This window comes from Paenibacillus sp. Marseille-Q7038 (assembly GCF_965111595.1).
The window spans coordinates 1,227,844-1,285,514 of the sequence record NZ_CBCOOM010000001.1; the positions used below are offsets into that span (position 1 = coordinate 1,227,844).

At 38.5% G+C, this 57,671-nt stretch carries 58 protein-coding genes and 2 pseudogenes (2 of these 60 only partly in view); 54 read left to right on the forward strand and 6 right to left on the reverse strand.

Annotated elements, in window-relative coordinates:
- The 3 genes from ACWPWY_RS05895 to ACWPWY_RS05905 form a co-directional block, all read left to right on the forward strand.
- A protein-coding gene (locus ACWPWY_RS05895) for an AAA family ATPase (RefSeq protein ID WP_454190815.1) crosses the window boundary here: on the forward strand, positions 1-675 show its 3' portion. 87 nt of this gene lie to the left of the window's left edge; only the last 675 of its 762 coding nucleotides appear in the window; its start codon lies off the left edge, out of view; the stop codon is at positions 673-675.
- A gap of 555 nt (positions 676-1,230) precedes the next feature.
- On the forward strand, positions 1,231-1,641 hold the full coding sequence (locus ACWPWY_RS05900) for a MarR family winged helix-turn-helix transcriptional regulator (protein WP_454190816.1): 411 nt from the start codon (positions 1,231-1,233) through the stop codon (positions 1,639-1,641).
- 37 nt (positions 1,642-1,678) lie between these two features.
- A complete protein-coding gene (locus tag ACWPWY_RS05905) occupies positions 1,679-2,890 on the forward strand; it encodes an MFS transporter (RefSeq protein WP_454190817.1) in 1,212 nt (403 codons plus the stop codon).
- Positions 2,891-3,026: 136 nt separating this feature from the next.
- Here ACWPWY_RS05905 and ACWPWY_RS05910 read toward each other — a convergent pair whose 3' ends face one another.
- Entirely contained in the window at positions 3,027-3,566 is a 540-nt protein-coding gene (locus ACWPWY_RS05910) for a helix-turn-helix domain-containing protein (RefSeq protein ID WP_454190818.1), read from the reverse strand.
- Between the two features lie 133 nt (positions 3,567-3,699).
- Here ACWPWY_RS05910 and ACWPWY_RS05915 point away from each other — a divergent pair, with 133 nt between their 5' ends.
- The 9 genes from ACWPWY_RS05915 (at position 3,700) to ACWPWY_RS05955 (ending at position 12,819) form a co-directional block, all read left to right on the forward strand.
- Positions 3,700-3,936, forward strand: a complete 237-nt coding sequence (locus tag ACWPWY_RS05915; RefSeq protein WP_454190819.1) for a PLD nuclease N-terminal domain-containing protein — start codon at positions 3,700-3,702, stop codon at positions 3,934-3,936.
- Positions 3,936-4,841, forward strand: coding sequence for an ABC transporter ATP-binding protein (locus ACWPWY_RS05920; protein WP_454190820.1), 906 nt, complete (start codon positions 3,936-3,938; stop codon positions 4,839-4,841). Before ACWPWY_RS05915 ends, ACWPWY_RS05920 begins: the two co-directional genes overlap by 1 nt.
- Entirely contained in the window at positions 4,838-5,626 is a 789-nt protein-coding gene (locus ACWPWY_RS05925; RefSeq protein WP_454190821.1) for an ABC transporter permease, read from the forward strand. Before ACWPWY_RS05920 ends, ACWPWY_RS05925 begins: the two co-directional genes overlap by 4 nt.
- Before the next feature lie 114 nt (positions 5,627-5,740).
- The gene (locus ACWPWY_RS05930; RefSeq protein ID WP_454190822.1) at positions 5,741-6,325 is read left to right on the forward strand and encodes a hypothetical protein; all 585 of its coding nucleotides are present in this window, start codon (positions 5,741-5,743) and stop codon (positions 6,323-6,325) included.
- A 91-nt stretch (positions 6,326-6,416) separates the two neighbouring features.
- Positions 6,417-7,526: an oxidoreductase family protein gene (locus ACWPWY_RS05935; RefSeq protein ID WP_454190823.1), complete on the forward strand. Its 1,110-nt coding sequence runs from the start codon at positions 6,417-6,419 to the stop codon at positions 7,524-7,526.
- 161 nt (positions 7,527-7,687) lie between these two features.
- On the forward strand, positions 7,688-8,371 hold the full coding sequence (locus ACWPWY_RS05940) for a response regulator transcription factor (RefSeq protein WP_454190824.1): 684 nt from the start codon (positions 7,688-7,690) through the stop codon (positions 8,369-8,371).
- Between the two features lies 1 nt (position 8,372).
- Positions 8,373-9,374 carry a sensor histidine kinase gene (locus tag ACWPWY_RS05945; RefSeq protein WP_454190825.1) on the forward strand — a complete coding sequence of 334 codons (1,002 nt, stop codon included), beginning with the start codon at positions 8,373-8,375 and terminating at the stop codon, positions 9,372-9,374.
- Positions 9,375-9,535: 161 nt separating this feature from the next.
- On the forward strand, positions 9,536-10,219 hold the full coding sequence (locus tag ACWPWY_RS05950) for an ABC transporter ATP-binding protein (RefSeq protein WP_454190826.1): 684 nt from the start codon (positions 9,536-9,538) through the stop codon (positions 10,217-10,219).
- Positions 10,216-12,819 carry an ABC transporter permease gene (locus ACWPWY_RS05955; RefSeq protein ID WP_454190827.1) on the forward strand — a complete coding sequence of 868 codons (2,604 nt, stop codon included), beginning with the start codon at positions 10,216-10,218 and terminating at the stop codon, positions 12,817-12,819. The genes ACWPWY_RS05950 and ACWPWY_RS05955 overlap by 4 nt, the downstream gene beginning before the upstream one ends.
- A 110-nt stretch (positions 12,820-12,929) precedes the next feature.
- On the opposite strand, the gene glsA is transcribed toward ACWPWY_RS05955, so the two are convergent.
- Positions 12,930-13,868, reverse strand: a complete 939-nt coding sequence (gene glsA / locus ACWPWY_RS05960; protein WP_454190828.1) for a glutaminase A — start codon at positions 13,866-13,868, stop codon at positions 12,930-12,932.
- A 127-nt stretch (positions 13,869-13,995) separates the two neighbouring features.
- Here glsA and ACWPWY_RS05965 point away from each other — a divergent pair, with 127 nt between their 5' ends.
- Positions 13,996-14,895, forward strand: coding sequence for an alpha/beta hydrolase (locus ACWPWY_RS05965; RefSeq protein ID WP_454190829.1), 900 nt, complete (start codon positions 13,996-13,998; stop codon positions 14,893-14,895).
- Positions 14,896-14,971: 76 nt separating this feature from the next.
- Here ACWPWY_RS05965 and ACWPWY_RS05970 read toward each other — a convergent pair.
- A pseudogene (locus tag ACWPWY_RS05970) lies at positions 14,972-16,306 on the reverse strand (IS3 family transposase).
- Positions 16,307-16,453: 147 nt separating this feature from the next.
- Entirely contained in the window at positions 16,454-18,103 is a 1,650-nt protein-coding gene (locus tag ACWPWY_RS05975; protein ID WP_454190830.1) for a diguanylate cyclase domain-containing protein, read from the reverse strand.
- Between the two features lie 318 nt (positions 18,104-18,421).
- Between ACWPWY_RS05975 and ACWPWY_RS05980 the strand changes: the two genes are divergently transcribed.
- From ACWPWY_RS05980 to ACWPWY_RS05990, 3 genes are all read left to right on the forward strand, one after another.
- On the forward strand, positions 18,422-19,339 hold the full coding sequence (locus ACWPWY_RS05980) for a methyl-accepting chemotaxis protein (protein WP_454192813.1): 918 nt from the start codon (positions 18,422-18,424) through the stop codon (positions 19,337-19,339).
- Positions 19,340-20,078: 739 nt separating this feature from the next.
- A complete protein-coding gene (locus tag ACWPWY_RS05985) occupies positions 20,079-20,879 on the forward strand; it encodes an SDR family NAD(P)-dependent oxidoreductase (protein ID WP_454190831.1) in 801 nt (266 codons plus the stop codon).
- A 161-nt stretch (positions 20,880-21,040) separates the two neighbouring features.
- Positions 21,041-21,592, forward strand: a complete 552-nt coding sequence (locus ACWPWY_RS05990; protein WP_454190832.1) for a histidine phosphatase family protein — start codon at positions 21,041-21,043, stop codon at positions 21,590-21,592.
- Between the two features lie 5 nt (positions 21,593-21,597).
- Here the strand turns inward: ACWPWY_RS05990 and ACWPWY_RS05995 are convergent, their stop codons facing one another.
- Positions 21,598-22,491 carry a LysR family transcriptional regulator gene (locus tag ACWPWY_RS05995; RefSeq protein ID WP_454190833.1) on the reverse strand — a complete coding sequence of 298 codons (894 nt, stop codon included), beginning with the start codon at positions 22,489-22,491 and terminating at the stop codon, positions 21,598-21,600.
- Between the two features lie 112 nt (positions 22,492-22,603).
- Between ACWPWY_RS05995 and ACWPWY_RS06000 the strand changes: the two genes are divergently transcribed.
- Positions 22,604-23,689 (forward strand): branched-chain amino acid aminotransferase, encoded by a 1,086-nt coding sequence (locus ACWPWY_RS06000; protein WP_454190834.1) that lies wholly within the window; start codon positions 22,604-22,606, stop codon positions 23,687-23,689.
- Positions 23,690-23,768: 79 nt separating this feature from the next.
- Here ACWPWY_RS06000 and ACWPWY_RS06005 read toward each other — a convergent pair whose 3' ends face one another.
- Positions 23,769-24,755, reverse strand: a complete 987-nt coding sequence (locus ACWPWY_RS06005; RefSeq protein WP_454190835.1) for a diaminopimelate dehydrogenase — start codon at positions 24,753-24,755, stop codon at positions 23,769-23,771.
- Positions 24,756-25,103: 348 nt separating this feature from the next.
- Here ACWPWY_RS06005 and ACWPWY_RS06010 point away from each other — a divergent pair, with 348 nt between their 5' ends.
- From ACWPWY_RS06010 to ACWPWY_RS06190, 37 genes and pseudogenes are all read left to right on the forward strand, one after another.
- Entirely contained in the window at positions 25,104-26,006 is a 903-nt protein-coding gene (locus ACWPWY_RS06010; RefSeq protein ID WP_454190836.1) for an SDR family oxidoreductase, read from the forward strand.
- Between the two features lie 252 nt (positions 26,007-26,258).
- Entirely contained in the window at positions 26,259-27,197 is a 939-nt protein-coding gene (locus ACWPWY_RS06015; RefSeq protein ID WP_454190837.1) for an NAD-dependent epimerase/dehydratase family protein, read from the forward strand.
- Between the two features lie 23 nt (positions 27,198-27,220).
- Positions 27,221-28,234, forward strand: a complete 1,014-nt coding sequence (locus ACWPWY_RS06020) for a phosphotransferase enzyme family protein (RefSeq protein WP_454190838.1) — start codon at positions 27,221-27,223, stop codon at positions 28,232-28,234.
- A gap of 272 nt (positions 28,235-28,506) precedes the next feature.
- Positions 28,507-29,861, forward strand: a pseudogene (locus tag ACWPWY_RS06025) (IS3 family transposase).
- A gap of 245 nt (positions 29,862-30,106) precedes the next feature.
- Positions 30,107-32,491 carry a polyprenyl synthetase family protein gene (locus ACWPWY_RS06030; RefSeq protein WP_454190839.1) on the forward strand — a complete coding sequence of 795 codons (2,385 nt, stop codon included), beginning with the start codon at positions 30,107-30,109 and terminating at the stop codon, positions 32,489-32,491.
- Between the two features lie 472 nt (positions 32,492-32,963).
- A complete protein-coding gene (locus tag ACWPWY_RS06035) occupies positions 32,964-33,167 on the forward strand; it encodes an Lrp/AsnC ligand binding domain-containing protein (RefSeq protein WP_454190840.1) in 204 nt (67 codons plus the stop codon).
- Positions 33,168-33,304: 137 nt separating this feature from the next.
- Positions 33,305-33,622, forward strand: a complete 318-nt coding sequence (locus ACWPWY_RS06040) for a hypothetical protein (RefSeq protein WP_454190841.1) — start codon at positions 33,305-33,307, stop codon at positions 33,620-33,622.
- A 221-nt stretch (positions 33,623-33,843) separates the two neighbouring features.
- Positions 33,844-34,041, forward strand: a complete 198-nt coding sequence (locus tag ACWPWY_RS06045; protein ID WP_454190842.1) for a hypothetical protein — start codon at positions 33,844-33,846, stop codon at positions 34,039-34,041.
- Between the two features lie 576 nt (positions 34,042-34,617).
- Positions 34,618-35,985, forward strand: a complete 1,368-nt coding sequence (gene nhaC, locus ACWPWY_RS06050) for a Na+/H+ antiporter NhaC (protein WP_454190843.1) — start codon at positions 34,618-34,620, stop codon at positions 35,983-35,985.
- Positions 35,986-36,303: 318 nt separating this feature from the next.
- Complete coding sequence (locus ACWPWY_RS06055) at positions 36,304-36,840, forward strand: GNAT family N-acetyltransferase (RefSeq protein WP_454190844.1); 537 nt, start codon at positions 36,304-36,306, stop codon at positions 36,838-36,840.
- Positions 36,837-37,844 (forward strand): phosphotransferase, encoded by a 1,008-nt coding sequence (locus ACWPWY_RS06060; protein ID WP_454190845.1) that lies wholly within the window; start codon positions 36,837-36,839, stop codon positions 37,842-37,844. Before ACWPWY_RS06055 ends, ACWPWY_RS06060 begins: the two co-directional genes overlap by 4 nt.
- A 47-nt stretch (positions 37,845-37,891) precedes the next feature.
- Complete coding sequence (locus ACWPWY_RS06065; protein WP_454190846.1) at positions 37,892-38,875, forward strand: phosphotransferase enzyme family protein; 984 nt, start codon at positions 37,892-37,894, stop codon at positions 38,873-38,875.
- Between the two features lie 61 nt (positions 38,876-38,936).
- Complete coding sequence (locus ACWPWY_RS06070; RefSeq protein WP_454190847.1) at positions 38,937-39,365, forward strand: GNAT family N-acetyltransferase; 429 nt, start codon at positions 38,937-38,939, stop codon at positions 39,363-39,365.
- A gap of 69 nt (positions 39,366-39,434) precedes the next feature.
- Positions 39,435-39,905 (forward strand): NUDIX hydrolase, encoded by a 471-nt coding sequence (locus ACWPWY_RS06075; protein WP_454190848.1) that lies wholly within the window; start codon positions 39,435-39,437, stop codon positions 39,903-39,905.
- Between the two features lie 27 nt (positions 39,906-39,932).
- Complete coding sequence (locus ACWPWY_RS06080; protein WP_454190849.1) at positions 39,933-40,433, forward strand: GNAT family N-acetyltransferase; 501 nt, start codon at positions 39,933-39,935, stop codon at positions 40,431-40,433.
- A 20-nt stretch (positions 40,434-40,453) separates the two neighbouring features.
- A complete protein-coding gene (locus ACWPWY_RS06085; RefSeq protein ID WP_454190850.1) occupies positions 40,454-40,972 on the forward strand; it encodes a GNAT family N-acetyltransferase in 519 nt (172 codons plus the stop codon).
- 79 nt (positions 40,973-41,051) lie between these two features.
- A complete protein-coding gene (locus tag ACWPWY_RS06090; RefSeq protein ID WP_454190851.1) occupies positions 41,052-41,912 on the forward strand; it encodes a GNAT family N-acetyltransferase in 861 nt (286 codons plus the stop codon).
- 133 nt (positions 41,913-42,045) lie between these two features.
- Positions 42,046-42,564: a DUF6886 family protein gene (locus ACWPWY_RS06095; RefSeq protein ID WP_454190852.1), complete on the forward strand. Its 519-nt coding sequence runs from the start codon at positions 42,046-42,048 to the stop codon at positions 42,562-42,564.
- Positions 42,565-42,667: 103 nt separating this feature from the next.
- Positions 42,668-43,126: an NUDIX domain-containing protein gene (locus ACWPWY_RS06100; protein ID WP_454190853.1), complete on the forward strand. Its 459-nt coding sequence runs from the start codon at positions 42,668-42,670 to the stop codon at positions 43,124-43,126.
- 55 nt (positions 43,127-43,181) lie between these two features.
- Positions 43,182-43,727, forward strand: coding sequence for a hypothetical protein (locus ACWPWY_RS06105; RefSeq protein ID WP_454190854.1), 546 nt, complete (start codon positions 43,182-43,184; stop codon positions 43,725-43,727).
- Positions 43,728-43,773: 46 nt separating this feature from the next.
- A complete protein-coding gene (locus ACWPWY_RS06110; RefSeq protein WP_454190855.1) occupies positions 43,774-44,313 on the forward strand; it encodes a GNAT family N-acetyltransferase in 540 nt (179 codons plus the stop codon).
- A gap of 380 nt (positions 44,314-44,693) precedes the next feature.
- Complete coding sequence (locus ACWPWY_RS06115) at positions 44,694-45,593, forward strand: alpha/beta hydrolase fold domain-containing protein (RefSeq protein WP_454190856.1); 900 nt, start codon at positions 44,694-44,696, stop codon at positions 45,591-45,593.
- 168 nt (positions 45,594-45,761) lie between these two features.
- Positions 45,762-46,526: a creatininase family protein gene (locus ACWPWY_RS06120; RefSeq protein ID WP_454190857.1), complete on the forward strand. Its 765-nt coding sequence runs from the start codon at positions 45,762-45,764 to the stop codon at positions 46,524-46,526.
- A 173-nt stretch (positions 46,527-46,699) separates the two neighbouring features.
- Positions 46,700-47,479 (forward strand): alpha/beta fold hydrolase, encoded by a 780-nt coding sequence (locus ACWPWY_RS06125; RefSeq protein WP_454190858.1) that lies wholly within the window; start codon positions 46,700-46,702, stop codon positions 47,477-47,479.
- 48 nt (positions 47,480-47,527) lie between these two features.
- Positions 47,528-47,794 carry a hypothetical protein gene (locus ACWPWY_RS06130; RefSeq protein ID WP_454190859.1) on the forward strand — a complete coding sequence of 89 codons (267 nt, stop codon included), beginning with the start codon at positions 47,528-47,530 and terminating at the stop codon, positions 47,792-47,794.
- Between the two features lie 131 nt (positions 47,795-47,925).
- A complete protein-coding gene (locus ACWPWY_RS06135) occupies positions 47,926-48,156 on the forward strand; it encodes a DUF5662 family protein (protein ID WP_454192814.1) in 231 nt (76 codons plus the stop codon).
- Between the two features lie 16 nt (positions 48,157-48,172).
- Positions 48,173-48,319, forward strand: a complete 147-nt coding sequence (locus ACWPWY_RS06140; RefSeq protein WP_454192815.1) for a hypothetical protein — start codon at positions 48,173-48,175, stop codon at positions 48,317-48,319.
- A 52-nt stretch (positions 48,320-48,371) separates the two neighbouring features.
- Complete coding sequence (locus ACWPWY_RS06145) at positions 48,372-48,854, forward strand: lipoprotein (protein WP_454190860.1); 483 nt, start codon at positions 48,372-48,374, stop codon at positions 48,852-48,854.
- 33 nt (positions 48,855-48,887) lie between these two features.
- Positions 48,888-49,367, forward strand: a complete 480-nt coding sequence (locus tag ACWPWY_RS06150; protein ID WP_454190861.1) for a GNAT family N-acetyltransferase — start codon at positions 48,888-48,890, stop codon at positions 49,365-49,367.
- Positions 49,368-49,404: 37 nt separating this feature from the next.
- Positions 49,405-49,860, forward strand: coding sequence for an NUDIX domain-containing protein (locus tag ACWPWY_RS06155; protein ID WP_454190862.1), 456 nt, complete (start codon positions 49,405-49,407; stop codon positions 49,858-49,860).
- 59 nt (positions 49,861-49,919) lie between these two features.
- Entirely contained in the window at positions 49,920-51,401 is a 1,482-nt protein-coding gene (locus tag ACWPWY_RS06160) for an amidase family protein (protein WP_454190864.1), read from the forward strand.
- A 37-nt stretch (positions 51,402-51,438) separates the two neighbouring features.
- The gene (locus tag ACWPWY_RS06165; protein ID WP_454190865.1) at positions 51,439-51,996 is read left to right on the forward strand and encodes a hypothetical protein; all 558 of its coding nucleotides are present in this window, start codon (positions 51,439-51,441) and stop codon (positions 51,994-51,996) included.
- A gap of 104 nt (positions 51,997-52,100) precedes the next feature.
- Positions 52,101-53,882: a sensor histidine kinase gene (locus ACWPWY_RS06170; protein WP_454190866.1), complete on the forward strand. Its 1,782-nt coding sequence runs from the start codon at positions 52,101-52,103 to the stop codon at positions 53,880-53,882.
- Complete coding sequence (locus ACWPWY_RS06175; RefSeq protein ID WP_454190867.1) at positions 53,857-55,494, forward strand: response regulator transcription factor; 1,638 nt, start codon at positions 53,857-53,859, stop codon at positions 55,492-55,494. Before ACWPWY_RS06170 ends, ACWPWY_RS06175 begins: the two co-directional genes overlap by 26 nt.
- A 157-nt stretch (positions 55,495-55,651) precedes the next feature.
- Positions 55,652-56,590 carry an ABC transporter permease gene (locus tag ACWPWY_RS06180; protein ID WP_454190868.1) on the forward strand — a complete coding sequence of 313 codons (939 nt, stop codon included), beginning with the start codon at positions 55,652-55,654 and terminating at the stop codon, positions 56,588-56,590.
- Between the two features lie 21 nt (positions 56,591-56,611).
- Positions 56,612-57,523: a carbohydrate ABC transporter permease gene (locus ACWPWY_RS06185; protein ID WP_454192816.1), complete on the forward strand. Its 912-nt coding sequence runs from the start codon at positions 56,612-56,614 to the stop codon at positions 57,521-57,523.
- A 125-nt stretch (positions 57,524-57,648) separates the two neighbouring features.
- Positions 57,649-57,671, forward strand: partial view of an ABC transporter substrate-binding protein gene (locus ACWPWY_RS06190; RefSeq protein WP_454190869.1) — the 5' end (the start) only. The gene runs 1,528 nt beyond the window's last position; only the first 23 of its 1,551 coding nucleotides appear in the window; its start codon is at positions 57,649-57,651; the stop codon falls past the right edge of the window.

The window sequence follows — 57,671 nt, forward strand, 5'->3', positions numbered from 1 at the left end:
ATCGCAGCGATTCGTAAACTGAAAACATTGAAATTCCATCCTAAAGTGACTTATATCGTCGGGGAAAATGGGATGGGAAAATCGACTTTACTTGAAGCTATCGCCATCGCTTCTGGATTTAATCCCGAAGGCGGAACCCGTAATTTTCAGTTTGCTACAAGAGACACACATTCTAATCTACATGAACGGATCAGACTCGTTAGAGGAGGGGCTAAACCAAGAGACGGTTTTTTCTTTCGAGCCGAAAGCTACTATAATGTGGCGTCCTATATAGATACTTTAGATGAAGAGGGAGGAGGACCTCCTCTTAAAAATTCGTATGGCGGAAAATCACTACATGAGCAGTCCCATGGGGAATCATTTTTTTCTGCTTTTTTGAATCGATTTGGTGGATATGGTCTTTATATTCTGGACGAACCGGAAGCAGCCTTGTCACCCATCCGGCAAATGTCGATGCTTGCCCGTATTCATGAGCTTGTAAAAAGCAGAAGTCAGCTCATTATCTCTACGCATTCCCCTATTCTTATGGCATATCCAGACAGTATCATCTACCAATTAACAGAGCAGGGCATTGACAAAGTTAGGCTAGAAGAGACAGATCATTATGTCGTGATGAAACAGTTCATGAATCACAAAGAAAGTATGCTGTGTGAGTTATTTGACGAAGACGAATGAAGAATTCAACTCCATCCATTAAGGTAGGGTTCTATTACTCTAAGCTAATAAGGTAGAATCCTACTACTCAAAGCAAAGGCAATCTTTTTCATTATAAAAAGGATTGTCTTTTTTGTTGAGATAAGCCAGATAACATGTGTGAAATAATGAGAAATTAAGATGATGAAAAATTCGAAGAAGAAGGAATTCTATCGGTTTGCCAGATGGCAAGCCTATATTTTCTGGAAAACGAAAGTGAAGCCATACGATTATTATTATACTATTTCAACATATGAAAAATTCAAAATAATAAAATCTAATCACTGTATCTATATACGGCCTCTTTTTAATTAACATTCACTGAATCTATACCAAAATTTTGTATCAAAAAAATTTGCTAAAATCTCAATCGAAAAGCAAGCACTAATTATGAAATAGGATGGAAAAATATCACTGGAATAAAGTGTTTGACAACAACATATTGTCGATATAATATGGTTTAGTTAAGTAAACTAAACTAATGGACGAAGGGAAGTGAGAAGGCGATTGGAGAATTATCGAAAAGTGGTAAAGAGTATGAACCGTATGCTAGATGAATTTCATGTACTCATAACCAAGGAGTTTAAAGAACTGGATGATTTTCATCTCACCTCACAGCAAGAGGTCGTCCTGATCTATATATCTCGTCGTGATCGAGTGACTGCAGCACAGATTGCGCAAGAATTCGATATTACTAAAAGCGCGGTAAGCCAAGTACTTACGAAGTTAGAACAGCAAGATTTGATTGCAAAGATTGTGAATCCCGACAACAGACGAGAGTCATTTATTGTGTTAGGTGAACAAGGCAAAAGATTTATGGATACGCTAAAAGATATTGATGATCAAATGATTGAGAAGTATTACTCCAAGGTTAAAATTGATGATTTAATTCATATGACAAACACAATGGAAGAAATCAATCAAGTCATTAAGAGAAGTAAGCAATAAATAACAACATAGGTTACTACATGATGGAGGAAGAAATATGTCTTTAATGTTGAGGAATAGAGGCGCTATACTGCTTCTAATGGTAAACATCTTCTTAATATTTACGGGAATTGGACTCGTCGTTCCAATTATGCCGACTTATATGGATCTACTGCAAATCAGCGGAAGTATCGTTGGACTTCTGGTAGCAGCATTTTCATTTACACAACTCATATTTTCACCGCTTGCGGGAAGATTATCAGACAACTGGGGACGCAAAAAAATAATTATCATTGGTATGCTCATATTCGCGGTATCGGAGCTTATCTTTGGTCTTAGCAGTACTGCATTTTTCTTATTTGCTGCACGTATGCTCGGGGGGATTGGGGCAGCACTCATTATGCCAGCAGTTATGGCTTATACAGCAGATGTTACATCAGGAGAAGAACGTGGCAAGGGAATGGGATTAATCAACGCTGCGATTACCACTGGTTTCATTATTGGACCAGGAATCGGCGGATTCATTGCTGAATATGGAATCAGGGTCCCATTTTATGCAGCAGCTGTTGCAGGAACTATTGCAGCCATCGTCACTCTGATTGTATTGCCAGAATCAAAACCTCAAGTTAGTGATGAGGGGAAAGAGGTCGTGAAGCTTCTAAAACGCAATCTATTCACTCAGCTTGCTAGCTCTTACCGTGAACCTTATTTCCTAGCACTTGTTATCGTGCTTGTAGCATCCTTTGGCCTTGCCAATTACGAGACTGTATTTGGTTTATTCGTAGATCAGAAATTTGGCTTTACTGCAAAAGATATTGCCATTATTATCACTTTTGGTTCCATCGCTGGTGCTATCGTTCAGGTGACCGTATTCGGATGGATTTTGAACAAATTTGGTGAAAAGAATGTAGTTTCATTCTGTCTATTAATGGCAGCACTCTTTATTGTCCTTACCTTGTTTGTTCATCAGTATTGGATGATTTTGCTTGTTACATTTGTGGTGTTCCTGGCCATTGATATCCTAAGACCGACCATCAGTACACAGATGTCTAAGATGGCAATGGAACAGCAAGGTTATGTGGCAGGTCTTAACTCTGCATTTACAAGTATGGGTAATATTTTAGGACCAATCATTGCCGGAGTTCTGTTTGACGTTAATCTGAACTTCCCATACGTTTCTGCCGGAATCGTATTGTTCTTATGTTTCCTTCTTTCGCTGAGAGCAAGGAAAGATGAACGGATTCCCGGGCTTAAAGAGTCAGGCGTTTAAAACGAAAAACAATCAGTAAAATATTGTAAATATAGAATTTTAAGCTCTAAGCTTGAGATGATTTAAAAGAAAAAAAGGCACCGCATATATATGTGGTGCTTTTTTTGTACTTAGAAAGACTGCTGTATTTCCGGTGTTAAGCATCCGGAATAATAGTAACCGCAATCGTTCGTACGGGAGCATCGGTTTCATTACTCGAGCTACGGTAGTATTTTGTCACCAATTCATTTAACTCGTTTTGAAATTCCGCGAATTGTTTATCATCAATCTTTAACTCCATTAGTGAAAAAGTAGAGCCATCTTCCTGGCTATCTAGTTCTTTCAATTTCTTAAGATAACTTTGATATTGAGTCAGAAGTGATAATTGATAATTGGATACATAATCAAGTTTCATCTCATCAGAAGCTTTTTTCCATTCCTCTGGATTTAGAATAGCTTCTGTTTCATTCAAAGCATAATATTTTTCGGATACAGACTTGACCTTCTTTTCTCTAATCACACGAATAATTCCGGCATCGAACATAATTTGAATGTGACGATACAAGGTAGCTTGTGGTACGTCTTTGATGACCTTTACCATTTCTAAAGGGGTTAGACCTGTATCTTTATATCTCGCTAATACCTGCAAGATTTTTATCCGAACGGGATGCATCAGTATTTCCACTTTATTAACCATCGTGTTCTCCTTCATTTTGTCATGAATATTATTCTTATTATAAATAATGAGAATAGGTATTGCAATTGATGACTGAGAAAGTTATATTATCATTATCAATAACGATAATGAAATGAGAGAGGTTAGTTCAATTATGAAACTACACTATGGATTGGATGAACTGAAAGATATCGATTTTATGGCTTTTATCCCCATTATTTTACCCTTTGTTATCGTAGGTTCATTATTAGTCCTCATTGCTTTAATTGATTTATTTAGACACAAAAGCACGAGGCAAAACGTTCTTATTTGGACCCTGGTCATCATCTTTGTTAACACGCTTGGACCCATTCTCTATTTTGTAATCGGAAGAAAGGATCGTGAAAGATAATGAAGTTAGAAGTGAAGAATGTATCGAAAACATTCAAAGATAAAATGGCTGTCAATCATTTTTCAATGGAATTGCAAACAGGAGAATGCGTAGGAATGATCGGACCCAATGGTGCAGGAAAATCGACATTAATCAATGTGATTTCGGATATTATCGACCCAGATGATGGCATGGTGTTGCTGAATGGAAAAAAGATATCTTTGATGAAGAAGGAGATTGGTTATTTACCACAGTATCCTAACTTTTTTCATTGGATGACAGCAAAAGAGACACTTACTTTTATGGGGCAGCTTTCGGGACTTAAAAAACATGAGTTACTAACTGCCATTCCTGAAATTTTGTCCAAAGTAGGGTTATTAGGCGAGGAGAATTCAAAAGTAGGGACCTTTTCAGGTGGAATGAAACAAAGGCTTGGTATTGCGCAAGCTTTGCTCCATAAACCTTCACTTATTATTATGGATGAACCGGTATCCGCACTGGATCCGATCGGCCGGCGAGAAGTGTTAAATCTAATTAAAGAAATCAAAGAAGATACGACGATACTATTATCTACACATATCCTCAGTGATGCGGAAGAAATATGTGAACGGTTTGTCATCATCAAGGATGGCGCAAAAATAATAGACACCACAATTACTGAATTAGTAAAACAGCATCAGAAAAATAGGCTGGTCGTAGAAGTCACCGCGAAAGATCACGCATGGATTCATCAGGTGAAAAGTCTCTCCTGCGTCAAAGAGATCGAGGTTACTGGCAATCGATTATACATAGAAGTAGAAAATATCGAACAAGACAAAAAAGAGTTATTAAAGAGTGCACTTAAGAATGATGTGGACCTTGTAGCTTTCCAAGAGGATCAAGATACGTTGGAAGAGATTTTTTTAAAGTTGGTGGTGAAAAAATGAATTCATTTATTGTCCTTATCAAAAAAGAGTTTATTCAGATGATACGTGATTATAAAATGGTATGGCTGCCGATCGCGTTTATCCTTTTAGGGATCACACAACCTATCGTAACTTTCTATTTACCTTCAATTATAGGGTCATTAGGCAGTGGGCAGGGAATCACGATAGATCCAAGTATGACTCTTCAGCAGGGAGGAGAAGTATTAGCAAGTACCTTAGGATCTCAATTTGATCAGCTCGGGATTATCATACTAGCAATGTCGATGATGGGAATGATTCAAACAGACAAGGCCAATGGGATGCTGGCTTTTATTCTAACAAGACCTGTTAGCGTCATTTCATATCTATCGGGAAAAATAATATCTCATTATATGATCGCAGCGGTTAGCGTAACGATTGGTTATTTTGCATCGTACTTATATGTAAGCTATCTTTTTACAGATGTTCCGTTCCTACACTTGTGTATCGCTTTATTTTATTATCTTATATGGGTGCTTTTTATCGTTACCTTTACTGCAGTGGTCAGTACGATAGGTAACAATCAGAGTATCATTGGACTCATTTCGATTGTTTTTCTTATTGGTTGCAGAATCATGGTTGGGTTTAGTTCAGTTACCGAATTTGTGAATTCAGCCAGCATGAGCAAGTATGCGATGGAAGTTCTAGTCACAGGGTCCATAAATCTGAAGGCAATTGCCGGCACAATAGGCACGCTATGTTGGATTATATTGATGATCTACGTTATGCATTATTGGATTGCTAGTAAAAGATATCATCCGAAATAAGAGTCAGGGAAATACATGGACTTATTATTTGCCTGCTGCAGCCCAATCAGCTTAAATATGGATACATAGACTATAGATAAGGATCAACCTAGTACATTCAGGAGGGTTACATCTATGGTAATGAAGAAACTCCCCAATCAAACGCGAGGATTTGTACCGGCACGAGTATTGCAAAATACAGCAAGAGTGATGTATCCATTTTACCGAGCAATTGCATTTCATAAAAAATATGCGGATCGGTGGAGTAAAGCCGTGAGTACAACTGATCTTGATAAAATGGTTCGGCTGCTCATCAAAGCTTCACCTAAAGCGAAAGGGTTGGCGCTTGGGACGAATGGCATTGGTTTCTTTGTTGGCTTCCCCATTAAAAATCCATATGTAGAGTTTTCCAATGGCACGACGATCATTCCCGGAACTACACAGTTTACATTTGATCCAAGAATTCATCAGGCCATTGCACGCGCTGTTCTTCCTTTTTATTCTAAACTTGCGAGGGATCGTACCTTTGCATTGACCTTATCGAACGCAGTACGGAGCGGGAATGAGAAACTTGTTAGATGCTTAATTCGTTCTTTAGTATGCACACCGGCACTTATTTCTGTGAAAATGGATCTGGAAGAACCGGGAATATCCCTTACTTTTAAATATAAATCTACAAAATACATCTACCGTAATCTGTTGTTTATTGATCAGGCATAAGAAATGAAGAGATAGCAGGGTGAAGTAACTCTCGAAACGAATATATTAGGTTATGACTTTATATTATTCTTTTGGGAGGTAATACATATATATGATTCCAGTAAAGGCTCCGATTCACATCGGTCAGGACAAGATAAAGGATGTATCAAACCGTATTCTTCAAATTGACCAAGGAAAAATTAAAGGATGGCTATGCACGCCTATTACACTAGATCAGCTTAATTTCGTTACTGGCGGTGTCTATCGTGTAGCAGGGGAAACGGAATTAGACGGCGGAACCATGCGACAATGGTCTTTTATTATTAAAATCGTTATTGCCGATTCTACGCGAGATGATCCCCGTCATTATAACTACTGGAAACGTGAAATTTTGGCATATGAATCAGGTTTACTTCATCAGTTACCTGGGAATTTCGTTGCACCTGAATGTTATGAAATGGAAGAAAAAGAAGGTGGTATGGTATGGCTTTGGTTAGAGGATATGACGGGTGAAAAAGGAAATTGGAAGGAAGAGAATTATGTTTATGCAGCTGCCAAATTAGGAGGATTTCATGCCGCATATGTAAATGGGAGATCACTTCCAGAGCATGCTTGGATCAACAAATATTGGATGCGTTCCTGGGTCGGGGAATGTGATAAATACCGAAATATGCCCTTAAGGCAAGAAATTGATCAGATGAATCTAAGCAGCGAAGTAACCAAGATTATTGATAAATATGAGCAGTTCGAGAAAAAACGCAGTGAATACCTGACCGCTTTGGAAAGTCTTCCAAGAACGTTATCACATCAAGATTTTGATGAGTTTAATATCTTGTACCATGATAAACACCAAGAAAAAGACAAACTCGCTGTGATTGATTGGCAGTTTATCAGTATATCAGGTATTGGAGAAGATCTGGGCCGCTTTCTAGGTCTATCGATCAGCCGAGGTAATGTGCCGATTAACAGGTTGAGAGAATATCGCGATCTATTTTTCACTTCATACATAGATGGACTTAGAAAAAATGGATGGAATGGAGACGAGTTGACTGCTAAATTGGGTTACTTACTCTCTTTTGCTTTCCGTTCTATATGGGAAGTTCCCGTCATGCTCAGACAGTTTCAGCAAGATCAGGACTCGCCAGAGAGCAAGCGTATGATATGTGTTACCGAGCTTCAGATGGATTCGGCAGAAGAAGCAGAAAGACTGGGAATTATATGAATCGTATGATGAAAACTAATGAGTACATTCGTAGTGGCCGCGTAGATCGCGGCTTTTTTCATGGAGTAAGTTTGTGAAAATTTGAGTTTGGTATATGCGTCTAATTATGAGAGAATAATCATCGAAACATGTTGACTATATCAAAGTTAGGATGAATGCAAATGAAGATTTTACTTGTTGAGGACGATAAAACAATAGCATCTGGACTAGAGTATTCATTGCAACAAGATCAATATCAGACCATACTGTGCTATGATGCGTCATCCGCAGTTCAGGTGTTACATAATCAGTTATCGGAGATAACCTTATGTATTTTCGATTTGTCACTTCCCGATGGCAGCGGGTATGAATTGTGTAAGATCGTAAAAGAGCGAAGTGATATCCCAGTCATCTTTTTAACAGCAATTGATGATGAGGTTAATGTTGTGATGGGTCTGGATATGGGGGCGGATGATTATATAACAAAACCTTTTCGAATTCGGGAGTTACTTTCGCGCATTAAATCTGTCTTGCGGCGATATCAAAAACAAACGTTACCGCAAACGTATATTGAATTAGATCATGTGAGGATTAATACGCTCGAAGGAAAGGTATACAAAAATGGTAATGAAATTCTGCTGACCGCTTTGGAATATCGTTTGTTACTTATATTTTCTAATCATATTGGACAAGTTCTCTCTAGAACGCAGCTCTTAGAGCGTTTATGGGATGTAGCAGGAGATTTCGTGAACGATAACACGTTATCTGTATATATCAAAAGGTTACGAGAAAAGTTAGAGGATAATCCGCAAGAACCGAAGCTGATTAAAACCGTGCGCGGTTTAGGATATAAGGTTGGTGATTAGCATGTTCCGAAATAAAGAAATTCGAATGTTACTACTGACGATGTCTTCGCTCAGCCTGGTTGCAGTGATCACAGCTATGATCATTTCTAGAGAAACAGCATGGATCACGATTGTCACAGCGGCTGTGCTTATCACGTGCAGTATATTATATACTCGGTACCGATACCGAGAGATTGCAAAGTTATCAAGCTATCTGCGTGAAATTACAAGCGGCAACTATTCACTGGATGTACGTGATAACGAGGAAGGCGAGCTTAGCATTCTTAAGAACGATATTTATAAAGTAACACTCATGTTATCGGAGCAACGGTCTCTTTTACAAGAAGATAAAATAAAACTGACCAATGCGATCTCAGACATATCTCATCAGCTCAAAACACCGCTTACCTCCATGACGGTCATGGCCGATTTATTAAGTGATCCAGAGCTGGATCGAAGCAAACGAATAGAGTTCGTACGGAATATCAGTATCCAACTTGATCGAATCGGTTGGCTTATTTCTGCATTGCTGAAATTTTCAAGAATAGATGCAGGCACAGTTCAATTTAAGAAGGAACGTATTAAGGTAAGCGAGCTAATTCAGAAGTCAATTGAGCCTGTACTAGTTCCGATGGATATTAAGGAACAAAGACTCTTCATCAATGGAGAAGACTCAACTTTCTTTCTTGGTGACCTGAACTGGACCTCGGAAGCGATTGTTAATGTTTTGAAAAATGGAGTTGAGCATACACCATCAGGCGGAGAAATCACGATATCATACGCTGAAAACGTACTTTTCACGGAGATTATAATCTCTGATAACGGAAAAGGAATACCAAAGGATGAAATCCCTCATCTATTTAAGCGGTTCTTTAAAGGAAAACAGGCAAGTGAAGACAGCGTAGGAATTGGTCTTGCACTCGCGCAAAGTATTATTACGAGTCAAAATGGAACGATTGATGTAAAAAGCGAGCTTGGAGCGGGAACCGAGTTTCAGATTAAATTTTATAAACAAAGGATATGAAGCATTATAAAATTCATCTGTTTAAAGAGGATAGAAATTGACTCAAACATAGCATTTCTTCTGCTAGGTATTCATTAAGTGACTAAATAGTCACTTAAGAGTCACCTGAGAGTCATGGAAGGTAGATATACTGATCTCATGAACAAAGGGGGTCATCAACGATGGAGATTTTAAAAGTAGAAAATCTAACTAAAATATACGGAAAAGGCGAAACGGCGGTGAAGGCGCTGGATGATGTTTCTTTTTCGGTGAAAAGAGGCGAGTTCGTTGCCATCATTGGGCCGTCAGGCTCCGGAAAATCAACCATTCTTCATCTGCTGGGGGGTGTAGATCAGCCAACGAGCGGTAAAGTATATGTCGATAATACAGATATTTATGCTTTAAACGAAACACAGCTTGCGATATTTCGGCGCAGACAAATTGGACTGATTTATCAGTTTTATAATCTAATACCGGTATTAACCGTGGAAGAGAATATTACGCTTCCTCTACTGCTAGATGGACATAAAGTGGATAAGAAACAGTTTGCGGATATGGTGAAACTGTTAAATTTAGAAAAGCGTCTGGGGCATTTACCTAACCAGCTGTCAGGAGGACAACAGCAACGTGTGTCCATTGGCAGAGCGCTCATAAGTAATCCTTCTATTATGTTAGCAGATGAACCGACGGGTAATCTGGATAGCAAGAACAGCGGTGAAATCGTTGATCTTCTAAAAATGTTTAATAAAACTTACAATCAGACGCTGATTGTCATTACTCATGATGAACGAATCGCTCTGCAAGCAGATCGAATTATTACGATAGAAGATGGAAGGATCGCTAAAGATGAGGTGATCCGTCCGTGAATATCGTCAATAAATTAACACTACGGCATTTAAAATTAAACAAGCGAAGAACATTAGTAACGGTTTTGGGCGTAATTATTTCGGTCGCCATGTTTATTGCGGTAACCACTCTCAGTGTTTCATTTATGGATCTTATGAAGAGACAAAATATCGCAACAGAAGGGGAATGGCATCTACAGTATCAGGATGTAGATAAAGCACAGTTAAATGTAATCGAAGCAGACGAGAATATCCAATCTCTTATCATTTCGAAGGATCTTGGTTATGCTCCTTTACCTGGAAGTCAAAATGATAGCAAACCTTATCTATTTATAAAAGCATATAATGAGCAGGGGTTTACACAATTTCCTGTTGAGCTGATCGAAGGGCGATTTCCTACATCGAAAAACGAAGTTGTCATCTCTCAAGAAATTGCTTCTAATGCAAAAGTGAACTATAAGGTTGGTGACACCTTATCTTTACAAGTGGGAGAACGTATAACCACTGACGGGGATGAAAGTGAAAATTATATTTTAAAACCAATCGATCCATTACAAAGAATTAACGGTACTATAAATGAGCGCCTTCAAAATCAATCGACTCAAAACTACACTGTGGTAGGGATCATTGAACGTCCTACGTGGGAACCTGTACAATCACCAGGGTATACCGTCCTTAATTATTTTGATAAGAACCAATTATCTGCTGGAGATAAAGTGACAGCTACCGTGGCTCTTAAGAAGGTGGATTATTCTTTATATAAACATGCTGAACAATTAGCAGATCAAGCGGATATAAAAGATGTAGCGTATAACAATGCATTACTGCGATATTATGGGATTACCAAAAATGACGGTTTCCGAAATATGCTGATTTCGTTATCTGTCATCATCATGACTGTCATTGTGATTGGTTCTGTAGCATTGATCTATAATGCGTTTGCAATTTCGGTTTCAGAACGCGCTAGACATCTAGGAATGCTAGCGAGTGTAGGTGCAACGAAAAGACAAAAAAGAAATTCGGTGTACTTTGAAGGATTCGTGATTGGAATCATTAGTATTCCTTTAGGCATCATTTTTGGACTTGTTGGTATTGCGATTACGTTTATGTGTATTAATCCGATAATCCAAGGTGTGTTAGGAGTTTCTGAAAAATTAACTGTAACAGTGACTCCATCTTCTATACTTATCACTTGTCTTGTTTCAATGCTGACGATCTTTATCTCGACTTATATACCCGCCCTGAAAGCTTCTAAGATTTCTGCCATTGATGCGATTCGTCAGACCCAAGATGTAAAGCTGACACGCAAAGCAGTGAAAACCTCGAAACTTGTTCGTAAAGTATTTGGTATGGAAGCAGAAATTGGTCTAAAGAACTTAAAAAGAAATAAGCGTAGATACCAAGCGACCGTATTTTCTCTTGTTATTAGTATTGTTTTGTTTTTAAGTGTTACTGCTTTTACAGGGAATCTGAAAAAGGGAGTTGATCTTTCTTCCAGCGGGGTAAATTATGATATCTTAGTTCGGATGGAGCTGGATTCTGAAGAAGAAACAGCTGAGCTGGTTAACTCGATTACCGCTCTTTCGAATGTCACAGATGCTAATTATATTCAATCTTTAGATGTAAATTCTATGATTGATAAAGCCTTCATCGCTGATGAGCTAAAAGAGTCTCTAATAGACGATAGTAACTTGAGAGACGGGAAATATCCATATTTTATTCAAGTTTCTGCACTTGATGAGATAAATCTAAAGGCATACGCTGACAAGGTAGGAGCCGATTACGATCAATTAATGAATCTTGATGAACCGGCTGCGATTGTAATCAACAAAAATAGATATGAAGATCATGAATCAAGAAAATATGTGGAAACAAAAGCGACCTATTTGGAAAAAGGAGATCAGATCGATCTTTATTATACCGACTGGGATACAAACGAAGAAACAAGCATGAAGCCTGTGAAAATTGCTGCATTAACAGACGAGTTACCTTTAGGTATTTCTCCTTCCTATCTGGGTAACCTGAATATCGTTGTTTCAGATCAGGTTTTTAAAGAGCTGGTCAGTGAGAACACGGAAAAAGATATGAGAAACACACTTTACCTAACAAGTTCAGATCCTATAGCGACACAGAATTCTATTGAAGAAATGAAAGAGAACAATATTTATATTAACAATGTATATCAGAATCGACAGCAAGAAGAACAGATGGTTTTACTAATGTCCATATTCACGTATGGTTTTATCGTGTTGATTACATTAATATCGGTTGCTAATATTTTCAATACGATCTCAACCAGCATATCGCTTCGGAAGCGTGAATTTGCGATGCTAAAATCGATGGGAATGACACCAAAAGGCTTTAGAAAAATGATCAATTATGAAAGTATCTTCTACGGAATCAAATCATTGCTTTATGGAATTCCGATCAGTATCATTTTGATGTATTTGATCTATAGATCGATGATGAACAGCTTCTCTTTCAGCTTTTCACTTCCTTGGCTAAGTATACTGTATGTTATTATTGCTGTGTTTTGTATTGTAAGTGCAGCTATGCTGTATTCCAGCTCCAAAGTAAAAAAAGAAAACATTATTGATGCACTAAAACAGGAAAATATATAATTAATTTGCGTCTGTTACGACACTAAAATAAATGAAGCTCTGCTTATTCAAATTAGTTTTAATGAATAGTCAGAGCTTCATTTTGTTATTTTTAACACCTATGATGTATGTTAGAACATGCTCCAATGCATCTCCTGTGAGATGGTCTCAAGTAATTCTATTCCGACCTGACTATTCCCTTTATCATTGAGTGCCGGTCCAATAACCCCAATTCCATAGCGGCCTGGAACCAATGCTAAAATACCTCCTGATACACCGCTTTTGGCAGGCAATCCGACCTGAATCGAAAATTCACCGGACGCATTGTACATCCCGCATGTGGTCATGAAAGTCTTCGCAATTTGAACGAACCTAGGTGGAATTAGTTTTTTTCCAGTCAGAGGATCTACCCCATTGCAAGCAAGAACCAAAGCCATACGTGCTAAGTCAGCACAATTGACGAGGATAGAACAGTGACAAAAGTAAACGTGTAGCACCTCTTCAACATCACAATCGAGCACACCATTTCCTTTTAAAAAGTAAGCTATGGAACGATTTAAATGTCCTGATTCAAGCTCCGAGTAAAAAACATCCTCATCGTGTTTCAGATTATTATTATTCGCAAGTTCTTTGAAGAATTGGAGAATTCGTGCTGACTTCTCTTTTTGACTATTACCGTGAATTAAAGATGAGACCATAATAGCTCCCGCATTAATAAATGGATTGAAAGGAATACCTGGTCTAACCAGTTCAAGCTTAAGCATGGAGTTGAAGTTATCTCCTGTAGGCTCCATACCCACTTTACTAAACACTTTATCTTCGCCATTATCCATAAGAGCTAAAATCAGTGTGTACACTTTAGAAATACTTTGCATTGTAAAACACATATCGAAGTTTCCAGCAGAAGCAAACTCCCCGTTTGTGTTCATTAGTGTGATCCCTAAGGCATCATGGGGTGCTTTAGCTAACTCAGGTATATAGGAAGCAACTTTCCCAATAGAAGAATGAGGTACACTTGACTTTACCCAGTCAGGAAGTTGTTTGCGTATATGTTCAATTTCGGTATTCATCTTGGCGAGCTCCTTTTCGTTAACTAATAGAGGAGAATTAGAACGATCTTACTTTTCCCGCAGAACGGAAGGATTATGAGTGCGAAGAGATAATTAAGTAGTAGGTAAGCAAAAGAAGGGGGATATAATGAGATATCTACTACCCATTCGTGGTACCCGGCTATATGTTGAGGAGTACAACGATACATGCGATGAGGCATTATTATATTTACATGGAGGACCCGGAGCCAGCTGTGTGGATTTTTGTTATTTCCAGGCAAAGGAATTAGCAGGAACAGTAAGGGTCATTGCCTTAGATCAGAGAGGAGTCCTGCGTTCGGACCCTATTTCTGCAGAAGAAATATTTGGATTACAAGATATCATAGAAGATTGTGAGGCTATACGGAATCATTTAGGCATACGTCAGTGGACCGTGTTAGGACATTCGTTTGGTGGATACGTGGCATTTCATTATGCGGTTCAGTATCCCAGTTCCGTAAAAAAAGTAATATTTGAAACTCCTTCTTTTGATATTAAAAGCTCGATGAGAAACTTTATCCAAAGTGCAGTGCCTATTTTCCAGTCTTTAAACCATCAAGAAGGTACTCAGAAGTGTGACCAGTATCTTAAAGGAGATTTTTCAGCAAGTGATCTTTGGAATGCTTGGGGGGAGATTGGGCAACAATTAGGTGAACATCGAGATTATCTCTATTTCAAAGGCATGAACCCAGCAGTTTATAATGAATTGGTAGATCAATTGGTTCCACCCGGTGAACTTTGGGAAAAGGGGCAGATACATATCAATAAACTGCAGATTGAAGGCAAATTTTTTAAAAGTTTACTTTCAGACCTCCACAAACTTACTCAGCCTTCATTGTTAATTACAGGAATATTCGATCCGGTATGTACGGTAGAACAACAGGAAGCATATAGACAACAAGTACCTAATCATTCTATCGTATCCTTTGATAAAAGTGCTTACTTTCCAAGACTTGAAGAACCCGAGAAATATCAGCAGGCGATCATTAGTTTTATAAAACAAAGATAATAAAAAATGCGGCAATAGCAGAAATTGAACTGAACCCTATTAAGTAGACAGTTTTAAAAAAAGGATGTGCCGCTGTTTAAGCGGCAATGAGATGACTTCGGTATCTTGCCGGAGTCATCTTTTTTAATGTCCATTGCTTTCTTGTATTATTATAGTGGTCCATGTAATCATCAACCATTCGTCTTAGTTCTACTATACTGGTTGCTTGTTTATAAGATATTTCGTCTTTCATGTGCCCAAAGAAAGACTCCATCGGTGCGTTATCTAGGCAGTTTCCTCTTCGCGACATAGATTGCAGAAGTCCCATCCTCTTTACACGAAACTGGTACTCTGGATGGGTGTAATGAAAACCTTGATCCGAGTGAATCATGGCTTCTGGATGTAGTCGATCGATTCCCGATAAAGTCTTCTAATTTGCTTAACGTTCGATAGACAATTTCCATCCGTAAACTCGTTGAAAGTTCATAAGCGACAATTTCCCGTGTCGCCACATCTTTCACACATGACAAATAAGCCGTTTTACCACCCTGAATTTGCAAGTAAGTAATGTCGGTTACGAATGTTTTCCCAGGTTCCTCTTGGTTGAACTGACGTTTTAAGTGGTTTGGTACCTGGCAGTGAGCTTCTGTAGCTTTGGTTAGCGTACGATAAGGATTTGCTCTTCGTACTTTGGCAAAGAAGTGAAACTTACGCATTAAACGTAAGATTTTTTTATGATTCATGGGCCGACCGGCTTTTTCAGTCACTTCCATATACAAACCACGATAACCAATTTTCCCGTTGGCTTGATCATAAATTTCTTTTAGTAAGAGATAATCTTGATAATCTGATTCTTCACTGAGGGCTCGTTTTTCTCCGTTTTGAAGCCACTTGTAATAGCCACTAGGACTTACTCTAGCCACTTCACATAAGTAACGGACCATGTTTTTCAATTGATACTGCCGAATCGTTTCATTGATGACTTGGTATTTCTCTCGAGCTGTTAACGACGATTCTTTTTCGCCTGCCTTTCTAACTCGTCTAGCTTTTTTAGTAAAGACAACTCCGCCTCTAGCAATCGAATACGCGCTTCTGCTTGGGCTAATTTCCTTTCTGCAGAGGCATTTTCTTTCTTAGGACGTCCTTTACTGCCTTTTCCTCGACGTTCTTCAAAAAAACCATCTTCTCCATAGGTTTGAAAGGTTCTACGCCAACGATCTAAGGCACTTCGTGCTTTACTTAGGCCAATCACCTTCAAATCAAATCCAGCTTCTGTGAAAATTTCTGCTGGTCCTTTGCCAACTTGGTTTTGTTTAACCGCTAGTAGTTTAAAGTCAGGGGTATATTGAATCGTCCGATCTGTCACGATTCTAACATTTGGATTGGCCTCTAATTGTCTTTGTTGGTGTTCATTAAAGATAATCTTACTCATGATAATTACTCCGTTCTAAAAATTGTAATGTTAGTATAACGGGACTTTTCTAGAAAGAAAATAGAAAAACCCCGAATGGAGTCACTTTTTTTAAAGTGTCTACCATTCGGGGTTCAGTTCAAATGACTGCTACGCCGCATTATATTTTTATGACTCGTTTTGTTCTTCTTGATGTTCATCATAAAAAGTAACTCGATTTCTTCCAGACTGCTTAGATCGGTATAAACATTCGTCTGCTATCCGAATTATGTTACCGACATTCGGATCATGCAGTGGATAGAATGCCACGCCAATACTGCAGCCAATCGAAACATGATTGAAATCTACAATAAAAGGTTTGTTCATTAAAGTAATGATTTCTTCAGCTAAATCAAGAGATTCTTGATATGAATCAGCTTGTGATGATCGAAGAATGAGCAAAAACTCATCTCCTCCCAATCGAACGGTAATGTTGCCGGGTTTCGTGACCATAAGAAGTCTTTGTGCAACTTTTTGTAAAAGCAAGTCTCCAACTTGATGGCCTAGTGTGTCATTCACTTTTTTGAATCCATCCAAGTCAATGTACATGAATGCAAGTGTCTCGAAGGGGATATTGAGATGTTCAATCGTTTCCTCCAGATAACGTTCAAGTGCGATCCGGTTAGGAAGTCCGGTTAATTGATCTTGTTCAGCGAGAAGTTTCATATCTCCTAGTGCGGATTCGGAACGACTTAACGATTCAACTAAACTTCGCAGCGATGTAGAAAGGCTGTGTAGTTCAGCAAATCTCTTGTATTCAGGAATGGTAACATTTCTACCTGAACGAAGCTGATTGGCTGCTGCTGTTATTCCGCGAATGGGTCTGGAAATCGTCTCCGCAAGAAACCAACCGATTGTGGCAAAGATGATGGATGCAATAATACCAATAAAAATAAAACTGTTCATCATTTGGCTCATAGAAGAAAATGCGACATCAGTAGGTTGCCTAACCAACACAGTCCAGCCGAGGCCTTCATAATTCAGATAACCATCCCCATAGGCGTAACCCGTAAGATAGTTTTTTCCATCCGGCCATTCCTCAATTCCCCAATTATTCTCACCTTTTTGACCTTTTGTAATGTTGTTCATATTAAGTTTCTGACCTACCATAGTCTCCGGGCCCAGCAGTACCGTGCTGTCTGCTTTACTGATAATAAATAATTCTAAATCCTGTATATGGTCTTTTTGAGGTTCAAGAATCGTTCGCTGAACTTCTTTCGACCATTCCCAGCTTAAGTGGGCAGCAAGTACACCGATCGTGGTTCCTGCTTTCCCTTGTACCGGTAAACTGATATCGACGAATTGTAACGGTTCTCCAGTGGGATTTGGAAGAAGTTTCGAAAGTAATACGGCTTCATGTACATCTCCGATAAACTTTCCATTGATTCCTTCTTTGAAAACGGGACGTTCAGCGATGTTGGCTCCTACTAATATTTCGTCTGTTGCCGCAAGTACCTCACCTTGATCGTCAATGAATCCAACCCAAGAGAAAGAAGGGAAACTTGATTTTAATTGATCAAGTGATTTTTGGGTCTTCGCTACATCTTGAGTTTGTTCCATTTCCATCATAGATGCCAAAATCTCAACTTCTCCTGCACGGGACCACATGAAACTGTCGAGTTTGTCCGACATCTGATAAGCGATACTCGAAAGAGATTGTCCAATTTGATTTTGTAAACGAACTGCAGAACGATTGCTTAGGAGTGACCCGATGATTGCCGTTAATAAAATGACAAAGGATGTAAAGGTAAGAATAAGAATAGTGCGTAATTTAATCATGTAGCCTCCCACGTCTACTATATTTTAAGACTCACAGAACGAGGCTTTTACATATAAAGTGAATAGAGTGAATATAACATAAATAGGAAAAATAATCCATAGAATTTGTCGTATTTTATCGCTATTTGTTATATTTTGTATTACTATTAAAAGTGATTAATAAAACAAAAATATAACTGAAGAGTTAAGATGTGTGTATTCATACAGACAGACAACCGTTTAGCATGTATATTTCTTTGTTGATACATTTGTACTGTGCGATTCGTATTTCTTATTCTAGTAATGCCCCAGTAGGAGTATGGAGGAATGTAATTGAACATGATAAGTAATAACAGCACGGAGGATGGCGTGACATATAAGTCCGTGATTACGGCGATGGAAAAAAATTTAGCAATTATTCGATTTGATCTAGAACGACGTGTAACGTACGTGAATGAAGGATTTGCAAGCAGTATGGGTTATACGAGAGAAGAAATGTATGGAATGTTACATAAGGAATTATGTTTTCCCAATTTTGTTAATAGTCCAGCGTACGAACAGTTCTGGGGCAATATCCTTTGCGGAAAAAGTTATCAGGATAAGATTGAACGTAAAGATGCTAAAGGGAATCAAATATGGCTGGAAGCTACCTATATGCCGGTTTTTGATGAAAAAGGCGAGAAAATTCTCGCTGTATCTAAGGTAGCCACCAACATAACGAATCGCCAAAACAACCTTACGGCTGTTGTAGATGAACTTAAGGAAATGTCTACGATCCTAAACAAACGTGCTGAAATGGGGATTGATCGCAGCGAAGAATTGTTAGAGAGTATTTCTTCCATTGCGAATGTTTCTGCCGTAAATACGCAAACGCTTACAGACCTACAGCAAGAAGCTAAATCCATACAAAACATAGTAAAAACGATTCGTGACATTTCCTCTCAGACACAGCTCCTCGCACTTAATGCGGCAATCGAAGCTGCCCATGCCGGTGAATATGGCAGAGGGTTTGATGTCGTGGCCAAAGAAGTGAAGAAACTGTCTTCGATGGTCGAAAACTCGATTGTTGAGATAAGAGATAGTGTTCAGGGCATAACGAAAGAGATTTCTAATATATCGCAAGGAACAAAGGAAATTCAGAATCATATTGAGCAAAGTCAGCAGCAGATCGAGGTCGCCATGAAAGATTTCACGGTTGTACTCTCCTCCGCACAGGAGCTGGATTCCAAAGCACGACAAGTCATAACCATTGTATAAATGTAATGAAAGGAAGAGCATGAGAGTTTACTCATGCTCTTTTTAGTGTGGCGAGGTTCAAGAGATTGATGGTAAGCGAAAATCTTGTTATAATTTTATGGATATAAATGGGAGTCTTTGCTATTGCACAAACATGCAATTTTTCATCTAATCGAGTGATCAATAAAGCAGGCTTTGTGTTTCACAGTGATATAGAGATTGAATAAAAGAAGTATTGCTATTACTCAATGAAAAAAGCATAAGAGAAAGACAAAGAGGGTTGCCATAAGGCAGCCCTTTCTATGATTAGATTGAATTAATAGAAAAAGGAGCTGTAAGAGTAAAATTAATCGCTGAAATCTCCGATATAGATATAGGTTTAATAAGAAGCAACTTACCTGATCAGGTTCAGATCCGAAAGGCTGTAAGAGCAATCATCTTAAATGAATCTAATCAAATTGCCCTGCTCAAAGTATCGGGAAATAACGATCCTAAATTAGGATTCCGATTTAAAATGGATGGATTCTAAGCAGGAAATGAAGATTCATTGCAAGGATATGTAAATTTATTTATATCTAAATAATAAATCTTAATTTTAAAATATAAGATAGAGTTGATTTTATGAATCTCTTAATGTTATACTTCTCTGTGCTAAAAATCACTGTTTACGAGAATTAATGTGAGAGATTACTAACAAATAAGTAAACTTGTTCCCAGAAGCTCGTGACGGATAATATTGCATACAGGAGGAACATAAATTATGGAACGCGTACAAGGTAAAGTAGCTATTATCACAGGTGGAGCTTCAGGAATCGGACTTGCAACAGCACAAACTCTAGCTAAAGAAGGTGCTAAAGTTGTTATTGCAGACTTCAATCTAAAGGGTGCTGAAGAAGCAGCTCAAGAAATTGTAAATCAAGGCGGCGAAGCGATCGGGATATTTTTGGATGCTTCCAAATTGGAATCCATTAAAGAAACCGTTGATAAAACGGTTGAAAAATACGGAACAGTAAACATTCTATTCAATAACGTAGGTTTGACCAACTTGAAAAAAGATCTTGATGTAGTGAATATGGATCTTGAAGAATGGGATCACCTAGTCAACGTAAACCTGAAAAGTGTGCTTGCGGGATGTAAATATGCGATTCCTCATATGGTTAAAGCGGGTGGAGGTGCGATCATTAACACAGCTTCAATGGCTGGATTCGCTTCTGATATTATTCGTACAGCCTATGGTACAACAAAAGCAGCTGTCGTACATTTGACTAAATACGTAGCAACACAATACGGTAAACATAATATTCGTTGTAATGGGGTTGCACCAGGTCTTATTCTTACGCCAGCAGCTAAAAACAACTTGTCTCCTGAACTATTAGATACATTTATGAAATATAATGCGCTTCCTTATCACGGTGAGCCTGAAGATATTGCTAATACGGTTCTTTTCCTTGCGTCAGATGAATCTAAATTCATCACAGGACAAACCATTCAAGTAGAAGGCGGACATTATCTTGCTAACCCAACAGTTCCGGACTTCGTTGCAATGAGTAAAAACCTATAAAAAATATAGTTAGATATCTATATCTGGGTAAATAGCACTCTTCCACTTCTGTGGGGGAGTGCTATTTGACCATGATGATTTCAAGTAACAACTGGAAAAGTGAATGATTTTTTGATATATGGTAGTCTAAATGTACATATTACAGGATAGGGGATGCTTATATGATCTACGTGATTAGACATGGCCAAACCGATTTGAATAAAGAAGGCAGGCTCCAAGGAAGAAAAGGATTACCACTAAACGAATATGGGATCAAGCAGGCAGAAATAACAAGAGAAGAAATGAATGGCGTGAAATTCGACTACGTCTTTTCTTCCCCGCAGATCAGAGCTGTCCAAACCGCAGAGATCGTGAGTGGGATGAAAGCAACTATAGAAGCAAGACTTGATGTTTTTGATCTGGGAGAAGCCGATCTATTACATAGAGAAGATGTGATAATGAGCGGGTTAACGCCTGATCCTGCGATTTATCAAGGTGTTGAAGACGTAAATCGTTATATAAAGAGAGTATTTCAATTTATGGGTGAACTTGAATCGATGTATGGTGATAACCAATTGAATATCTTGTTGTCGGGTCATAGATGCACGACAGGATGTATGGGTGCATACTTTTTGGGTGTTCCAGAGGACGGAAACTTATTAAAATTTGCTTCGGCGAATGGAAAGTATAAAACGTATCAGTTCGCCTCGAAACAAACGATATATAATCGTTGACTCAGCTAAACTTCATGAAACATGGCGATAAAATGCCGAGCACTTTTCGAAAGATATCGATCTTTTAACCAGACAATCCCTACATCTGACTCAGAGTTAATGTCCGCGATGGGAAGCATTTTGATAGCGGGTAAAGGAAAAGAGGCCATTACCGATCTTGGGAGAATCGTTCCACCAATCCCTGATGCTACAAGCGCAATAATGATGGCTACACTTGAGCACTCGCAAATGACAGCAGGTTCAAATCCATGTCGTTTACATTCATTCATCACTCGATTATGCATGGCAGTAGTTTCATCTGTCTTTAATGTTAGAAAGGGAATGTCGGCAAGTTCGTGCATCCTTATTGAATCATGAGCTGAAGCTAGTCCCCAATCACTTGGGAGTACGGCAACGAATGGATCGGAAGGCAGATGTAAAATAGAATAGGGGCTCATTTCGGTAGTCGCTTCAAACGGCAATCTGGCAACGATTAGTTCAATCGTTCTCTGCTCCAATTGTTTAGCTAACAGAAAATGATCGCCTTCACTAATTTTAAAGGTTACTTCAGGATACTGCACGCGAAAGATTTTGATTTTTGGTGGCAACAGGGATATACATGATACAACCGCACCGATGGAAAGAATGCCTAGAACGCCTTCATCAACCTCTTTTACTTCCTGAATCGTTTCATGAAACTGTTGAATGAGGAGTTCTGCTTTTTGCCGCAAAATCTCTCCTGCAGGTGTCAGCTTCAATTTATGACCGCTGCGATCAAATAAGGTAACCTCTAACTCTTGCTCCATTTGTCTGAGTTGACGACTTAAGGGAGGCTGTTCCATATTTAACATTTTAGCAGCGCGAGTGATTTGCCCTTCGTTTGCTATGGCCAGAAAGTACCGCAATTGCCGAATGTCCATGATTCTCTCTCCCAACAATCATACCCAAAAGGTATGTATAAGCTATAAAAAAGATATTTACAATATACTTTAAGAGGTGCTACAATTCAACACAATAATAGTTTGAGAAAGAATGGTGGTAATCGTGTCATTATCAATGGAAATTGAACTTACGAAGACTAAAAAACAGAAGCCAGCTGCAAGTGAGCTTGGTTTTGGTAAGTATTATACAGACCATATGTTCATGATGGACTATAATAATCCGGAAGAAGGCTGGCATAACCCGCGGATCATTCCTTATCAACCGATCTCACTCGATCCTGCGGCTAAAGTATTCCACTATGGACAAACGGTCTTTGAAGGAATGAAGGCATATCGTACTTCAGATGAAAAAGTTCTTTTGTTCCGTCCCGATAAAAATTTCAAACGCCTGAACTTGTCGAATGATCGTATTGATATTCCACAGATTGATGAAGAATTTGCACTCGAAGCATTAAAGCAATTAATTCAGATTGATCAGGATTGGATTCCTACGGAAAAAGGAACATCTCTGTATATCCGTCCATTCATCATTGCAACGGAAGCTTCTCTTGGAGCAACTACTTCAACATCGTATCAATTCATCATCATTTTATCTCCTGTCGGTTCCTATTACCCAGAAGGAATTAAGCCAGTTCGAATCTATGTTGAATCTGATTATGTTCGTGCTGTAAAAGGCGGAACAGGTATGGCGAAAACGGCGGGTAATTATGCTTCCGGATTAAAAGCTCATTCTGGTGTTGCTGGCAACGGTTTTGCTCAGGTATTATGGTTAGATGGCATTGAGCGGAAGTATATTGAAGAAGTAGGTAGTATGAACGTGTTCTTCAAGATTGACGGGAAGGTAGTAACACCGGCTTTAACGGGAAGTATTTTGGATGGGGTTACTCGAAACTCTATTCTCCAGTTACTGAAATATTGGAATATTCCCACAGAAGAGCGCTTGATTTCTATTGATGAGTTATATGAAGCACATTGTAACGGTACCTTGGAAGAATCTTTTGGTACAGGAACAGCAGCAGTAATATCCCCGATTGGCGAACTACAATGGCAAGATAAGAAGATGGTCATTAACGAGGGGAATACGGGTGAATTATCAGCTAGATTATATAATACACTTACGGGTATTCAGAATGGTGAGCAAGAAGATGTACTTAATTGGATGGTTGAAGTTAAATAATTAGTAAGCTTATCAAAATAACCTGTAACTAAAAAAAGAACCTTCATCTGTAGATGAAGGTTCTTTTTTATTTCGTGTATTACAACAACTCACGACGAAGATCTGCTCCTGATTTAGGAGACAAGTAGGACAGTGGGATATCAAGAACGGTTTTAGCTCCATTTTGTCCTTCACTGCTGAGGCGATACGCAGCTCTTGCATAAGCAACAAGTACGCTCGCAGTAAACTCTGGATTACTTTCGAGTTTCAGACTAAATTCCATGATTTGTTTTGTACCTGTGCCGGTTACACCGCTACGAATAACAAATCCACCGTGAGGCATGCCTTGATGCTCGGCTTTCAACTCTTCTTCTGTGATGAAATGTACATTCGTGTTGTAGTCAGCAAAGTAGTTCGGCATCGTTACGATTGCTTCTTTAATCGCTTCGAGATTAGCGCCTTCTTCAGCGACAATGAAACATTCACGAAGATGTTTATCTCTTGTAGTAAGTTCTGGTGTTTCACCGGAACGAATGCTCTCAATGACTTCTTCAACAGGAACTGTATATTGTACACCTGCTTTTACACCCGGAACGCGGCGAATAGCGTCGGAGTGACCTTGGCTTACGCCTTTACCCCAGAAAGTAAAGTCTTTACCTTCAGGAAGGATCGATTCAGCCAGCAAGCGGTTCAATGAGAATAATCCTGGATCCCATCCCGTAGAGATGACACTGAGGTTATTTCCTTTCACTGCTGCTTCGTTAACTTTGTCATAGAACTCAGGAATTTTTGCATGAGTATCATAGCTGTCAACGGTGTTGAACATACTTGCAATAGCAGGGGTTTGTTCAGGAAGATCCGTTGCGGAACCTCCGCACAAGATCATCACATCGATTTTACCTTTATACTGTTCGACTGTAGAAATATGTTCAAATTTTGCACTGCCATTAGCAGATGTTAATTGATCAGGCTGGCGACGAGTGAAGATGGCTACAAGCTCCATGTCTGGATTTTGTTTGATGGCAAGTTCCACACCGCGGCCAAGATTTCCGTATCCTACGATACCTATTTGAATAGTTTTACTCAAGAAAAAGTCCTCCTCTAGTTGAAAATAGCAAATGCATATTTATAAGTATAAAGATCAGACATCAAATGTAAACTAAAACTTCGAATCCTAATTAGATCTTCACGAAAAAGTTACTCAATATAACGGGAAATATAACATTTAGTGTAAACTTATGTACGATTAGTGCAAACCTATGTTGGATTATACAAAGACTTTGAACTTGATAAGTATATCCCATTTAAAGATATTCGAGTTAGTACCCGTTTGAATTTCGTCAATCTCGGTTACTAGAAAAAGAAGAGTTAATAGAATTAATAGATATCCAAAACGCTTAATGTAAAAACATACGAGAAAATGGAGGGATTACCGATGTCTGAACAAGATCAATACAAAGTGCAGGACCCGACTACTCAGTATCCGAAAGCAACGAGTGAGTGGAAACAAAAGCAACCTGAACCAGGGTTACAGAAGGAAATGTATCCCGTGCCGGATGCAGGAGAAACAAGTTATCGCGGAACCGGACGTTTAGCTGGGCGGAAAGCGGTCGTAACCGGAGCGGACAGCGGGATTGGTCGTGCGGCAGCAATTGCTTTTGCTCTTGAAGGTGCCGATGTTGTATTGTCATACTTGCCTGAAGAAGAGGCAGATGCGAAAGAAGTTGTCGAGCGAATCGAGAAAGCAGGTCGGAAAGCGATTGCGATTCCTGGTGATCTGAAAGACGAGAAATACTGTGAACAATTAATAACAGATGCAGTCAAAGAACTTGGCAGTATTGATATCCTCGCGAACGTTGCTGGTAAACAGCAATTTGTCGAAAATATCGCAGATCTTACAACAGAACAGTTTGATGCTACATTTAAAACAAATGTGTATTCCACGTTCTGGTTGTGTAAAGCAGCGATCAAACACATGAAACCGGGAAGTTCGATTATCAATACATCTTCTATTCAGGCCTATACTCCAGCACCCATCTTACTAGATTATGCGACTACAAAAGCGGCCATTAATACGTTCAGTAAAGCCCTTGCACAGCAAGTTGCTAGCAAAGGGATCCGCGTGAATGTGGTGGCTCCTGGTCCGGTGTGGACGCCGCTTCAAGTGGTAGGAGGACAACCGACAGAGATATTAGCAGAGTTCGGTGCGGATGTGCCAATGGGTCGTCCTGGTCAACCTGCTGAAATGGCACCAGCCTATGTATTCTTGGCAAGTCAAGAATCAAGTTATGTGACAGGTGAGACCCTCAATGCCAATGGCGGCGTTCCTTCCCCTTGATTTATATAAGTGATATAGAAAAAGGAGCTAGTTTCCAAAGTGGAAATTAGCTCCTTTTTATTCGTTCTAAGGTCGTTTTCTTGTTCTTTTATGTATCTATTATGATAAATTTCTCAAATTCTGCGCTAATATGGATATATTTTTATCGTTGCAATTTCTCTGTAGTTGATGTCAATATGTATAATATAATGTAAATAAATTCAATTAAATGAAAATTTTTAAAAAAAGAAAAAGTCGGTAAGGAGGATATTAATGTTATCGAAAAACGAACACATTGTCGTAGGGACAGGTCCTTTGGGACTAGCATTAATCAATGAATTATTTAAGCGAGGCAAGTCAGTAAAAGCTGTAAATCGAAGCGGGAAAGCATTCGTGCCTAAAAGTGTACCATGCATCAAAATTGATATGACAAACCTGGAAAATACCCGAAATATCCTGAAAAATGCATCGGTTATCTATAATGCCACGGGTCTTCCATATCGGGAGTGGCCGACGGTACTGCCTATCATCATGAATAATTTAATACAAGCATCTTCTGAGAATGATGTAAAGTTAGTATACGCTGATAATCTATACGCATACGGTCCTCAGAAAGAGCCCTTTCTCGAGAACATGGCTTACCAGCCTGTTGGGGAAAAAACGAGGGTGCGCGCTCAGCTGGCTACCACTTTAATGGATGCTGTAAAGCAGGGGAAACTTAGAGCAACCATTGGAAGAGGATCTGATTTCTATGGTCCCTATGCCTTAAACGCTATGCTGGGTCAGAGAGTTTTTCTACATTTGCTAGAAGGAAAGCCAGTTGAACTGATCGGCAACCCTGACACCTTGCATTCCCACATCTTTATTAAAGATTTTGCGAGAGGTTTAACCATTCTAGGTGATGAGGATAAAGCTGTTGGTGAAGTATGGCACATTCCTCATGCAGCACCAATGACCACTCGGCAGTTAGTTGAACAAATATCATCTCGTTTATCTAAGGTGCCGAAATATCGAATTGCAAATAAGTTTATTGTCAATGTAACAGGCTTATTTAATCCGTTCATGAGAGATTTTAAAGAGTTAATGTATCAACAAGATCAGAATTTTATTGTCGATTTCAGCAAATTTAGTAATCATTTTGCTTTTGATACGACCTCACATGAACAGGCGATCAAAGAGACAAGTGATTGGTACATAAAGCAACAAAAATAATGATAAGGAGGACAACGACTACAATGGAGAATGAAATCGCAGCGGTTTTTGATCACGTAAATATGGAAGAGATTGTGAGCCGGTATGGTATAAAAACAGAAGACTTACATTATATTGGCGGTTTTCAAAACTTTATTTACGAATACCTGGTTGATAACCAAGAATACATAATGAGATTCACACCGAGTGCACATCGTACCCTAAGTGAAGTGCAAGCGGAGCTAGAATGGATTCAATACTTAGCTGATCATGGGATATCTGTATCTGCACCAGTACCCTCCATTCACGGAAGGTGGACTGAAACAGCAGATTTAGAAGGAATGTATTTTACAGCAGCAGTCTTTGACAAAGCCAAGGGAAAGAAAATAGATTACCCCGACTGCCTTAAGGATCATGAATTGTACGAGAGATTAGGAAGAGTAACGGGTAGAATGCATGCATTATCGAAATCGTACAACCCTGCAGATCCTAAGATAAGAAGACATCATTGGACTGGGAATTATTATTTGAAGAATATTAACATACTGCCGGATTCTCACACAGGCGTAAGAGAGCGTTATTTGGAATTGGTACGTTCGATTCAGAATCTGCCAATAAGCGAAGATGTCTACGGATTGATTCATGGGGATATTAATAATGCTAATTATTTAGTCAGTGAAGAAGGCGAGATAACCTTGTTTGATTTTGATGAAGCCCAGTACAGTTGGTTCGTAGAAGACATCGCTATACAGCTCTACTATCTTGTATATGTGTATGGTGGGGAAGAAGGAAAGAAACGTAGAGAAGATCAAGCGAGTAGATTCATGAATCATTTTCTGAAAGGATACCGCGAAGAGAATCAGCTTGAAGAGCACTGGTTAAAACAAATGCCTTTGTTTCTGAGACTTAGAGAACTGATTGTATACATTGGAGCCTTTCGGAATTTTGAGGGAGATGAAACCTTCAGCCATTCGGATAACCAGTGGTTTAAAGATTGGATCAGAGAAAGTAAGAATCGTTTAGAAATAGGAGAACCAATTGTGAATATATGGGGGTGAGATCAGAAACCTGAGCCATCTTCCCCTGAGATCGTGGAGTGTGGATATTTCGATATTACGGACTTGCCGAAACCCATCAGTGATTTTACATACAGACGTATCCAGGATGCAATTCAAGCGGAAAACGAACGTTTATTTCATACGATCGGACCGAGACAGTGGATGGAATAATTCTTCATATAACAACTGAATAATATGTGAATGACCGCCATATACCATGAACTGCACCCCAAATGTTAGACATCAACTAACATTGGAGGTGCAGTTTTTATATGGCTAAGTTTAGTTCAGATGAAAAATTACAAGCAGTTATGCGCTATCAAAATGGATCGGAAGGTATAAAATCGATTGCGAGATCTATAGGGATCCATCATTCCGTTTTATTAAATTGGATTAAACAATATGAGCACCATGGTGAAGAGGTTTTTAAAAAGCGCTATACACCGTATTCCTTACAGGATAAACTAGACGTACTTAATTATATGAACGAATTCGGGACGTCTGCTAGAGAAACGGCGACAATATTTAATATTGCGAGTCATAGTACCATTTTAAGCTGGCAAGAGAGCTTAGAATTACATGGAATAGACGCCCTAAGACCAAAGAAAAAGGGGCGTACACCCGTGAAAAAAGAATCGATCAAACAAAAGAATCAACCGTTAGTAGAAGGGTCTGTAGAGGCCTTACAGGCAGAAGTGGAACGTTTACGAATGGAAAATGAGTATTTAAAAAAGTTAAATGCCTTAGTTCAAAACAAGAAAAAATCACCAAGGAAGACAAAGTAAAGGTCATCTATGAATTAAGGCATAAATACTCGGTGAAGGCGCTTGTGGCATTCGCTTGCTATTCCACGAAGCACGTATTACGATGTAGTGAAGAAGCTAGATCGTCCAGATCCAGATGCTGATTTAAAGGCTGAAATCAAAGCGATTTACGAGGAACATGAAGGTCGATATGGCTATCGTCGCATTCGAGATGAACTAGCCAATCGTGGGCAAAAAGTGAATCATAAGAAAGTGCAACGTATCATGAAAGAATTAGGGTTAAAAAGCGTAGTTCGCATGAAAAAATATAAGTCGTACAAAGGAACAGTGGGCAAAATTGCACCAAATATTCTAAACCGTAACTTTACGGCAGAAGCTCCGAACGAAAAGTGGGTTACAGATATTACAGAATTTAAATTATTTGGTGAGAAGCTTTATTTATCACCTGTATTAGACTTGTTTAACGGTGAAATCATTTCCTACACAATTGGCTCTAGACCAACGTATTCACTCGTTTCTGAGATGCTAGAAAAAGCATTAGAATGTTTACCAGAGGATCACAAGTTAATGATGCATTCAGATCAAGGCTGGCATTATCAAATGAAATCATATCGCGAAGTTCTTCGAAAGAGAGGGATCACACAAAGTATGTCGCGTAAAGGTAACTGCTATGATAACTCAGTAATGGAGAATTTCTTTGGGATTATAAAGTCGAACTCCTTTACTTAAAGGAATTTGAGAGTGTAGAACATTTTAAATTAGAACTAGAAAAATATATGAACTACTACAACACAAAACGATTGAAGGCAAAATTAAAAACGAGTCCGGTACAGTACCGAACTCGTTTTACCCAAGTCGCCTAATGAAATAACCGTGTCTAACATTTAGGGGTCACTTCAGCCAAGGGCGGTTTTCTTATGGCAATTTTTCTATTCATTGAATTTATCACATTTTCGTAACCTAAACACACTTATACCGTATTAATGCTATGAACATGTCTTGAAGACAGGACTAGGTAAGATATAAATCAGTTGATGTTTATGGAGAAATTTCTTACAAAGCAGATGTAGACATGATGATCAAAAAAGAAGTTGAGGTAATCCACTAGATGAATAAAGAATTGACAGTTCGTGCGGATCTTTGGTATCAGGAAGCTGAACGGAAAGCAGCAGTATATTATGAAACCCTTTATGAGCAGTTTATAGATAAAACTTATGTATCTTTACTTACAGAAGACTTTTTATTATGGAAAAAGGACCATGTTCGTGAGCATTCCATTATTCAATATCTAAAGCGTAGAAAGAAAAATCCGGATTCGAATGATTATTATCAGTACATGAAATGGTTGCATTATACGGGGAAATTAGATGATTATTTAGATCGCAGCGTCTCCTATATCTATATGAGGGATCTTGGTAAAGCGCTAGATGATCCCCATACGCAGATTCGTATTCAGCGTCTGATTTCAGATATTAAAAAGTATCTGTTAAAGCCTGGAAAAGGGAGTGAAAATGATCAACCTGATTTCATTAACTTTGCTTCATTTTATAGGTGGGCACAGAAGGAAAGGGTAGAGAATGCCACCATTTGGGTGATGAACAAACTGAAGCGTGTCTCTGCTCATATTCCGAAAGAGATGGACGCTGAACAAGCACAGCGTAAACTGATGAAGATCATTATCGGGGTTGTTCTTCATGTAATGGATGAGATGGATGATGAAGTATCGCCGGAAGAACGAGCTGAGAGATTAGATGCAGCGATTCGTTTGGGTTATTCTTATGGATTGACCTATCCTTTTATAGATGACCTTTTAGATTCGGATGTACTGAATACGGAGGAAAAAGAGCAATATTCTGAGATGATCCGAATCTCGCTTCTTACCGGATCTGTTCCTGATATGGAAGAATGGACCGGTACAAATCTGGAAATGATTCAGTATGTTCATTCTGAGCTTCGAGAAGCTTTTGAATTCATTAGGGATTATCAGCGAGCAGATACACAGAATACATTTTTAGAGCAATCGTACGTGTTTTTTCAATCTCAAGATCGAGATCGGATAAAGGATCTAACCAATGGAAGTTATACGAACGAAGAGATCTATCTACCTATCATTATTAAATCATCATCATCGCGTCTGATTGTGAGATCTGTTATAAGTGAACCTATGGATGAAGGATTTGAAAACCGAACCTTTGCTTACGGAATTTACAATCAGCTGGCAGATGATTTTGCAGATATGTTTGATGATCTACGGGATGGAGCCGTCACGCCTTATACTTATTATTTAACATACCGAGAACAGCGGCCAGATTTAATCAATCCTTTTGAGCTGTACTGGGCCGTTATCTCGAATCTAATCCGTAACGTATACCATTCTGATGCGAAGACTCGCGAAGTGATTCTTGATCGTGCGATCAATGGATTAAAACGGTGCAAAAAACGTGTAGGTGTGAGCAAATACAATGAGATTATGGAGATTTTTACTTCGGGCATACCGGAATTTAATGGGTTAATTCAGCAGATGGTTGGAAAAGCAGAAGATGTGGATTTCTTTGATAAGCTGCTTCGGGATCAGCTGCTGACCGTGATGAAAAACGAGCGTCTTGAAAAGGAAGAATTCATAGACACGATAAACACAGCGCAAACAGAGATTAACCGCCTGCTGAAAATATCGAAACCGGCTCAAGTATCATCACTGGAAGAACCGCTTACGGAAGCTGCCAATTATAGTCTTGCAGGCGGGGGGAAACGAATTCGTCCCGTCATGGCTTGGGTTATGGCAGTGAAAGAATACGGCTTGCCTTCTTCCGCCATTGCACCGCTGCTGCGTTCCCTGGAATATATGCATACGGCTTCACTGATCTTCGATGATCTGCCGACACAGGATAATGCGGCAACTCGCAGAGGGCACGCTACTTTACATGAAGTATATAATAGTGCAACTGCGGAATTAACAGGGCTTTTTCTGATTCAAAAGGCAACGCAGGAGCAATCTTCACTAGATGCATTTGACCCGAAGTCTGTTCTGGCTTTGATGCAATATTCTTCTCAAAAAGCAGGAGAAATGTGCATGGGTCAAGCAATGGATTTAGAATCTAAAGGAAAAGAGCTCACGCTAGATGAACTCAATACCATATGTTTCTACAAAACGGGAATTGCATTTGAAGCTTCTCTGATTATGCCTGCTATTCTTGCTAAAGTGGAAGAAAAGGAAATCGCAACATTAAAGAAATTTGCTTATCATGCGGGGATTGCTTTTCAGATTAAGGACGATCTGCTTGATCTGCAAGGAGATTTGAAATTGCTTGGGAAACCTACGGGGAAAGATGTTCAGAATAATAACTCGACTTTCGTAACTGTACTTGGACCTGACGGTGCAGCACAAGCTATGTGGGAACACTATTGTCTTGCTGTAGATGCACTAAAAGAGATGCCTCGGAATAGCGCTTTTCTAAAGCATATCCTAGACTATATCATTCATCGAGATCATTAGAATGTTCGTAAAACTTATCATATGAACAAAAAAGTGTTGGCATTTATGCCAGCACTTTTTCTCTTTAACCTTATGTAGCTGAATGTTGGTTATTTGAAAATTGCTATTGCTTTCATAATCTCATGATAGTAATCTTTCCTTGTTTTTGTGTTATTTGACTCAACTTGTAACTCGATCTTTTGTTTATTCAATTCCTTGTTTATCTCTTGTTTATTAACTCCTTTATCTTTCATGTTGATCACGACCTTTCTGTATTTTATTTTATCGAGTTGTTAGTCGTATTCACATTTCGAATAGAACGTATTTTAATGTTATACTTTTAAAATGACACAAAATAAGGAAGGTTTGGCTTACAAATGAAAATTGATGATATCGATATATCTATTTTGACTGAGTTAAAGAGAGATGCACGGCTTTCAATGAGATAGAAATAACGATTCATCATGGAGATCATAAACGTTTCAAAGCTTTTGTGGAAAGCTATCCTACGGTTTTATTTTGTTACCGAATCGCAGGCAGGGCATGTTATATGGTGATGCTGACTTTAAGTCGACTAGATGAGATCGAAACGTTTATAGATGAAATCTCAGCGTACACTTCTACACTTACACATGTGGTTTTTTCTGAAGTTAAAATAAATACAGCATTAGAACAACACACGTCCCTTTTGCCGTAACATTCGGATCAAGCAACACAAGGGGAGTAATATAAGCTGTTTTAGTCATGTCTCTCAATGGTAATGATATAGAAATAGCTTCACAAGGAGACTCAGGAAGGAAGCTTACAGAATTTTACAACGAGAGGTATGACACTATGGCGCTTGGCGTATTATTTATTATGTTTGTTATTATATCGATCCTAAGTCTCGTTAGTATCGCACTCATGTTTATGGTAAAAGATAAAAAGGTAAATAATATTGCTTTTTCTATTACAGTTATTCTTGGTATCGTAATCGGTTATTTGAATGTTACCGCACTCCCAAGTAATGAAACTGCTGAGAAAATTACGGTAGGTACTGTTGGCGCAATTGCTTTAGTTGCGGTTATTTGTAAAGTCATGAAAAAGGACGTCCTTGCCAGGATTTTGGCTACTGCTTCCGTTATATTAGGAATCTTGCTGCTCTTCTGGTAAAACGATAGCATCCACCCTTCACTTGTTGAGAAAACAAGAGCGTGGATGTTTTTTGTTGTGGATAATAACCTGCTTAGGCGAGTACCAGTGAGAAATGCGGATTTCAAATGAACGAAAGCTGGGTCAGATTCATAAAATTGAAAACATTTACAATTATGATAACATCTATATAATCAAAACTAAGAAGCAAGTGTAAAAAAGATGGAGGAAGGTGGGATCGTATGGCTATGTATATCATTGTGATCGTCGTAGCATTAATTGGAGGAGTTGGTACCGTACTTGTAGGTTTATCGAAAGAGAATGCAAAGCAAAACCATGAATATGAAAGTAAAGCCAAAGAGAATATAGGTAAAATTGTATTGTTTTATCTAATTGCCGTCATTGCTTTTATTATTATATGGGTGTTGTTAGTGAATTAGTAACCTAAGATTGTTGTGGATTTTATAAAATGACATATAGTTGTCAAGATTACAGCGTAATTTAGTGCTCTTTTTACTTTACAATAAATGCATTGGCAGATGAAAGGAGCAACCACATGGAATTTATTACGATGATGGCTGTTGTTATAGTGTTGTGTTGTTGGTGGGCGTTCGCGTTATTCTTTAGACTTGCAAAAGATGACCATTAATATATCCCAACTTATAAACTTAATAACAACAAAATATTGATCTAACAAATACATAAGGAGCCGCGGATTACGCGGTTTTTTTGTTTGTAATAAAATGCAGTCTTGGTCCGGTTATACGAACGAAGGCTGCATTTTATTATATAATTCGATTCATAGTAATCTTTATTAATTGTGTATTTACTATATAAACCTGATATGTATGTTTATTACGTTGACGTGAAACGTGATTTTCGTTTATAGTACGAAGGTACTTCAATGCGCAAAAGCCTAAAAGCTTAAAAGTAAAAAAGTGATTTGACTCATTGTTAAAAATAAAACGAAAAGAAGATATGCAATCATATCCAAACCTCTATAAGGAGCTTTCATCATGGACAGACAGCTTAGTTTTTCAAAAAGCATGACGCTTATTATTTTTATTCTAGCACTATTATTTGTATCCATATTTCTACTAAAAGCAGAGCCGCACATCCCACTCCTATTTACCACAGTAGGTACAGCCGTGTTGCTGAGTATATTTGGTGTTCCCTGGAAAAAACTTGAGTCCGCAATAATCCAAGGGATTCAAACGGCGATTATGCCTATTCTCATACTCTCACTCATTGGTATTCTGATTGCTGTGTGGATGATGAGCGGCACTGTGCCGACCATTTTATTCTATGGTATGGATTATGTTAAACCTCATTATTTTGCAGTGAGCGCATTATATATTACGATTCTTGTCTCGATGTTCACCGGAAGTTCCTTTACTACGGTGAGCACGGTAGGTGTCGCTTTGATGGGAATAGCACTAACTACAGGTATTACACCGACAATCGCAGCAGGCGCTATTATTTGCGGCGCATGTTTTGGAGATAAAATGTCACCGCTGTCGGACACGACAAATTTTGCTCCAGCGGTGGCGGGGGTTTCTATTTTTACTCATATTCGTAATATGATGTTTACCACATTGCCAGCACTAATCCTTACAACCATCTTTTTCTTATTTCTGCCTATGCCGAGTACAATTGATTTATCGTCCATTCAAGAAATCAAGTTCGCATTACAAGATGGATTTCATATTCATTGGTTTACCTTGTTGTCCCCGATTGCTGTTATTGTATGCTCAGTCAAGCGGGTGCCGATTCTTCCCACACTTATGGTTGGGATCGTCAGCGGATTACTCATCACCGCATTCATACAACAGCAGACGTCTGTTAGTTTCTGGTTTAGCGTGATGCAAAGCGGGTACAGTAGCTCGATTACGAATGAGACGGTAGCTTCCATCGTTAACCGGGGCGGACTTCAGTCGATGATGGGATCCGTATCCCTCATCTTAATTGCTTTATCGCTCGGTGGATTATTACAGTATTGCGGTGTAATTGAAGCCTTTTTCCGTAAGTTGATTCAGCCTCTGAAGCGTAAGAGCAATATCGTTCTTATGACGGGCGCCTCATCCATCGCCGTAAATGGAATGACAGGAGAGCAATATTTATCTATTCTTTTGCCAGGTCAGATGTTCAAGGATGAATATACTCGCCGGGGGATTCCTGCCAGAACACTTTCCCGAACACTTGAGGACTGTGGGACACTTGTTAACCCACTGATTCCTTGGGGGGTAAGCGGGGCCTTTTTCGCAGCTACTTTAGGGGTTCCTGTTATCGAATATGTTCCATATGCAACGTTTTTATGGTTAAGTCCGATGATTACGTTTGCTTATGTTCTGATTCCCAAGTTGCAGAAACAATCGCTAGAGTAGGAAAAGTGAATGTAAATGTAATTGATAAATGTAAATGGTCTACAAACTAAATAACTACTCATGAGAAGTCGCGAAGATCGCGGCTTTTTTTCGTGTGATTTGTGGGAAAGAATGTGTTTAAATCAAATAGTATTTTGTAAAATATTACATAAAAATAAAGTATATAGTATAATTCGGTATGTTCGTTAATCTGATTAAACACGTTTGCAAAGCGGCGAGATAAGTAGGTTAGTTAGAGGAATTGTTCAAATACATAAAATTTTGGAGGTTATGATGAGAGAAATAGATTACACTGATTATTTTTGGCAGGATTAAAAGGTGAGACTACGAGCTGTACAGGAAGAAGACTGGGAGAGTTGTTATTTTAGTGATTTCGACACTCCTGCTCGTATTTTACTAGAATGTGCTGTAGAGTTACCACCTACTATGGTTGGAGCAAAAAAATTCGTGGAAGAAAATGCAAACTTTACTTCTACCAATGGACGAATCATGTTCACTATTGAAAACCTAGATGGAGATAGTATAGGCGGTATTAATCTAAACAGCATCAATGAGAGAAATGGGACATTTAGTATAGGAATTGTCATTGATAAAGAGTACCGAGGTAAGGGTTACGGAACAAGTGCCATGAAAATTCTATTAAAATATGCCTTCCTAGAACGAAGACTTCATAAATTTAACGACTATGTACTTGAAGGGAATGTAGGTTCAGCCAAGATGATGACGAAACTCGGTTGTATTCAAGAAGGGGTTCGTCGCCAAGTAGTATATGTAAACGGTAAATACTTAGATTTTATATTGTTCGGGTTAACGAAAGATGAATTTATTGAAAAACAAAAGGAAGATGGAGAATGAATAAGATGAGGGAGAAATCACAGGTGTATTTTCCAGTTTCTTATTCAACCTTATCTCATAAGGCACTACGAGAATTTATAGGAATAACTTATGGTCTGAATGATATAACGGAGTTCAGTTATTTGCTTCGCGGGATGAATGATACCTATCTCATTAAAACAACAAAAGATAACTATGTGTATAGAGTTTACAGGGCGGATCGAAGATCTGAGTATTCCGAGGTTGCTTTTGAAATTGAATTGTTAACCTATTTAGATGGAAAAGAGATCCCGGTATCTCTACCCATAGCTGATCAGAGCGGGAATTTCATTCAAACGCTGAATGCTCCGGAAGGAAACAGATTCGGTGTGCTCTTCTCATTTGCAGAAGGGACCGAGCGGTCTATTGATAATGAAGAGATAAGTCATCTTTTTGGTAAGGCAGTCGCTGATATTCACTTGATATCAGATGGTTTTCAGCCTGAACTTACAAGACAGCCATTAAATTTGGAGTATCTTATTCATCAATCACTTACCTCGATCGAACCCTATATGACCCATCGAAGTGAAGGTTATGAATGGCTTAGAGCGTTTGCAGAACAGTTAGAAGAAAAACTACTCGAATTTCCTATAGAAGAGTTAGACTGGGGAATCTGTCATGGCGATCTTCATGGAAATACAAATATTAGCTTTAAAGAAGATATGTCATACACTCATTATGATTTCGATCTATGTGGATTTGGCTGGAGAGCATATGATATTGCTGAATTTCGATTAGCCAGGGAAGTACGACTTCATCATGATCAGGATAAATTAGAGCGACTATGGAATGCATTTATTGAGGGCTATGAATCGGTAAGAAAGCTCAGCAAAAAGGATTTGCAAGCGGTGCGAATCTTTGTGGGAATAAGGCAGCTCTGGTTAATGGGATTATGTCTAGGAGATTCTCATATCCATGGGAGTATTGATTTTGACGATGATTTTATTAGCGAAAAACTAGACTTCTTTAAGAACTCACAAGTTTAAACTAAAGTTGAATGCGAATAGATTGAAGAACGTAGGGGGTAATCACTATGGTTGATATAGAAATACTGTCCCAAGCATCTACACCCTTTGGAATTGATAAGGAAACATTAGAGTTTATTGGTAACTCGTGTAATGAAGTATACAAATGTAGTTGGGGGAATAAGACTTATTTTTTGCGCTTGTCTGATAAACCGCTCGAATTTGAAGATTGTATCAAGGCGGAAGCCCACTTTGTTCGGTATTTGGCTGATAACGGCGTTCGAGTGTCTATACCGATTCATACATTAGATGGTGAATTAACAACAGTATGTCGTAATCATGAGAAAACCTATATTGCCACCGTGTTTGAAGGGGCCCCAGGGAAATTATTTGATAGTGACCCAGAATTATGGGGACCGTCCTTATTTCAAACCTGGGGTGAAACGATGGGGGCTATGCATCGGTTAACAAAATCATATGATTCTAGTGCTTTGAAGACCAAAAGGGACAACTGGATACCAACTGAAATAAATAACCAACATTTGCATCAGGGTAATTATCATTTACTTGTAAGTAAGCTCAGAGGTTTAGAGAATGAAATGAAATCTCTGCCTAAAGAGAGAGATACATATGGACTTATTCATTATGATTTTCATCCCTATAACTTCCTAATTAATGAAGGAGAAATAACAGTTTTTGATTTTGATGATTCTTTGTATAGTTGGTTTGCACTTGATATTGGAATTGCGGCTACGCATGCTGTATGGTGGGGTTCACAAATAAAAGAGTGGAAATCCAAGAATGAATTTGCTAAGCATTTCTTACATGAATTTCTAAAAGGATACATAAAACAAAACCATATTGAGAATGAGTGGGATCAGAGGATTCCCATGTTCATGGAATATAGAAATATAAGTTCATTCTTTTGGTGGCTGATTGGATGGGACGGAAATGAAGACAATTTGAATGAATTTCAAAAGAATGCAATTAAAGAAGCGGTTAACCTAATCGAAAGAAATCTGCCATTTGATGGCTGTAATATCAAGTTATAAATTTTGTGGGTAGATTGATGATGCAAACAAGATTTATTTTACTGAAGGAGTGAAAAACTTGATGGATTCAAATATTCATCTACGATGGGCAACTGCAAAAGATGCACTAGACCTTGTTAAGCTGAATAACGAATTTAATGGAGTAGCAATTACAGAAGAAGTAGTTATTAAAAACTTATCTTATTCTAATGAGCTTGTTGCATTAGCTTTACTAAATGATGTACCCGTAGGATTTGCTTGTTCGCAATATTACAAATCGATATGTTATCCAAATCCTCATGCTGAAATTACGGAAATGTTCATTAAGGAAGACGCTCGGAGAAAAGGAATAGCGACATTGTTGTTGGCTTTTATCGAAGAAGAACTTAAATTACAAGGTGTTACCTCAGTGAAATTATTAACAGGTAAAAAGAATGAAGTCGCTATACAAACATATGAAAGATCAAGTTATATAAAGCAAGAAGAACAGGTTCTACAGAAGAAATTATGAGATGTCGTTCTCTAGAAAATAATTTCGAATTAAGATGTAAAAATACGAATAGACGGAGGAGTTAATCTTATGAAAATAAGATCTGTTTCACTAGGGATCATTAGAAGAGAGGAGAGTATTTTAGTTGAAGTCATTAATTATCCTGGGATCAGCACAACTTTCTATCGGCCAATTGGTGGAACTATCGAGTTTGGTGAAAATAGTAAACAAACATTGATAAGAGAAATTAGGGAAGAACTAAGTCAAGAAATTGAAGAACCACAATTAATCTTTGTCATAGAGAACATTTTTGGTGTTTTGGATGATAAAGGACATGAAATAGATTTTATTTATGAAGTGAATCTGAAAGAAGAGAATTTTTATGATCTTGATGAAATTGACGGAATAGAAGGGGATATTCATTATAAAGCTCAATGGAAACCACTAGATTTTTTTGAATCAGATTCTGACGTAAAGTTGGTTCCAGATGGGTCGCTAGATTTACTCTCACAACGAGATAACAACAATATTAGTGTAATTAAGCATGTGAAAACGAACTAATGTCTATGAGAGTGTTGGAGGTTGTGAATGTTAAGAACAAAAAGATGCTCCTTATCAGAGGTTCAAGATTCTGATTATGAGTCCATTAGACAACTCTGGATGGATGAGCAGATTAGGTTGTACCTTGGAGGAGCGATAAAAGAAGAGTGTATTCTTAGGAATAAATTCTCGGGTTTAATAGAAAAATCGAAAAAAGATGAATCATTTTATTTTGTTGTCAAATTAATAGATACAGAGAGTTTTATCGGGTTGGTATCGTTAGACAAATATCATGACGGTGAGAACATAGAAATTTCATATGAGTTATTACCTGCATATTGGGGCAGAGGTCTTGCAACAGAAATAATCATTCGTGTAATTGAATATGCCTTTGATAATCTTGCTCTAAAGAGATTAGTAGCGGAAACACAAACAGCGAATTTGAGATCTTGCACATTATTAGAAAGAGTAGGAATGAAACTCATAAAGAAGACGAATAGATTCGGCGCGGAACAAGCTGTGTATTATTTGCAAAAAACTCGAAAGTAATTCAAAGGACGTGGAAACGTATGATTAGGTTAGTAAAGCCTAATTTAAAGTTGGAGGAAGAATACTTATCTTTTTATGAAGAATGGAAGCGATCTGGTGAGAATATGGTTCCATGGGTCATAAGCAAAGATCCAAGTGACTTTCCAAAAATGCTGAAATCACTGTCAGATAATGAGGAAGGTGTTGGTCTACCAGAAGGTATCGTATCAGATTCAACTTTTTGGTTGGTTGACGAAAGTAATAGAGTATTAGGGGCGGTAAATATTAGGCATCAATTAACAAAACATTTGTACAATACAGGAGGGCATATAGGTTATGGTATTTGCCCGTCTGAAAGATTAAAAGGTTATGCAACCAAACTATTAGGATTATCCTTAAGTGAAGCTAAGAAAATCGGAATAAAAGAGGTATTAGTTGTCTGTGATGCTGATAATGTTGGATCGGAAAGAACCATTATTAAGAACGGTGGGAGAGCCGATGCAGATTACATAGAAGATGACGGGAATATAATTAAACGATATTGGATTGAAATTGTCTAACTCGAATAAGCCATAGACATCTGACATCTGATAAGAGCGCTTTATTAAAATCCTAATGAGATGGGAGGTACAACACAAGATGAAACAATATAGATTAGAACAAGCAGATAAAAATATATTTGCAATTCATCAAGTGATCTATTCTAACTCCGATATTGAGATGTGGTTTGACTGGAACACTCGTTTAAAGGATACAAAATTTACAGACCAATGTTTTTGGATCTTGTGCGGCGAGGATAAAATCGGAGGGGTGATAAAGATAGATGATACAGCAATGTATCCTTTTATGATTCCTCCTTTTTCGGATCGGAAACATATGTGGAGCATATTATTAACATGTTGCAATGATCTAAGGAATATCAACGGAGTTCTGCAAGAGGATGTAGATATACTGCAGTCATTTGGCTTTAAAGTAAATGTAATTAGGCAGGTCATGTGTTGTCCGACAGGTGTAAGTAAGAAACCGGTAATTCCAGATGGATTGTCCTTGTGGTTAATGGATGATTCTTTTGATGTAACAAGAATTAAGGATGTAATGAAGGAAGGATACAGTGGTGGAATAGACTACGAGATCTTTGGTGTTCCGAGTGACGAACAGATCCTGAAGGATATATCGTACCTTATGCAAGTTTACATACATAGGAATCTTTCCGTATATGTCGTAGATGAGCAAAACAATGAAATTGTTGGACTTTGTATCGCAGGTATCAGTGAAAAAATGCCCTTAGGTTTTGCAGAAATCGGGGAGTTATGTGTTGTCCCTCGGTATAGACACAAAGGAATTGCAGAGTTCGTGCTTAACTACATAAAACAATCAGCTAGTGCGTATACAGATGCAATAAAATTATGTATCACTGTGGGAAATAATGCAGAATTACTATATAAGAAAACAGGATTCCAAGCAGGCCCACGATTTGCTAGGATGACCAAAAGAAAGTGAATGGATCTTAATAAGTAATAAAGATATGATTCATTTCAGTATCTAGTATGGATGCTTTAGCTTTCTTTCTCGTGCATTTTGAGTATCAGAACGTTTGGCGAAATTCCTAATCTTTTTAATAGAGAGGTGTGTAATGAAGCTATTTCATTTTAGTGAAAATCCAGATATAAAAATCTTTTACCCCCGAACCATCTACGATCAAACAGATGCAAAAGTCTGGACCATTGATAAGTATCATGCGCCACATTACTATTTTCCAAGGGAATGCCCAAGAGTCTGTATTTGGCCTAAAGAAGATACAAAAGAATTAGATATTACTCGTTTTTTTGGAATGTCACAGGTGAATCGGATGATTGCAATTGAATCAGATTGGTATGATCGAGTTAGAAATGGATCTATTTATCGTTACGTTTTTGATTCAGCAGACTTTGAGTTAGAAGAAGAAAATGCAGGATATTATGTAGCAAGACGTTCGGTCACTCCAATAGAAGTAGAAAGAATTGATGATCTGGTCACAGCTATTTTGGATGAAGGAATAGAACTTAGGATCACTCCATCTTTAATGCTTATGAAAGAACAAGTAATAGAGTCTACAGTCAACTTCTCCATGATCCGGATGAGAAACGCAAAACAGGATAATGAAAAACAGTGAAATGATATTTGGGAGCAACTGACGACTGTGAACTGATTTACTGAATTATGTGTTAATGAAGAATTAGAGATAAAGAATATGGCAATGTGAGGAATGACCTAAAATGAAGATCATCGTTACGGGCGGAGCTATTATAAGAGACAACGAAGGACGAATATTACTTCAAAAAAGATCGGATTATGGCAATTGGGGACTTCCAGGTGGTGGGATGGATACAGGTGAGTCTATTGAAGAGACTATGATACGAGAAGTATTTGAAGAAACGGGACTTGAAGTAAGAGAGTACGAGCTTTATTCCATATATAGCGGACCACGGATGAAATATAGATATCCAGACGGTAATGAAGTTGTTTTTGTTATGTTCATTTTTAGTGCAACAGTGGATCTAGAGGGGAGGATTGCTGAAGACAATAGTACCTTAATATATAACGATGATAATCAAGAATCATTAAAGCTAGAATTTAAATTTATTGAAGATATTAATATAGAAGATATAAGCACTGTACAAAGACCCGTATTTGAAGATTTAAAGAGAGAAGTAAGAAGCATACTGAGAACTTAAACCTGTAAATTAATTTATGAAGAGCTAAGAACGATATACGAAAGGACTGAAGAGATTGAAGTATAAAACACTTGTCGCATCAGTCATTGTTCTTTTCTTGATATTCATTTCAATACAATATGTTAAGCCATACTATTCGTTCAGAATTAAAGATAATGAACAAGCCATTACTCAATCAATAAGTGAGATGCTAGATCAACCTATTAAAATCAAATTAATGAGAGATATAGACGATAAGCGGGTAGTTCTGTTTACTATAGGGTCACAGATTGGTGAATCTGAACTTACCAAAGGTCCAAATGATAAATACAAACTTGATTCTGCTGGGCACGGGACAAATGAAGTAAGGTATAGAATTTTAAAAACGGATAATGGACAATATATTAAATTTTTAGGTAGGAACACAGATGGTATCTCTAAAATACTTGCACTAGTTGAAAGTGAAAAATACTATTTATCTGTCCAGGAGGGAGATTATTTTATCTCAACCATTCATTTAATTAACAACGTAGAAAGCAGCTTCCCTTCAGGATCAGTTTGGTATGACACTCAGGGCAATGAAATAATAAGAATTGGTATATCTAATGATGATATCTTATAAGAATTCAAGGTACAGAGCGTACAGATTATATCTAAGGAGCGAACTTATGAACATTAAAGTGCAATTAACCAATGAAAATGAATCTTATATTATAAAAAACATATATCCTTTATATCTGTATGATCTATCAGAACATTATGTAAGGTACCCAAATGTTCATGGGATTTATGAAGAAAGTGATGATTATAAAACACTAAGTGACCAATATGAAGTCCAAAATATTTGGTGGGAAAAACCAGATAGTTTGTATCCCTATTTAATTTTAGTAGATGATTGTCCAGCAGGATTTATCCTCATTGCTACTTCCCCATATTGTGCAGAGAATGTAGACTATTTTGTTCATGAGTTCTTTTTATTACGTCCTTACAGAGGTCAAGGTATCGCTGAACAAGCTGCTACCAAAGTATTTGAGCAATTCAAGGGGAGATGGGAATTGTTCACCAATCCTTCTGAAAGAAACCAAACAGGTCAAAGATTTTGGCGGAAGACCGTTTCTAATTATAGTAAAGGTAATTATATTGAGTTGAATGATGATACCTTTGACGGACAGAAACTAATATTTAGGTTTAATAATACAGAGAAGTAAGTTTTAAAATTGGATTCTTCAGAGAGGAACTCAAATTATGATTGTATTTGCGTACATCGCTATTTATATAATGCCAATATTAGGTTTTTTATTCGTAGTCGCATTATTAAGAGCAATCAAAAAAATTGTCAAAAACAAATCATATACAGCTGAAGTATTTTGGAGTGGACTTTTATTCGGCCTTATTGTTTGGTGTATTGCTATAGTTGCCATATTTAATGAATGGTGATAACGACTCAAGCTCGGACGCTCTCATCATCTCCGGTGTATCTACTATTTTAGACTGGGATAAGGTGATGGTTTTAAAAGATGATAGGGTGGTAGAGCTATTAATGATAGGCAGTTGATATTTTAATAATACATATAAGGAGTTGTTAAAAGTGGATCAGAAAGCAGCAGGTATTGCAGCCAATGAAACACCCGAAGGAACACAGATTATATATGGGGAGTTTGCGGGGGGAGAATCTTATTATTCTTGTAGCTACCGCCCTGACGTAGTCTATGCTAAATACGGCGATGTGGAACGAAGACTGCAGATCATATCGCCATCTCGAAGTGGGTATAAGTTTCCTCTAATTGTCTATATACAAGGCTCTGCGTGGAAAAAACAGGATATCTACTCTTCCATTCCTAATCTCGTTCAGATAGCTGCTAAGGGATACGTGGTGGCCAGTGTAGAAATACGGGACACCGGTATTGCGCGTTTTCCGGCTGCTGTTGAGGATGTGAAATGCGCGATCCGGTTTATGCGCAGGAATGCAGAGGAGTATGGTATTGATCCGGAACGCGTAGCGGTATGGGGCAATTCATCCGGCGGACATCTCTCCTTAATGACGGGTCTTACAGTAGGCGAGTATGATAACGGTCTTTACAGTGAGGAGTCAGACGAAGTTAGTGCAGTCATTGATTATTATGGGGTTACGGACCTGCTGACCTTAGGGAAGTACAATGATATTCTTGACCATGATGCAGCTGATTCTCCTGAAGGCTTATTCATTGGCGGTAAGGTAAAAGAACATGCGGAATTGGCGAAGAAGGCGAGCCCCCTTCATCAAGATTTGGATAAGGCACTTCCGCCGTTTCTTATCGTGCATGGAGATAGTGACCATGTTGTACATATAAACCAGAGTATAGAGATGTACAAAGCTTTGAAAGCGCATGGACAGAGAGCTTTCTTCTATAAAGTAGTAGGTGCAGATCATGGACCAGGCTTCTGGAATTCTCAAGTGCTTGACGTCACTGCGAAGTTCTTGTCTACTCACTTATATCGACCTCGATGAAGAGGGAACGTATGGAATTAGAAGAAGTGCTCTCTGTACATGCCGAAATAGGACATCACATCGTGTCCGTGATTTCTCGCTGTCTAATAATGATCCTTGCATATCCCTTTTTCTTCTACAAACTGTTCTAGATCTTTAAAAACCCTTTCTCCGAGAGGTTGTGATTTCATGTTGAATTATACGAATACCACCAAAGAACTCTTTGAAAGCGGTATCGATACAGCAATTATCTCTATCGGCGCTACCGAACAGTTTGGTCCTTATTTGCCTATGCATTTAGATACTTTAATTGCTGAAAAATATGCTGAAGAATATGGCAGAGCTATAAATGCATATGTACTGCCTACCATACCTTTCAATACATCTGAGGAGCATGCGAACTATAAAGGAACGGTGACCATTAGTCCGAACTTAATAACAACTCTAATAGAAGAAATTATTACTGGGTTAATGAGACAAGGATTTCAGAAGTTCATTATATGCTCAGGTCATGGCGGTTCTTATTGGGAAGGGGCATTCATTAAGCACATTAATTATAAATACCCTGAAATAATAGTTATTCATCCCCATCATAATCATGATGCATGGTCAGTTGCCATTCACGCAGCAGAATTAGAAGGATTAGATGAAATGCATGGTGGTTTATTGTCGGTATGTACTGCGATGTGGCTGTGCCCCGATAAGGTCAAATTAGATTCGATGGGATCAAATATACCTAGTGGAAATAAACAATATGCTGACTTTATGGGCTGGGATAAGTTAACGTTAGACGGATGTTGGGGTAATTTTGATCCAGAATTATATACTCCGGAAGAGTTAGCTCTTAAGGGAAAGATATTTTGGAGTACCTTTATGGCAAGAAAAGCCGAAGGTCTTAAAGAACTTTTAGAAGATGCATATACACGAAAGACCCAAGGTGGAAGAAATCTGTAGAATCATAACTTAGGAGAAGACGATATGAACCAATTGATTAATGAAGCTGATAATAGCGGATGATCTTATTTATTGAGTTGTTACTCCGAAGGGTTAGGCCTCCTATAACAGTGTATTTTCGTTTCGGAGTAACTGGTGGGTACTTTTCAAGCATTAAAGGGTGGTGTGTTCTTTTGGGGTTGTTTTATAAAGAGTCAGGTACTTCAGACAATCCTCTCCTTGTTTTTTTACATGGGGGAGGAGTCAGTGGTTGGATGTGGGAGAGGCAAATGAAATACTTTCATGATTATCATTGCTTAGTCCCGGACTTACCTGGACATGGCCACAGTTCAAGAATGGAATTTTCTATTAATAGCAGTGCGGAAGATATATTGAGTTTAATTCTAGCGAAAGCGCAAGGTAAAAAAGTGATTTTAGTGGGATTTTCTCTCGGTGCACAGATCGCTATTAAAATGCTTAGTCTGAATCCAGATGTTATAGATTATGCAATATTAAATAGTGCACTTGTTAGACCGATTCCATTAGCTAATAAAGTTATTAATCCTATGATTTGTTTAACTTATAGGTTAACTAAAAATCGTACCTTTTCGAAGATTCAAGCAAAACAGTTATATATCGGAGACGAAATGTTTGAGAGGTATTATAAAGAAACAACAGATATGGAGCGGAACACTCTTATTAAGATTCTTGAAGAAAACATGTCTTTTCGTATACCGAAAGAATTCAGTAGGTCTAAAGCAAAGATTTTAATTACGGTTGGAAATCACGAAAAACAAATAATGAAAAAATCTGTATCCGAATTGTTAGACAAAAATATAAATTGTAAAGGGCTGATCATACCGAGTGTTGGTCATGGAGTATCCCTTGCATTACCTGATTTATTCAATAAGATGGTTGATGCTTGGATTCATGATGGAGAATTACCGAGTGGACTGATCCCTGTCATAAGGTAATGGAGTAAAAGAGTTTTTGAAATCTTTTTTATATGGGGGAATAGCGGAATGTATTTTGTTCTAGGAATGATCCTGAGTGGGATCGTTTTTTTGCTTCTTACCTTGACTGGTGGAGAAATGGGAGGACTCATTTTTTTATTCATACTAGCTGGTTTAATTGGATCACTGTATGGTGAGAATCAAAAATTAAAAGGGAGAATAAATAGTATAGAAAAGTTTCATGGAATAGATGAAGCAAGCGAATTCAACATGGATGATGAAGAAATTGAAAAGGAATTAGAACAATATATAGAACCGAGAGAAAAGAATAACTAATGGAGTTGAATGCAGACCTGTAAGGAAGGAGACGAAATGAAGAATAACCAATTACCAAGGAGAGGGTTGCTATACTTCTAGTTTATTGGCGATATTTTTTCTATGTCATCGATCATAAGTTAAATGTATTCATTGAATGCTGGAAAGAAGGATTATATATTCAAGCAATCATACATGACTTGTCTAAATTTTCACCTAAAGAGTTTGCTCCTTATGCTCGTAAATTCTATTCAAATCAGAAAGATGAGAATACAGAATTAGCGTGGAGATATGCATGGCTGCATCATCAAAACCATAATAAACATCACTGGGAATACTGGATCGTAAATAAAGACACTAAAGAAGCTTTTGCCAATGCCTAAGAAATATATGATTGAAATGGTTTGTGATTGGAGGTCGTTCTCAAGGAAATGGGGACGTAAAGTTAAAGACTCTAATTTGGTAGAAAGAATGGTGAACTCTAATAACATCATATTACATCCAGATACTAGGGAAGAACTCAAAAGATTCATAAAGAAAAAATAACATCAAACAAACTGCTGTATGTAACCGTTTAAAATATAGAAAGGTGGGTTTTATGAAACGAATATTCATCATCTTTTTTAGTGTGATCTTACTAGCCGGATGTTCAAAATCGAAAACAGAATCATTAATTGATGAAGTTAAGCAATTAGATAATGAGAACTCCGTTGTAGATGTACTGGTAAGCAATATGGATCCTTTAGGGAACAATGCTGAGTTACAATTCTCAGTTCGAAATGATAAAGATGGTTTTGAGGGAGATTTAATATTTGATGTAATCGACGAGATATTTAATCTTGAAGAAGTTACTACTACAAAACCAGAAATACCGGAGTATAACACCGGTTTAACTTTCTCGGCACAAAGAAAAGAAGACTTGAAGCTTTATGAAATCCAAATGATGGTCGATTCTGAATTAAAATATGTAAAGTTGTTTAATGTTCAGTCTGAGAATGTAAAGGTAGATTACAACAAATTTTATCATTTAACGGAAACGCTTAAAGCGAATATGAAAGAGATTATAAATTTTAAGAAGTAACGTAAACATCCTGTCAAAAAGGGAGAGGAGTATATGAAAGTCGTTATTATAAAAGCTACTCTAAGCGATAGAACATTGATAGAGAATTTATTGCAGTTATATATTTATGATTTTACGGAATATACCGATGCTTCGATTGGTGAAAATGGCCTATATCAAATCATGCTGGATTTTGAATCGTACTGGTCGGATGATCATGATAATTGTTCGTATGTTATTAATGTAAATGATGAAATCGCAGGTTTTATGATGACGAAGGAAAAAGATGAGACTGGGAACTGCCATGTTCTGTTTCATTTTTTTATACTTCGTAAATTTAGAAGAATGGGTATAGGTAGAAAAGCAGCTGCGTGCTTACTGAAAGGGTCTAATCGAACATGGGAATTATATCAGCTAGAAAGTAATATTCCCGCGCAAAAGTTCTGGGATCAGATTATAGAAGAAGTATCTTACGGTGAAGTAAAGGTGAAAACAGAAAACGGAAGAAGGTATCAAAACTTTATTTGTAAGTAAAATGAACAACACAAAAAGAGTAAGGGAGTTATAAAAGATGCCGATTTGTATAAATCAAAATGGTGATATTTTAGAGGAGATTATTGATCTGCCCGAAGATCAGATTGATCAAGTAACTTTAAATTACCCGATAACTCATGCATTAGTAGTAGCAAGAAATAGAGATGGTTTTTTACTGTTATTTAATCACTGGAAACAAAACTGGGAATTGCCGGGTGGGGTTCGTGAAGCAGGAGAAAGTCTTAGAGCTTGTGCATTACGAGAAATGCTGGAGGAAACGAATCAAATACCAGGGAGAGTCGATTTCAGGGGTTTAATGAAATTCAAATTAAAAAATGGTAGAACCGAATACGGAGGTCTTTTTAGTGCAGATATTGATAACGAAAGACCATTTCTAGATAACGAAGAAGCGGAGAAGGTGATCTACTGGGATTTACATACGGACATAGGATACATAGATGAAATTGACAAGGAACTATTGAAATACTATTAAGTCTTGAAGCTTATAACTAAGGTAAATGAACCTGATCACGAATGGAAAAGGTGAATGATATGAAGGATGGTTGTGAACTGGATCATTTTAATGTTGAAGAATCTACGATCGGCAACTTACAAGCTGCCATGGAGAAGGGTGAACTGAGTTCCAGAGACCTTATTATGTATTACTTGAACCGGATTGCTAGGTATGACCAAGATGGTCCGAATATAAATTCAGTTATGGAAATAAATCCTGACGCAATTTTCATCGCGGAGGCATTAGATTACGAAAGAAAAACTGTGGGAAGTAGGGGGCCATTACACGGAATTCCAGTCCTTCTTAAGGATAATATAGAAACAAACGATAAGATGCGTACAAGTGCTGGGGCACTTGCTTTGGAGAACCACATCAGTTCAAAAGATTCTTTTCTTGTACAGAAATTAAGAGAAGCGGGCGCTATTATTCTAGGAAAGACGAACATGACAGAATGGGCTAATGGGATGTCTACGAAGATGTGGGCGGGATACAGTGCTAGGGGCGGACAAATCGTAAACCCCTATGGTGACTTTTTTGCAGGAGGTTCAAGCACAGGTTCTGCTGCAGCGGTAGCAGCGAATTTCACTACGGTTGCTATAGGGACCGAAACTTCTGCATCCATATTAAGTCCGGCTATTCAGAATTCGATCGTGGGTATAAAGCCGACAGTTGGACTGATCAGCCGTTCGGGGATCATCCCTTTTTCTTATTCACAAGATACCGCGGGTCCTATGGCGAGAACGGTTACGGATGCAGCCATCTTATTAAGCACACTTGCAGGAAAAGATGAGAATGACTCCGCAACTTGGAAAAATCCGAATTCGAAACTTGACTATACGACATTTTTAGATATCCATGGATTAAAGAATGCAACAATTGGTGTCTTCAGAAATGCAACTATTGATCGATATCGTGATTCAGATGAATATGATGAGAAATTGTTTGAAAATGCGGTAACGAAGGTAAAAGAAGCGGGTGCAACTATCGTAGAAGATATAGAAATCCCCTCGTTTCATAGAGAGTGGGGATGGAACAAGATAAATTACGAGTTTAAACACAGTGTCGAAAATTATCTACAGAGTCTTCCGCCTCATATTCCGGTCCATTCTCTTCGTGAACTGATTGATTGGAACGAACAGAACGCTGAAATGGCACTCAAGTATGGTCAGAACCTCCTGGAATATAAAGCACAATTAGACAGCAATCCGCTCAAGAATTCGAAATACATAGTAGAAGTGATATCTGATTTATACCAATCACAAAATAACGGTATTTATTACGCAGTGAATAAGTATGGACTAGATGCAATCCTTTTTCCATCTTATGTAGGTGCTGATCTTTGCGCCAGAGCAGGATATCCTTCGGTCGCACTTCCAGCGGGATACAAAGATAGCGGAAGACCCTTTGGAATTACATTTGCAGGCACAGCATTTAGCGAACCCGTTCTGATCCGTATCGCATATGCATTTGAACAACGAACTTCATATAGGAAAAAGCCAAACTTCACTTCTAGACTCTAATTTCGAATCTCCATCAGCATACCAAAGGAGGAAGTCTATGATAAAGCGTATATTTTCAATCATACTAATCATATCATTGGTACTAATTCAGTTAATGACATTTCATCCTACAAAAACTTTTGCTTGTAGTTGTGCATCTCTTGAGGTAAAGGAGAAATTAGAACTCTATTCTGCAGTGTTTGAAGGGACAGTCATTGATATTGGTGAAAGGAAGAGTTCTCCCGAGTTTAGTCAGGTGCGAGGTTATACATTTGCTGTGGAGAGAGCATGGAAGGGTGTTAAGGATAAACGTGTTATTGTCACCAGTCTAGATGGCGGTTCAAATTCATGCGGTTATCAGTTTAGTGAAGATCGAACCTATATTGTGTACGCGAGTCTGGATAAAGATCAAACACTAGTAACGAGTTTTTGCAGTAATAACCTTCTGAGTTCGGAAGCAGAAGAAGATCTAAAGCAATTAGGAAGCGGAGATATCATTAATAGTAACAATGAAGAAGGTGTTCCAGCCTTAGCTATCCTATACATCATCTTGTCTCTCATTTTAATATTAACCATCATAGCGGTATGGAGGATTAAAAGAAGGACAAGGAAATGATTTATCCTAGCTATCTGTTATCCTTAGAAGGAACCGTGCCATCTCCAGCGAATTACAGATTATTGATAACGTTTTCAAATTGAATGATATAGTGAGGATGAATTATGAAAAATCGTTTTCGTTTTTCCTTACGATTCAAATTTATTACTGGATTCTCGTTGATTATGGTGCCGCTAGTTTTGTTTCTCTACTTCAACAATGTCTACGCAATGGGCGTGGTGCGGGATCAGGTATCTCTAACAAATCGAAATTATGTCATTAAAAATGTAGAAGAAAATGAACGGATCCTAAAAGAAACCAATCGATATTTGTACAGTCTGGGAGAACAGGATCCCGATATTATTTCGCTGTTTTTTCTACCGTATGGAAGCGGTGATTACACGATTGCCAAGCAGCGGATTGTCAACAAGTTCAGAACGGATCTCGGATTTTATGATCTGCTAGATGGTTTATTTCTATATGATATCGTCCATCAGGACACCGTTCTGGCTACTCAAAATGGATATGATGAAAAAATTACAGCGATTGAAGAACTGATGCCGGAGGCTTCTCGCAAAAGTGCTAATGTTCCTACATATAAGTGGGAGATCGTTCAGATTAAAGACCGGTATCATCTCGTGAAAACAGTACGAATTAATGAGCAGTTTATTGCCGGGGCATGGGTACCGATGGACAGTCTCAATCAGCGGGTCCACAGCACAGAATGGGGGGAAGGCGGCGGCTCGGTGATTTTATCGAATCGGGGAACTCCGTTATCCAGCACGGAAATGCCAGGGGAGATCGTAAGACTGGCTTCACAAAATAAATCGGCACTCACTTCGTTATATCAGGTGGTGGAACAAGGAGAAGAAAATGATCGTTATCTGATGATCGGCGTGCCTGCTCATGAGGCAGTTATCAACTATGTGGTCATGTTGCCGGAGTCGAACATTATGCGAAACTTGCCTGCATTCCAGCAGATTATCCGTCTGCTCCCCTTTGCCGCATCCCTTTTGCTACTTCTCACGCTCTTCTTTCTAAGACAAGTTCTGTTCAAACCAATGAATACACTGATCCGAGGGATGAAAAAGGTTAGCCGTGGGGAACTGGATGTAAAACTGGGTCCGTCTTCTTCTCCTGAATTCACATTTGTGACGGAAACCTTTAATCAGATGACTGCAGAGGTACAGGACTTAAAAATCGGTATGTATGAAGAGCAGCTCCGTGTTCAAGAGGCGGAACTCAAACAGCTGCAAATGCAAATTAATCCTCATTTTTATTTGAATTCACTTCACATCATTCACAGCTTGGCAGCCCTGCAAAAATCTGATCTTGTTCAAAAGATGGCGGAACATCTGGCTGGTTATTTTCGCTTCAGTATGCAAGCCGACCGTAGCTTAATTCCAATTAAAGACGAACTGAAACATGTAGAGAACTATCTCGAAATTCAAAAACTACGATTTCCGCATCGCTTACAGTACGAGTGGGAACTAGACCCAAGATGTGAAGAGATCCTTCTTCCTCCTTTAACCCTACAGCCCTTTGTTGAGAATAGTGTGCTCTATGGTTTCAAGAAGGGAAGAGACATACTCTGCATTACAATAAAGGTCATTTATTTACCAGAAGAAGATCAACTCCAGATAAGGATTCAAGATAATGGTCCGGGTTTTCCAGAAGAGCTGCTTGCTCGTCTACAGGAGGATGAATATACTCCCGAGGAAAAGACGGGAAGAAGAATTGGCATCTGGAATGTACAGCATCGTCTACGGAAAATGAAAGATACGAATGCAGAGCTTTATTTTGATAATGAAATCGGCGGCGGTGCGAATGTACAAATAAAAATGAATTGTCATAGTCAATTACCAGGGGAGGAGATAACGAATGTACAGCTTGCTCATCGTGGATGATGAATATTATGCAGTTGAAGCTATGCTGCATGCTGTGGATTGGAAAGTAATCGGTATTGATCATCTCTATACAGCGATGTCAGCGGATGAAGCTCGAAGCGTACTCATCAACAACCAGGTTGATATTATGATCTGTGATATTGAAATGCCGGAAGAAGACGGATTATCTCTTCAGATTTGGGTTCAGCAGCATGCAGCTCAGGTAGAGACCATTTTTCTGACGGGCCATGCTGAGTTTTCGTATGCACAAAAGGCGATTCAGCTGCACAGCTTTGATTATCTCTTAAAACCTGTAGGTTCAGCCATTTTAATGGAGACCGTCAAACGAGCATTAGAAAAACGAATGCAGAACCTCGAACTCACTAAATTAACCGAAACGTATGAGGCTTATGCAAAAGAAGATCAATCCTGGAAACCAAAACGAATGACCCGCTTCTGGAAAGATCTCTGTTCTTCTCGTTATCCCATTAATGAAGCAAAAATTAAGGAATTAAAGTTAATCTATCATGTGGATATCGACCCAGGGACGTTCATTCTGCCGATATTGTTTCGCGTGGAAGAATGGCTGAGAAAGTTCCCTGACAAAGACCTTGATATTATGGAGTTTGGACTATGTAATGCGGCAGAAGAATTCGTTCTGAATGGGAGTAGCGGTGATGCGGTAGCGGATCAGCGCGGTTATGTTCTCGTTCTGTTATATGCTTCTGATCAGCCTCCGCAAGTTCCAGATACACTCGAACTCACCTGTAAGGATTATATGGCTAGGTGTACCGCTTATTTATCATGCCGTTTGTCCTGCTACATCGGGGAATGGACATTGCTAACGAATATGCCGGAGTCTTACCGAAAGTTGAAGCAGGTTCACAGGTATAACGTGTCAGGTCGTGACGGAGTGCATTATCTGTTACCAAGTTTAGAGAAGCAAGCATCCACAATAGAGCTTCTGCCGCTGCCGTGGGCATCTGAGATATCACTACTTATGGAGACTGGAAAAACAAAAGAAGTATTATATAAGGCAGATGAACTCATTGATTGGATCGAGGATCAAAAACATGGTTCAGCAGAGCTTTTGCAATCTTATTATCATGCAATGCTCCATTCCATTTACCCTTTACTTCATAAGAAAGGCATTTCGCTCCAACGTATTTACCCTGGAGAAGAACCAATGGAGGCAGAGGTAACAAGATCTTTAGCGGCGCTTCGAGAGTGGGCGCATGATCTCATCTCTCGTGCGGATCTACTGCTACATCCGGCAGGAGAAGATATGCAGTCTGCCGTGAAGCAGGTGTGTCTATATATTGATGCGAGGCTGGAATATGATCTAGGAAGAGAAGAAATCGCGGAATTTGTCCGGTTTCACCCTGCTTATCTATCGAGGTTGTTTAAGAAGGAAACGGGGATCTCCCTTAGTGACTATATTCTTCAAGCAAGGATCAAAAAAGCACAGGAGCTGTTGCTAAACACAAACTCTACAGTTACAGAAATAGCAAGCAAAGCGGGTTATGTTAATTACACTCATTTCACCAAAATGTTTAAGAAGTATACCGGTCTTACTCCCCAGCAATACCGTAAACAGAGCGGGAATAAGATAGAGAAAGAGCGGACGCTGTGAGCGTTCCGCTCTTTTTAATACCAGATGTCATCAAATGACACTATAAGAGGTTACGATACCGAGTATTTGTGTGGCGGCTTGAATCTTATAATGAAGTCAACCACTGAAGTGAGAGGGTGAACAGTGAACTTATACAAAGAGGGAAAGGTGTAGAGAAATGCCAAAGCCGATAAAGAAAAAGAAAACCATGCTGTACAATCTGGGCAAATACAAAGTGCTATATCTGATGTTTTTGCCAGGGGTTGTGTTTCTGCTGATTAATAACTATTTACCAATGTTTGGAGTCATCATTGCATTTAAAAATGTGAACTACACAGATGGGATATTCGGAAGTCCTTGGGCTGGGCTGGATAACTTCAGGTATCTATTCGGCACATCGGATGCGTGGGAAATTACGAGAAACACACTGGCTTACAATGTAGTGTTCATTCTGCTGAATCTGGTGCTTGGCGCAGGTCTTGCTATTTTGCTGAGTGAAGTAAAAGGAAGATTCAGTTCCAAGTTCTATCAGTCGGTTATGCTGCTTCCCTACTTTTTATCCATGATCGTGATTAGTTATCTGGTACTCGCTTTTTTAGGAAAAGACTCGGGATTCATGAACACAAGTTTTCTTCCGTTCTTTGGCAAGGAACCAATAGACTGGTATTCCGAGCCGGAATACTGGCCGTATATTTTACCTTTTGTGAATACTTGGAAAAACATTGGTTACTATGTGGTCATTTACCTCGCAGCCGTGATCGGAATCAGTGAAGAGTATTATGAGGCGGCCGTACTTGATGGTGCGAGTAAGTGGAATCAGGTTCGCTTTATTACGATCCCATTCCTATACCCGTTGATGATTGTCATGACCTTACTGCAGATCGGACGTATTTTTTATGCGGATTTTGGTTTGTTCTATCAGGTACCGCTCGAATCCGGCGCTCTGTTCCCCGTAACGAATGTACTTGATACCTATGTCTATCGTACGTTCCTCATCGGTGGGGACATTGGTATGTCTTCAGCAGCTGGGCTGTATCAGGCGGTTGTCGGTTTTGCACTTGTGCTGCTATCTAATTCCATTGTTCGTCGTATCAATAAGGATAACGCACTATTTTAGAAGGAGGAGAGTTCTTTGCATATGGGTCCCACCGGTAATCCGCTTCATGTCTCCAAACGCTCTGGAGTTGTCATTCATGCTTTTTTCATCTTCTATGCAGCTCTGTGTATCTTGCCACTCATACTTGTGCTCTCCATCTCGTTATCCGATGAAACGACGGTGATTGCGAATGGATATCGGTTTATTCCAGAGACATTTAGTGTAAGCGCTTATGAATTTTTGTTCAAAGATATGGATCAGATCATTCGATCGTATGGAGTATCTATTTTTGTTACTGTGATAGGTACAATTATCAGCGTCGCCCTAACGGCTTGTTATGCTTACCCGCTTTCAAGAAGTGATTTGCCGTATCGTGGATTCTTCGCATTCTTTATTTTCTTCACGATGTTGTTTAATGGCGGTTTGGTACCTTGGTACCTGGTCTATGTGAACTTGCTGGATCTTAAAAATACGATGTGGGTATTAATTATGCCGATGCTCATGTCACCGTTTTTTGTTCTCGTCATGCGTACATTCTTTTCAAGTTCGATTCCGATGTCGATTCTGGAGTCGGCCCGTGTGGACGGCGCAGGGGAATTTCGTACCTTTGTAAGGATTGTTCTGCCGCTATCTCTACCAGTACTTGCTACAGTTGCCTTATTCAGTACACTGAATTATTGGAATGATTGGTATCTTAGCATGATATTTATTTCTGACAATAAAACGATCAGCCTTCAGTATCTCATGTACCGCACACTGCTTGATATCCAGTACCTTACTTCGAACTCCAATGTGGCTTCGCAGATTTCTTCACAGGGAGGTATGCTGGACCTGCCGAACAAGACTTTGCAGATGGCGATGGCCGTTGTTGGGATCGGACCGATTGTTCTCGCGTATCCTTTCTTCCAGCGTTATTTCATCAAAGGGCTGACCGTCGGTGCAGTGAAAGGCTAGATGATAACCAGGAAGTCCGTACAGAAAATGATAAAAAGGAAGTCAGTACAGAAATAAGTAACAAGGAAGCTGTATATCAATAGTTGGCATTACTAATGCGTAAATTATATAAGGGAGGTCATGTCATGACCGGGTTTCAAGTCGGACG

Bases quoted from the DNA above. Each gene is read 5' to 3' on its own strand.
- ACWPWY_RS05930 (WP_454190822.1), top strand. From the start codon at position 5,741: ATGGTAATGAAGAAACTCCCCAATCAAACGCGAGGATTTGTACCGGCA.
- ACWPWY_RS06110 (WP_454190855.1), top strand. From the start codon at position 43,774: ATGAACATTAAAGTGCAATTAACCAATGAAAATGAATCTTATATTATA.
- ACWPWY_RS05935 (WP_454190823.1), top strand. From the start codon at position 6,417: ATGATTCCAGTAAAGGCTCCGATTCACATCGGTCAGGACAAGATAAAG.
- ACWPWY_RS06180 (WP_454190868.1), top strand. From the start codon at position 55,652: ATGCCAAAGCCGATAAAGAAAAAGAAAACCATGCTGTACAATCTGGGC.
- ACWPWY_RS05925 (WP_454190821.1), top strand. From the start codon at position 4,838: ATGAATTCATTTATTGTCCTTATCAAAAAAGAGTTTATTCAGATGATA.
- ACWPWY_RS06020 (WP_454190838.1), top strand. From the start codon at position 27,221: ATGGAGAATGAAATCGCAGCGGTTTTTGATCACGTAAATATGGAAGAG.
- nhaC (WP_454190843.1), top strand. From the start codon at position 34,618: ATGGACAGACAGCTTAGTTTTTCAAAAAGCATGACGCTTATTATTTTT.
- ACWPWY_RS06140 (WP_454192815.1), top strand. From the start codon at position 48,173: ATGGTTTGTGATTGGAGGTCGTTCTCAAGGAAATGGGGACGTAAAGTT.
- ACWPWY_RS05920 (WP_454190820.1), top strand. From the start codon at position 3,936: ATGAAGTTAGAAGTGAAGAATGTATCGAAAACATTCAAAGATAAAATG.
- ACWPWY_RS06170 (WP_454190866.1), top strand. From the start codon at position 52,101: ATGAAAAATCGTTTTCGTTTTTCCTTACGATTCAAATTTATTACTGGA.
- ACWPWY_RS06160 (WP_454190864.1), top strand. From the start codon at position 49,920: ATGAAGGATGGTTGTGAACTGGATCATTTTAATGTTGAAGAATCTACG.
- ACWPWY_RS06120 (WP_454190857.1), top strand. From the start codon at position 45,762: ATGTTGAATTATACGAATACCACCAAAGAACTCTTTGAAAGCGGTATC.
- ACWPWY_RS05905 (WP_454190817.1), top strand. From the start codon at position 1,679: ATGTCTTTAATGTTGAGGAATAGAGGCGCTATACTGCTTCTAATGGTA.
- ACWPWY_RS05900 (WP_454190816.1), top strand. From the start codon at position 1,231: ATGAACCGTATGCTAGATGAATTTCATGTACTCATAACCAAGGAGTTT.
- ACWPWY_RS05910 (WP_454190818.1), bottom strand. From the start codon at position 3,566: ATGGTTAATAAAGTGGAAATACTGATGCATCCCGTTCGGATAAAAATC.
- ACWPWY_RS06145 (WP_454190860.1), top strand. From the start codon at position 48,372: ATGAAACGAATATTCATCATCTTTTTTAGTGTGATCTTACTAGCCGGA.
- ACWPWY_RS05980 (WP_454192813.1), top strand. From the start codon at position 18,422: ATGATAAGTAATAACAGCACGGAGGATGGCGTGACATATAAGTCCGTG.
- ACWPWY_RS06060 (WP_454190845.1), top strand. From the start codon at position 36,837: ATGAATAAGATGAGGGAGAAATCACAGGTGTATTTTCCAGTTTCTTAT.
- glsA (WP_454190828.1), bottom strand. From the start codon at position 13,868: ATGAATACCGAAATTGAACATATACGCAAACAACTTCCTGACTGGGTA.
- ACWPWY_RS06065 (WP_454190846.1), top strand. From the start codon at position 37,892: ATGGTTGATATAGAAATACTGTCCCAAGCATCTACACCCTTTGGAATT.
- ACWPWY_RS06150 (WP_454190861.1), top strand. From the start codon at position 48,888: ATGAAAGTCGTTATTATAAAAGCTACTCTAAGCGATAGAACATTGATA.
- ACWPWY_RS06010 (WP_454190836.1), top strand. From the start codon at position 25,104: ATGTCTGAACAAGATCAATACAAAGTGCAGGACCCGACTACTCAGTAT.
- ACWPWY_RS06075 (WP_454190848.1), top strand. From the start codon at position 39,435: ATGAAAATAAGATCTGTTTCACTAGGGATCATTAGAAGAGAGGAGAGT.
- ACWPWY_RS06185 (WP_454192816.1), top strand. From the start codon at position 56,612: ATGGGTCCCACCGGTAATCCGCTTCATGTCTCCAAACGCTCTGGAGTT.
- ACWPWY_RS06100 (WP_454190853.1), top strand. From the start codon at position 42,668: ATGAAGATCATCGTTACGGGCGGAGCTATTATAAGAGACAACGAAGGA.
- ACWPWY_RS05990 (WP_454190832.1), top strand. From the start codon at position 21,041: ATGATCTACGTGATTAGACATGGCCAAACCGATTTGAATAAAGAAGGC.
- ACWPWY_RS06095 (WP_454190852.1), top strand. From the start codon at position 42,046: ATGAAGCTATTTCATTTTAGTGAAAATCCAGATATAAAAATCTTTTAC.
- ACWPWY_RS06085 (WP_454190850.1), top strand. From the start codon at position 40,454: ATGATTAGGTTAGTAAAGCCTAATTTAAAGTTGGAGGAAGAATACTTA.
- ACWPWY_RS05975 (WP_454190830.1), bottom strand. From the start codon at position 18,103: ATGATTAAATTACGCACTATTCTTATTCTTACCTTTACATCCTTTGTC.
- ACWPWY_RS06040 (WP_454190841.1), top strand. From the start codon at position 33,305: ATGGCGCTTGGCGTATTATTTATTATGTTTGTTATTATATCGATCCTA.
- ACWPWY_RS06080 (WP_454190849.1), top strand. From the start codon at position 39,933: ATGTTAAGAACAAAAAGATGCTCCTTATCAGAGGTTCAAGATTCTGAT.
- ACWPWY_RS05945 (WP_454190825.1), top strand. From the start codon at position 8,373: ATGTTCCGAAATAAAGAAATTCGAATGTTACTACTGACGATGTCTTCG.
- ACWPWY_RS05915 (WP_454190819.1), top strand. From the start codon at position 3,700: ATGAAACTACACTATGGATTGGATGAACTGAAAGATATCGATTTTATG.
- ACWPWY_RS05965 (WP_454190829.1), top strand. From the start codon at position 13,996: ATGAGATATCTACTACCCATTCGTGGTACCCGGCTATATGTTGAGGAG.
- ACWPWY_RS06175 (WP_454190867.1), top strand. From the start codon at position 53,857: ATGTACAGCTTGCTCATCGTGGATGATGAATATTATGCAGTTGAAGCT.
- ACWPWY_RS06045 (WP_454190842.1), top strand. From the start codon at position 33,844: ATGGCTATGTATATCATTGTGATCGTCGTAGCATTAATTGGAGGAGTT.
- ACWPWY_RS06165 (WP_454190865.1), top strand. From the start codon at position 51,439: ATGATAAAGCGTATATTTTCAATCATACTAATCATATCATTGGTACTA.
- ACWPWY_RS06070 (WP_454190847.1), top strand. From the start codon at position 38,937: ATGGATTCAAATATTCATCTACGATGGGCAACTGCAAAAGATGCACTA.
- ACWPWY_RS06155 (WP_454190862.1), top strand. From the start codon at position 49,405: ATGCCGATTTGTATAAATCAAAATGGTGATATTTTAGAGGAGATTATT.
- ACWPWY_RS06030 (WP_454190839.1), top strand. From the start codon at position 30,107: ATGAATAAAGAATTGACAGTTCGTGCGGATCTTTGGTATCAGGAAGCT.
- ACWPWY_RS06130 (WP_454190859.1), top strand. From the start codon at position 47,528: ATGTATTTTGTTCTAGGAATGATCCTGAGTGGGATCGTTTTTTTGCTT.
- ACWPWY_RS05950 (WP_454190826.1), top strand. From the start codon at position 9,536: ATGGAGATTTTAAAAGTAGAAAATCTAACTAAAATATACGGAAAAGGC.
- ACWPWY_RS05995 (WP_454190833.1), bottom strand. From the start codon at position 22,491: ATGGACATTCGGCAATTGCGGTACTTTCTGGCCATAGCAAACGAAGGG.
- ACWPWY_RS06090 (WP_454190851.1), top strand. From the start codon at position 41,052: ATGAAACAATATAGATTAGAACAAGCAGATAAAAATATATTTGCAATT.
- ACWPWY_RS05940 (WP_454190824.1), top strand. From the start codon at position 7,688: ATGAAGATTTTACTTGTTGAGGACGATAAAACAATAGCATCTGGACTA.
- ACWPWY_RS05985 (WP_454190831.1), top strand. From the start codon at position 20,079: ATGGAACGCGTACAAGGTAAAGTAGCTATTATCACAGGTGGAGCTTCA.
- ACWPWY_RS06000 (WP_454190834.1), top strand. From the start codon at position 22,604: ATGGTGGTAATCGTGTCATTATCAATGGAAATTGAACTTACGAAGACT.
- ACWPWY_RS06015 (WP_454190837.1), top strand. From the start codon at position 26,259: ATGTTATCGAAAAACGAACACATTGTCGTAGGGACAGGTCCTTTGGGA.